The following is a 57,671-nucleotide window of genomic DNA, read 5'->3' as shown; positions in this document are numbered from 1 at the left end:
GGACCGAGGACGAAGCGGGTGAAACGCACCCGCAGGCCCGCGCGCTCCGGTGAGCAGCAGAACGGCCCGGCAGCGGCCGACGCGTCCGGGGACAGTGGGGCGAGTCGGATGGTCCGCCAGGGCTCGTCGCCGTGCCGTGCCCGGATGGTGAGCGCGTCGCCGGCTCGGCTGACCCGGACGGTGATCGGGCCGCCGGCCCACTCGGGTACCGGAGCGATCGACCAGTCGGAGACACCGCGCGTGACCACGGCTCCGACGTGCAGCGCGCCGTCGGTGACCTCGACGCCCGCCTTGACCCAGGTTTGCTCGTCCACCCGGACGAACACCCCGGCCTGGTCGTAGAGCTCGTCGAAGTCCGCCTCGAAGGTGACCTCCACCGCTGTGCCCGGCGGCAGGTCGGTGAGCAGCGCACTCCCGGTGTCGCGGGTGAAGCCGTAGGACGTCTGTCGCCAGAAGTCGGCGCCCGGCACCGGGGTGACCACCAGTGCGTCGCCGTCGCGCTCGGCGCCGGCCGGCGGGTTGAGCCAGTGTGCGTCGTCCCAGTCCACCGCCACGGAATGCATCCGCCGACCCTATCCGGGCGCCGGTCCGGACCGGTCCCGGTACTCGCCCCCCGGCTCCGGTGCGGCCGGGTGGAAGATCGTGGCGAGGCCGGCGAGTGCCGTGTCGAGGTCGGTGAGCGGGCTTCCCGGGGTTCGGTGGGTGATGGGCAGCGGGCGGTACGGCGTGCCGGGTCGACGGCCGATCGCGCGGCGCACGGCGCCGATGTTGGCCGCCACGGCGGTCCTGGCCTCGGTTGTCGGGGTGTGTCCGGGGGCGGGTTCGGCGAGGCGGTGAGCCGGTCCTACGCAGGCGCGTACGGCGTCGATCGCCTGGACGGGGTGCGGGCCCGGGCGGTGTCGGCGGACCAGTCGGTGGTGGGCGCGCAGGGCCGGTTCCAGCGGATGCAGCGCGGCGACGGCGGCGTCGAAACGGTGCACCGGGTGGTCGGTGGACGACGGTGCGCCGGTGGGGCCGGCGAGGAGCGGGGTGAGTGCGGCCAGGGCGTCGGCGACCCGGCGGCGCAGGATGTCGACGGTGCGGATCGGCAGGATCAGCCAGGTGCCGGCCACGCCGAGCGCGGCTCCGAGCAGGATTGCGGCGAGGCGATCCACCAGCAGGTCGCCGGCGGGTTGGCCGAAGTAGCCATAGAGCAGGGACAGTACGGCGGTCACGCAGGCGGCCCAGTAGGCGTAGTCGATCGTGCGAAGCCAGGAGCCGAGGGCGAGCAGGGCGAACATGACCGGTACGGCGCCGGCGTCGTGGGCGGCGAACGCGCCGCCGAGCACGCCGGCGAAGGCGGTGCCGGCCGCGGCGCCGACGGTGCGCACCAGGCCCCGGTGCAGCGCGTCGCCGCGGCCGCGGGTGCCGGCGCAGACGAGGTAGGTGGTGAGCACGGCCCAGGACCAGTGCGTGGGCCAGAGAAGGCGGCCGAGGGCGAAGGCCGCGCCGAGGGCGAGACCGGTCTGCAGGGCCATTCGCGTACTCGCGGGGAGGCGGCGCCGGGTGCCGGTGGGGGTGCCGTTTCGACGTGGCTTGGGGCCGGGGCCGGGGCCGGGGATGGCCAGGTGTACCGCGCCGACCCAGACAGCGGTAACCAGGGTGCTCAGGCCGACCCACAGGGTGTGCGTGTGATCGGCGGGGCGGGTGCCGACGGCGGGCAGGACCAGACTCGCCACCAGGGGCAGCGCCGCGACATTTGCGGCGGCGGCGATCCGGGAGGCGAAGCGGCGCAGGTCGACGGTGGTTGCCATGGCGAGTGCGAACAGGGTGCCGCCGACGGCGGGATGACGCGGGATCAGGGCGCCGATCTCGGCGGCGAGCATGGCGACCGGGGGCAGGACGAGGCAGGCGAGCACGCGGTCGAGCGGGTCGGCGTCGCGCTGGGTGCGGGCCAGGGTCAGCGCGATCACCACGGTCGCGACGACGATGTCGGCGTGTAGGTGGGCGGTGCGTTGCAGGAGGAGGGCCGAGCCGTAGGCGGCGAGCACCGAAACCATCGCGACGGTGGTCGCGCGAGGCGATTCCATGGCGAAAATCGTAAGCGCAAGCTTAGTAAATGGTAAGTGATAGCTTGGCAATATGACCGGAGCGGGAGCGAGCATGGAGTCGTCGACGGCCACCGGGCAGGGGGGCGGACGGGCCGGCGGGCCGGTCGAGTCGGGCGATGTGGCCGAGATTCGGCGCGGGATCACCGCGGTCGCCGGGCGCATGCGGGCGAGTCGGTCGGCCGACGCGTTGAGCAGTAACAAGGTGGTGGTGTTGGGCCGGCTGCTGCGGCACGGGCCGTGTACGCCGGGCGAACTGGCCGCCGCCGAGCATCAGCAACCCCAGTCGCTCACCCGGGTCTTCGCGGAGCTGGCCCGGGACGGTCTGCTCACCCGGGCCAGGGACGCCCGGGACGGGCGGCAGTCGGTGCTCACGCTGACCCCGGCCGGCCGCGCGGCGCTGGTGCGCGACGCGGCGGAGCGGGACGCGTGGCTGGCGGGGGCGATGGGATCGCTCACCGAAACCGAGCGGCAGGTGTTGCGCCTCGCCGCCGACCTGATGCGGCGGATGGCCGGCGACGGGGCGAGTGGCGTGGAAGTACCACCCGAGGGTGATAAGTGACCACGTACTACATGGCTGCGGTGACACGTCAGTCCGGGCGGCTTGCCGTCAGGGCCTTGTCGAGCAGTTCGCGCGTGTCGGCGATCGCGGTGGACAGGGTGGACACGGTGAGTCGGCCGGCGATCTCGTCGACGTCGCGCAGGCCCGTACGGTCGAGCAGGGTCTTCTCGTTGGTCACCCACTCGCCGCGGCCGGCCGCCACCGCGTGTGCCGCCTCGCAGGCCGCCCGGCCGATCGCCCCCGCGACGTCGGTGACATGCCCGTGCGCGGCGTGCGCCTGGTCCGCGTAGGTCAGGGTCAGGCGCGCGTCGTCGCTCCACCGGGCGTGTGCGGCGCGGCGCAGCGCCGACGGGTAGGACGGTCGCGGCAGGTCGCCGAACAGCACCCGGTTGACCGCGAGTTCGGCGACCACGAGGTAGGTGGGCACGCCGGCGAGGTGGAACATCAACCGCTCGACCTCGAAGCGTCCCGCCCGCGCCTCGGCCAACCTCCGCTCCACGTCCGCGAGTTCGCGGTAGTGGAGGTCGATGGCCCGATCCTCCACGGTGAGCCAGGCGCCGCCGTTGAAGACCCCGCCGCCCCAGGCGCCGAACTCCGACACCTCGCCCGGCCAGCCCAGTCCCCGGATTGCGTCGGGGGTGAAGCCGTCGCGGTAGTAGACCGCGAAGTCCCAGTCGCTGTCGGGTCGGTGGGTGCCCTGGGCACGAGACCCGCCGAGCACCACGGCGGCCACTCCGGGCAGCGCGGCGAGACGTTGGGTGACGTGTGTGGTGAAGGATGCGTCACTGGTCATGTTCGGCAGCGTATCCCGGCGCCGGCGGAACGGTTGGCCGGGGCGCGTGGGTCGAGGCTCGTCGGTCGGGGTTCGTCGGTCAAGGCTTGAGGTAGCCGCGTCGCACCGCCTCGTCGATCAGTTCCAGGGTGTACGCCCACAACGACGGGGATCCGTCCTCGATCGTGCTGCCCTGCTTGGCCAGTACCTCGGTGCGGGTGAGGTCGTACTCGCGCCAGGTGCCGCCTTCGGTGTGGAAGTTGAGCAGGCACGGCTGGAACCGGTCGATCGCCTTCGCGAAGCGCGCGTCGGGCGTTTCGCGGGTCTCGAACTCCTCCCACAACGCCCGGAGTTCGTTGCCCTGCGGAGCCGGAAGCAGGCCGAATATGCGGTCCGCGCCGCGCTGTTCGCGCTCGACCTGGTCGACCTCGGCGACGCTGTCGTAGTAGAAGGTGTCGCCCGCGTCGATCTCGACCAGGTCGTGGATCAACAACATCCGGGTCACCCGGGCCACGTCGACATCGGTCGCGGCGTGCTCGGCCAGCGTGCCGGCCAGCATGGCCAGGTGCCACGAGTGCTCGGCGGTGTTCTCGCGCCGGGAGGCGTCCGCGATCAGGTTGCGCCGCACCACGCCCTTGAGCCGGTCGATCTCCAGGATGAAGCCGACCTGCGCGGCCAGGTGCGGGTCGGTGGGCGGGAACAGGGGAACACCGGACAAGACGACTCCCAGCTAGGCCGAACGATCACGCGGTATCCAGATCGCACCACCGTTCCGCGAGCGCGGTCACCAGTAGGTGGGTGTTGGTACGCGGCACGGTCGGGATCACGGACGCGTCCACGATATGCAATCCGCGCAACCCGAATACCGCCCCGGTCGGGTCGACCACGCCGGCGGCCGGGTCCTCGGCCATCCGGCAGGTGCCGACGCCGTGGTAGAAGGCGTAGTGGTTGCGCCGGATCAGTTCGTCGGACTCGGCATCGCCGAGCGCGGCCGCGCGGTCGGCCTCGGTGTTGTCGAGGAGGATTCCGCTCTCGCGTGCGATGCGAGCGGCGAGGCGGCGGCCCTCGCGCAGCCGGGCCAGGTTGTCGGGGTGGGCCGGGAACGGCCAGTCGATTCGGGCGGGCGCGGCGGGATCCGTGGAGGTGGGGATCACCGCGCCGGCGCCGGCGGGGAGTTGCAGGCTCACGCTGATGTCCAGCTCGCACGTGCCGTCCGGATTGCGCCGGGCGACGGGGGTCAGCTGGAGGTCGTGGCGCCGGCGGGCGGTCGCCTTGGCGATCACCTGGAGGGTGGGCGCGTCGGCCGGGACCGCGTCGGGGTCGACCCGGGCGGCGAAGGAGACCACCGGGTGGTCGGTCAGATGCCGGCCCACGTGCGGATTCGCGGCGGCGAGCCCGGAGCGGGCGAGCAGGAGCGGGGACTGCACCACGCCGGCCGCGAGGACCACCCGACCGGCGGGCACGATGGCGCCGTCGGCGAGTTCGACGCCGACCGCACGGCCGTGTTCGACCAGCACGCGTGCCACGTGCGTGTCGGCGCGTACGGTGACCCGGTCGGCCGTGCCGACCAGGTAGGCGGCGGCGTTGGAGACCCGGGTGCGGTCCCGGCGGTTCATCGGTATCGGGCCGACGCCGGTGCCGGTGGGCGCGTTGTGGTCGGCGCAGTCCGGCATGCCGACGGCCGCGCAACCGGCGGCGAACGCGGCCTGGAGCGGGGCCCAGTCGGTGCGCGGGTGCCGGATGATCGGGATCGGCCCGTCGGTGCCGTGGTAGGGCCGGTCGCCGAAGTCGAGATCGTGCTCGATCCGGTTCAGGCGCGGCAACATGTCGGCCCAGGACCAGCCCTCGGGCCAGGTGTCGAAGTCCTCGGGTTCGGGGCGCATGGCCACCGCGCCGTTGGTGGCGGATGAGCCGCCGACCACCCGGCCGCGCGCGTACCGCAGGTCCCGATCGCCGGAGACGACCGTGTCGCCCCAGTCGTAGGGCGCCCGGATCGGGCGGGACAGTCGCCGCAACTCCTCGGGCAGTGCTGCGGGTCCGGCCTCCAGCAGGAGCACGTCGTAGCGCTCCGACAACCGCGCGGCGACCACACACCCGGCCGACCCGGCCCCGACCACGACAACCTCGAAACCCCGCATGTTGCCCACTTCCGCGCGCACCGACGACCCGTCATAGCTATCATGGCCATGATGGAGTGACAAGAGATCACCCGGGAGGCGGCGGACCTATCGCCGGCGGACCGTAGACCGCCGGTAGGCCCGCGTCGTAGGCGCGGGGGATCAACGCGACGACGTCGCCGCGGCGTTCGACCAGGGTGGAGGGCTGGACGGTCCCGGGGTCGGCGCGGGAGGCGGACGCGATGGTGTGCACGCGGCCCGCCCGATGTCGGTCGCGCCGTTCGAGGGTGAAGCCGTGTGGTCCCGGCCGGGGGTGTCCGGCTCCCGAGGCGTCGCGGCCGGAGTCGCCGACGACGGTGTAGACGTGGTTTTCGTCGACGCCGGCGATGAGCATCACGTCGAACATCCGGTCCGACCCGGGGCTGTCGCCGACCCATCGGGCCCTGCCGGTGTCCAGGTCCAGGGCCACCATCCGCAACGGCAGGTGCCGGTCCCGCCCGGTGTACGTGCCGGCTCGGGCCGGTGCGTAGAGCACGTCGTCGGCCACACACATCCCGGAGGATCGAGGACCGCGGTCGTCGCCCGCCCGGTACGGCAGCGCCAACGACCCCCACGGGCCCTCCGGGGGGATGCGGCGGGTGATGCGGCCGTGGTCGTCCAGGACCAGGATGCGCGGCGCCCCCTCCTCCGATGTCCGCATGTGCGCGATCAGCACGGGCGGATCCGCCGAGACGATCGTGAAGAGGCCACCGTCGCCGGTCCCGCCGCCCATCACCCGCCGGCTCCAGCGCACGGCCCCGGTGCGCGGGTCGAGGCGGGTGGCGTACGACGACTCCTCCCGCCCGGACGACGCGGAGGACCCGACCAGCAGGCCGCTCGGCCCCGAGGCCGGCGCCTGGACCCAGGTCCGGCCGGAGCCGGCGCCCGCGTCGTGCGCCGGCACGGGATAGGACCAGCGCGCGGAGCCGTCGGCGAGGTCGTACGCCGCGACCGTCGACAGCCGCGCCCCCGTCCCCGTGTCCGCGGTCGCCGCCGCTCCCATCGCCACGACGCCGTCGGCGAGCACGATCGGAGTGCCGACGGCCGCCCATCGGGGCAGCGCGGGCACGCGCCGGGTCCACACCTCGGCGCGGGTGCGCACGTCGTACGCGGTGAGCAGGTCGCAGGCCCCGTTCGGCCCCGGGGACGACCACAACACGACACCGACCGTGCCGGCGATCCCGGAACTCATCGTGCACACGGTGGCGCCGACCTCCGGCGCCGGCAGCCGCTGCGCGGCACCGGTGCGCAGGTCGTACGCCGTCACCCCCGAGCCGACCGCCCCCATCACCAGGGTTCGCTCCCACACCCGACTCGCGCTCTCCGGGTACACGGTGTCCGCGCCCGGCGCGGGCTCGGCGCGAGCGGGCGGCGACCACAGTCGCTCCAGCGGTGCGCCCGGGGGCGGTGCCGGCCGGATCGTGTCGGCATGATCGCCGGGTGGTGTGCCGTCGTCGACGTCGACTCCGATGCCACCCAGCAGCACCAGCAACACCGTGACCACGACCGGTAATCGGCCGCGCCGTGCCACGCCCCCCGAACGCATGCGGTGGGTTATCCGTGCTGCTTCGGCGGGTCGGGGGGCGTGACGCCCTCCGGGACGATGTAGTCGCGGATCAGGCGTTCGGCGTCGCGGACCAGCGGTCGGAAGACCTTGTAGCGGGACAGGGTGATCACGCGTTCCACCATCGGGGTGGTGCGGGCCACGAAGGCGCGGGACTTGGCGCGCTCGGGGGAGCGGTCGTACACCCAGAAGAGCACGATGCCCATCAGGTGCAGCCACAACAACTCCGGGAGCAGTTCGGCGAGTTCGTCGTCGATGCGGAGCGAGGAGCCGCGCAGCACGTCGGCGAACAGCTCGGTGACCTGTTCGCGGATCGGGTACGACTCCGCGGAGAACGGGCTGAGCGGGCTCTCCGGGTCGGCGGCGTTGCGAAAGAACTGGACCGCGAACGCGTGATACGGCTCGGCCACCTCCAGCCACACCGCCAACACCACCTGGAGCCGGTCGCCGAAGTCGCGGACACCGCGCAGCTCCTGCCGGCAGCGGGTGATGTGCTCGTGGGTGAGGCGGTCGTAGAAGCCGTGGATCAGGTGCTCTTTGGAGCCGAAGTAGTAGTAGGCGTTGCCGACCGAGACGCCGGACTCCTGGGCGATGGCCCGCATGGTCGTCTTGTCGTAGCCGCGTTCGCGGAAGAGCCGCAGCGCGGTCTCCAGGATCAGGGACCGCGTCTGCTCGCTCTTGCCGGGGCGCCCGCCCGGGTCCGGCCTGTCGCCGCCGTCGGTCGGGTTCGCTGCGTCGGTGCCTGCCACGTGCTCCACGAGAGGCAAGGTTAGTGGGCGAGCTCGCAGGCACCGTCACACTCGACGACCGTCCAGGGTTCCCGGTAGGGGTTCCCGTCCGGGTCGGGCGGCAGTGGGCCCCGGTGTGTGGCCGAGCGGATCCGGGCCGCGCCCAGGACGGCGGCCCGGGCCATCGGCATCCCGATCGGCGTGCCGAGCCGGAAGGACAGGCCGCGGTACGCGCGCAGCGCCCACAACACGGTGACCCACGCGGCGGCGCCGGACCACACCTCGCCCGAGCCGCCCACCACGGTGAGTTCGCGCAGCGTGGCCTCGTGGTTCAGGTCGGGATAGCGGTTGCGGGCGCGCGGCGAGCCGGCCGGCACCAGATCGACCGCGATCAGGGTCGGCTGCCGGGCGATCCAGCCGGACAGCGCGGTGCACAGCGGGCAGTCGGCGTCGAAGAGGATGGTGATCCGGCGGACCGGGGGAGGCGGGGCGGGGGTACCGCGCCGGGCCGTCCCCTCCGATCGGCCCGGCGCGGTGTTCCCCTGGGAGATGGTCATCGGGATCAGACCCCGGGCGCCGGGTGGGTGGAGCCCTGGGGTGCGATCGGCGGACCGTAGGCGCGACCGGACAACTTCCGGGCCCGCTGGGGCGCGTGCGTGCCCGGATCGGTCGCCTCGTCCAGGCCGCGCCGCCGGATCCGACTCAGCACGTAGACGTTGAGCAGGTGCAGCCCACCCAGGACCAGCGAGACGGTGCCGAGCTTGACGGACAGCGCCTCGACCGAGCCGCGTGCGTCGTCGACGGTGTCGCCGACCTTGAGGTAGAGCGCGACGAAGCCGAGGTTGACGAGGTAGAAGCCGACCACCAGGAGGTGGTTGACGGCGGCCGCGAGTTCTTCGCGGCCGCGCAGGACGTCCTGCAGGAAGATCTGTCCGTTGCGGCTCAGTGTGCGTGCCACCCACACGGTGAGCGCGATGCTGATGCCCAGGTAGATGGCATAGGTCAGGACGGTCATGTCCATGGACCGGCTCCTTTTTGAACGTGTTCAAACTGGCCGACGTCGGTGACTCTAGACCTGTTTTTGAACACGTTCAAGTTGTTGGCCGAGTAGGTGTGCGAGACGGGTCGGAACGCACGAAACCCGTCGATCACCCCGCAAAGGCGAGGTGATCGACGGGTGTTGGGGAGTGGGTGGGGCGAGAGGGGGCGGTCAGGCGGCGACCGGCGCGGACCAGTCGATGTGGTGGCGCTGCGCCTCGCCGAACATCCGTTCCGGGGTCAGTACGGTGCGGGTCATGATCGGCATCAGCAGGGCCATGACGGCCTTGGTGAGCGGCCCGGCGGCCTTGCTGTTGTTGGTCTTGGCGGCAGCGGCGGCGATCTTCTCGACCCGGGGTCGGCGCATCGCCTCGTACGCGGCGAACGCGGCGGTGGGGTCGGGGAAGTCGCGCAGGCAGCGGGCCAGTTGTACGCCGCTCTCCATCGCGAGTGAGGCGCCCTGGCCGGAACTGGCCGAGGGGGCGTGCGCGGAGTCGCCGACCAGGACCAGTCGTTCGCGGTGCCAGTGCGGCAGCGGGGGCATCAGTTCGAGCGGACCGGCGACCAGGAGGTCGTCGGCGGAGGCCGCACGCAGCACCGCCTCGGCGGGGATGTCGCCCGCGTGCGCCTCGCGCAGCAGGCCGAGCCACCGTTCGGCGGGGACCGCGCGGGCCTCCGCGGTGGTCATCGGCGGGTGCGGCAGATTGCTGAACAGGGCCACGCTGCCGTCGGATCGGGTCCAGTAGCCGAAGAAGGCGCGCTTGCCGAAGGCGAAGTGCATGGCGCCGGGGGCGGGTCGAGTGTCGTCGTCGCCTGGGAGGTAGGCACCGACGCCGAAGCCGAGCAGGCCGACGTATTCCGGGGCGGGCGCGGCGGGGTCGATCAGGGTGCGGACCGTGGAGCGGATGCCGTCCGCGCCGATCAGGATGTCGGCGGTCGCGGTGCTCCCGTCGGCGAACTCGGCGGTGACACCGTCGGGTTCCTCCCGCACCCCGACGAGCCGGCGGCCGTGCTCGGTGCGGATGTCGTGGCCGAGGGCGTGCTCGCGCAACACCCCGTGCAGGTCGGCGCGCAGCACGGTGCGGCTCGGGGGCAGGCCGGGCAGACCGGTGGCGGCGCCGAGGCGTCGGCCGCGACCGTTCTCGAAGACCATGTCGGAGGTCGGCTCACCGATCGCGCACACCGCCTCCTCGGCGCCGATCGCTCGCAGTGCGTCGAGCCCGTTGGGCGCGATGCTGAGCGCGCCGCCCGCCGCGTCGCCGGGCGTGATGTCGGCATACGCCTCGTACACGGTGGCCTCGATGCCGGCCCTGCGCAGCGCGCATGCCGTCACCGGTCCGGCGATGCCGCCGCCGATGATCATCGCGGTCCTGACGCGGTTCATGTCTTTACTCCGAGGTGAGGGGGACGGGGCAGGCGGGGCCCGACCCGGGCGGATATCGGGAATTGCCTGGTCAGGGTGTGTGCGCGGGGTCGGCCACGGTGGGCGTGGTGCCGTCGCGGCGGGCGCGTCGTACGTCCTCGACGAACTCGCGGCTGAACATCGCGGACAACACCGCGACGCCGCTGCGGTGGATCCGGACCTCGCCGTGGTCGATCGCACCGACCAGGCGGATCACCCGGCCCTTGGCGGCAGTCGGCGCGGCGGAGTCCTTGACCCGGCCGCGACCGGTCCAGCGCAACCCGCTCTGCTCGATCACCGCGTCGTCGGAGACCAGGAGCTTGAGCATCGCGTGGTCCAGGTCGACCCGGATCTCGATGTCGCCCTCCTCGATCCGCGGCGAGCGCAGGTCGAGCACGGCGGCGGCCCGCCGTTCGCGGACCTCGAAGGTGGTCGCGGTGGTCCAGTGGCCCAGGTGCTTGGTGGTGGCGTGGTCGGCGTGGATGCGGACCGGGGTGGTGGTGCTCATCGGGAGGCTCCTTCGGATCGGTGCGGGGCTTCGGGATCGGTGTGGGGCTTCGGTGAATCGATAGTTGCATGGCGACTAGTGTTCTGGCAACTAGTGCTGCCGAGGCTAGTTGCCGGGAATCCAGTAGGGTTGGCCGTATGACGACGACTTTCCGCAGGTCACCGCTGGCGCTGGCGCTGCTGGGCCTGCTCTACCGCGACCCGATGCACCCGTATGCGATCCAGCAGCGGATCAAGCAGTGGGGCAAGGACAAGGTCGTCAACGTGGGCCAGCGCGCGTCGCTGTACAAGACGATCAATCGGCTGCGCGAGGCCGGGTTGATCGCGGTGCGCGAGACCGAGCGCGATCAGCAGTATCCGGAGCGGACCGTCTACGAGATCACCGAGGCGGGCCGCGTCGCGTGCCACGCCTGGATGGCGGAGATGGTGGGTACGCCGCGCAACGAGTTCCCCGAATTCCCGGCCGCGCTGTCCTTCCTGGCGCTGGTCACCCCGGAAGCGGCACGCGAGTTGTTGACCCGGCGTCGGGAGGCGCTGGTCGCCCGGCTCGCCGATCTGGATGCGGAGGCGGCGCAGACCACGCGGATGAACCTGCCGCGTGTGGTGGTGTTGGAAGACGAATACCTGCGCGCGATGACCGACGCGGAACTGCGCTGGGTGGACGCGGTATCGGCCGATCTGGCGGCGGGCCGGCTGGCCTGGGACCAGGCGTCGTTGGCCGCCTTCGTCGACGCGACGGCGGAGTAGTCGCCGCACGCACCGTCGGCGCCTCCCCGGGGTGCTTGTGCGGCGGCCGTATCATCCACCTGATCGACAACTCGGTGACCGCGCTCGGCCCGGGCGCGCCGGGTGGCGACGACCCGGGAGCGACCTTGTCCGATGCACTGGAATACCACGTCCTGCACATCGCGGTGGAGACGGAGAGCGAGGGGCGCGCGATCCTCGACGAACTGGCCCAAGACCCCGGCCGGTTCGGTGAAATCGCGCGCAAACGCTCGAAGGATCCGCTGTCCGCGGCCAAGGGCGGCGACCTGGGCTGGGGGCAGGAGGACGACTACGCCGACGCGTTCGCCGAGGCCCTGGTGGCGCTGCGCCCCGGGCAGGTGAGCGACCTGGTTCCGGCCCAGTACGGCTTTCACATCATCAAGCTGGTGAACACCCGACCGGCCCGCTACGTCGACGAGGACTGAGTCGGCGCCCGTTCGGGTGACGGATCCCGCGCGGATGCATCCGGGCGGCGACGGTGTGCGTCCATGGGGCAGGAGCGTCGTCGTGCGGCGGGAACCCCCGTTGCGCCGGCGTGCGATCGAAAGGGGTACCCGGGATGACTCGTACTCGGCACACGTCGGACACCCGCCGGCCCGGCACGGCGAGGGTGTTCGGCGCGGCGGTCGTCGCCCTGGCCGCCGTCGGACTCTGCGCGCCGTCCGCCTCGGCGGTGCGCAACGGTACCGACGCGCCGGTCGGAGCCGCGCCGTACGCCGTCGCGCTGTACACCGCCGACGGCGAACTGCTGTGCGGCGGAACGCTGGTGGCCCCGACCAAGGTGCTCACCGCGGCGCACTGCGCCACGGCGGTGGACGACCCGACCGGCATCACCGTGGTCGCCGGCAAGGTGGAGTTGACCGCGCCCGGCGGTCGGACCCGGAAGGTGACCGGCGCGCGCGTGCACTCGAAGTACACCCAGGGCACGCTCACGTACGACGCAGCCGTACTGACGCTCGACCGGTCGCTCAAGGATCCGACGCTGCCGATCGCCGGCGCCAAGGACGGCGCGCTCTACACCCTCGGCAAGTCCGCGACCGTCTACGGCTGGGGCAAGCGCGACGGCGGCGTGCCCACCACGCGGCAGCAGCGGACCACGCTGGTGTTGTCGCCGGTGGCGTCCTGCGACCCGTACACCTTCCCCGGGGACACCACCGCCACCAAGGTGTGCGGCCTGCCGCCGGCCGCCAACCCGGGAACCAGTATCTGCCGGGGCGACTCGGGCGGGCCGCTGGTGGCCGGCGGCAAGCTGATCGGCATCGTGTCGTCGGGCAACAAGTACTGCGACGGCGCCCAGCCGCGCTCGGTCTTCACCCGCGCGAGCGCGGTCACCAAGGACCTGGGGCTCTAGCGCTTTCTCCGCCCGTGGGGCCCCGCCCCCCGGCGGGGGGGGGGCCGTCGCCGCGCCGGGGGGGGGCGCCGGCGGCCCCCACGGCGGTTCAGGCACCGGTCGAGCGACGGGTGAATCGCAGTGTGACCAACTCGAAGGGGCGCAACTTCAGGCGGATGGCGCCGTCCGCCTCGAGTTCGGGTCCCTCACTGTCGGCGACTCGGCGCTCCAACAGGTCGCAGATGGCGACGCCGGCATGGGGGAATCCCGCCGTCAGGCGCGTTTCGGCCCGGCCGCCTCTGGCCTCGTAGACCCGCACGACGACGTCGCCGCTCGTGTCGTCGGCGAGCTTGACGGCGCTGACGATCACGGCGTCGTTGTCCATGCCCACCAGCGGCGCGACCTCCGTGTCGCCCGGTATGCGGCGCTCGGGCAGGTTGATCGCCCAACCTTCGCGGACCGCGTCACCGATGACGGCGCCGGGCACCAGCGCGTGCCGGAAGCGGTGCATTCCCTGGTCGGTCTCCGGGTCGGGGAAACGCGGCGCGCGCAGGAGCGAGGCTCGCACCGTGGTGGTGGTGCCGTGGTCCTCACGCACGGTCCGCGTGACGTCGTGGCCGTAGGTCGAGTCGTTGACCAGTGCCACGCCCCAACCCGGTTCGTCGAAATACAGGAAACGGTGGTTGCATGCCTCGAATTTGGCGTGCTCCCAGCTCGTGTTCGTGTGTGTCGGTCGGTGGAGGTGTCCGAACTGCGTCTCGGAGGCGTAGCGTTCGGTGTGGATGTCGAGGGGGAATGCCAACTTGAGGAACTTCTCGGTCTCGTGCCAGTCGACCTCGGTCTCGATGTCCAGGCGCTTGGCGCCGGCGGTGAGTGTGAGCGTCTGGACGGCCTTCGAGGATCCGAACGAACGGTCCACACGGACCGTGACGGCCTCGTCCGTGTCCTGGTTGATCGTCACCTCGTCGGCGTCGGTCAGGTCGGTCACGGTGTTCCGGTAGAACTTGTCGACGTCCCACGCGTCCCACATGTTCGGGAAGTCGGGGTGCAGTTGGAGCAGGTTGCCGGGCTGTCGGGGGGCCAGCGACTCCCGCCCGGCGGCGATGTCGTAGACCGACGTCACCAGTCCGCGCTGGTCCACGGTCACTCGGATCAGTCCGTTGTCCAGCACGAATGAGCCGTCGTCGCGCGTCGAGAGACTGCACCCGGTCGACCTGCCCGCGGCCCGGGTACCGGCTCCGGGGGCGACACCGCCGCGCGTGTGCGGTGCGGCGTTGAACACGATGACGTCGCCGGCGGCCGGATCGCCGGCCAACGCACGCTGTGCCGCATCGATGATGGCGTGGAGGTCGGCAGCGACCACCGCGTATGTCGCCTCCGCCTCGCGGTGCACCCACGCGATCGACGAGCCCGGCAGAATGTCGTGGAACTGATGCAGCAGCACCGTTTTCCAGATTCGGTCCAGAGCCTGGTACGGGTAGGCGTAACCGGTTCGTACCGCGGCGGTCGCGGCCCAGAGTTCGGCCTCGTGCAGCAGGTGTTCGCTGCGTCGGTTGCCCTGCTTGGTCTTGGCCTGGCTGGTCAGCGTCGCGCGGTGCAGTTCCAGGTACAGTTCCCCGACCCACACAGGCGGGTTCGCGTACTCGGCCTCCGCTTTGGCGAAGAAGTCCGCGGGTTTTTCCCAGGCGACCTTGGCGGACCCCTCCAGGTCACGCATCCGGGCGGCTTTCGCGATCATCTCCCGGGTGGTGCCGCCCCCGCCGTCGCCCCAGCCGGTCGGGGCCATCGAGTGCCTGGCGACACCCTTGTCCTTGAAGTTGCGTGCCGCGTGCGCTATTTCGCGGCCGTGCATCGAGCAGTTGTAGGTGTCGATCGGCGGGAAGTGCGTGAAGATTCGTGTTCCGTCGATTCCCTCCCACAGGAACGTGTGGTGGGGGAACTTGTTGATCTGGCTCCATGAGATCTTTTGGGTCAGCAGCCATTTGCTGCCTGCGGCCTTGATGATTTGCGGCAGTCCGCCGGCGAACCCGAACGTGTCGGGCAGCCATACCTCGTCGTTCTCGATGCCGAACTCGTCCAGGAAGAATCGTTTGCCGTGTACGAACTGCCGCGCCATGGCCTCGGAGCCGGGCATGTTCGTGTCCGACTCGACCCACATGCCACCGGTCGGCACGAAACGGCCGGCGGCGACCGCCTTCTTCACGCGGGCGTACACCTCCGGTCGGTGCACCTTGACGAACTCGTACTGGGCGGCCTGCGACATCGTGTAGACGAAGTCCGGTTCGTCATCCAACAGTGCGGTCATGTTCGCTGTCGTCCGGGCGACCTTGCGCACCGTCTCCCGGAGCGGCCACAACCAGGCCGAGTCGATGTGCGCATGACCCACTGCGCTCAGCCGGTGCGCCGACGCGGTGGCCGGCACCGACAGGGCCTCCGCGAGCTGCGACCGTGCCGCGGTGGCCGTGCCGTTCACATCCTGCAGATCGATCGCGTCCAACGACCGCTCGATCGCCCGCACGATCTCGTATCGGCGCCCGGCGTCCTTGGGCAGTTCCAGCATGAGTTCCCCGAGCACCTCGAGATCCTGCACCAGGTTCCACACGTCCTGGTCGAACACCGCGAGGTCGATCCGCCGCAGCCGATACTGCGGCTCGTCCCCGGAGGTCTCCTTCTCGCCGAGCAGGGTCGGCAGGAAGGGGTGGTAGTCGAGCACGACCGGGTTGGATGCGGCCTCGACATGCAGCAACACCTCTTCCCCACCGACCGCCGGCGCAGCGATCCGTACCCACTGATTGCGCGGATTGAGGCCCTTGACCGGGGTACCGTCCGGCCGGTAGACGAGGCCCTCGCACTGGAATCCGGGCATGTTCTTGTCGAAGCCCAAATCGATCAGCGCCTCGACGGTCTTCCCGGCCCATGCGGTGGGCACGGTCCCGGAAACCGTCAGCCAGCTCGTCCCCCAGGGCGCACCCCACTTCGCTCCGGTTTCGATGGGGGTTCGCGGTGCGGCCAGCCCCTCGGCCACCGGCACCGGCTCGCCGGGCGCGACCCAGATTCCGATCCGGAGAGGCACCGACTCGGGGTAGATCGCGGGTATGACGCGCTCTTCCAGGACGCGCTTGAGGCGGCTTTCGATCAAAGACCGGTCATCATGCATCGCTGCGGCTCCAGAATCGGTGGCGGCTGTGTGGCCGGGGATGGGCGGGTGAAAAAGCGTCCGGCGGCGGGTCGGCGACGGTCAACATGCCGTGACCTCTCCCACCCTCACGATTTCGGTGATCCCTCGGGCGTCCAGGTGGGTCTGATCCCCGACACGTTCGGCCAGCACGGTGGTGGGCCGCACGCCCTCTTCGGCCAGGCGCATGAACGCTTCGAAGTACGCGCCCCCGGGGCCGCAGGTCGAGCGCGTGGTCACGGTGTCGGGGAGGTCGAGGACGAGGGCGGTGGTACGCGGTTGCGGCTCGTGGCCCCGCCGGCGCACCTCGTCGACGATCTTGGCGATCTCCAGACCGGCAGGCTTCGGCTCCTGGTGGTGCGTCAGCAGTCCGAGGCTGTATTCCACCTCGGGAAAGTCCGCCAACGCGCGGTCGATGTCGTGCGAGCACCACCACGTGACACCCCACAGGTCTTCGCAGTCCAGCGCGTTCTCGATGGTCTTGCGGGTGAAGTCGGCGGCATCTGCGGCCGCTATGTGAGGCGCCGGGGCACCGACCTCCTGCAGCCACACCGGCCGGTGCACACCGGCCGACCATGCCTTCGACAATTCGATCAGGTACGCGGCGTGCTGGTTCGACGCCGTCGACTTCGCGCCGTAGCGCTGCGCGGTTCCGTTGAAGACCCAGGAATGGACCGCCGTGGCGGCGCCGATGCGGGCCGAGTGGGCCGGGGTGAAGGGATGGTCGTCCAGGTACCAGGCCGCGTCGTAGGAGCAGTGCAGGTGGAACCGGCCCGGTGCTCCGGTCTCGCATGCCTCGAGCATGCGCTCCAGCCATGCCGCGGCCTGCTCGGAGCTGATCCGGTCCGGGTCCGGGTGCGGGTCGCCGGAGAATTGGTTGGTCTCGTTGCCCAGCGTCATGCCGAGGAAGTTGGGACGGTCGGCCAGGGCCGCTGCCAGGGTCCGCAGATACTCCTCCTCGCCGGAGAGCGCCTGCGGGTCGGTGAACATGTTGCGCCGGTGCCATGTCCGGAGCCACGAGGGCTGGAAGTCGAAGCTGGACAGATGTCCCTGGAGTCCGTCCACGCTCACGTCGAGCCCACACTCGCCGGCCGCCTCTGCCAGCGCCACCAATTGCTCGACGGCGCGCGGCCGGATCAGCGTCCGGTTCGGCTGGAACAGCGGCCACAGGGGGAAGACCCGGATGTGGTCCATCCCCAGCGCGCTGATCGCGTCCAAATCCGCGCGCACGGCGTCCGGATCGAAGTCCAACCAGTGGTGGAACCAGCCGACGCTGGGGGTGTAGTTGACACCGAAGCGCGGTGTCGTCGAAGTGGCCGCGGGAGTCGGCGCGGTGGGGGCTGTGGGCCTCGTGGACCCTGGGGAGACGTGCCGGGGCTCGGGCATGGGCGCGAAGCTTCCTCCGTGCAAGGGGCGGTGTGGCCGCCGGGGTGATGGGCGAAAACCCGCGCGGTACCTGGCTCAGCCCTTCACGGCGCCCTCCCCGACGCCCTTGAAGAAGAGCCGTTGCAGGCAGACGAACAGGACGAGGATGGGCACCAGCGCGATCATCGCGCCGGCCGCGATGGTCCGCGGATCGGCGGAGAAGGTGCTTTTCAGGTAGGACAGGCCGACGGTGAGCGTCAGATTGGACGGTGTCTGCAGGACCAGCAACGGCCACAGGAAGTCGTCCCATGCGCCGATGAACGTCAGGATCGCGATCACGGCCAGCGTGCCCTTGACGTTCGGCAGACCGACGAAACGGATCCGCTGCAGGACGGTCGCGCCGTCGATGACCGCGGCCTCGTCGATGTCCTGGGGGATCGACAGGAAGGCGTTGCGCATCAGCAGTACGTTGAGCGCGCCGATCATGCCGGGCAGGGCCACCCCCAGCAGCGAGTCCCCCAGGCCCAGGCGGGTGATGGTCTGGAACTGGGAGATGATCGTGACCTCGGCCGGAAGCAGCAGGGCGGACAGGAACAACCCGAACACCAATCCCCGGCCCCGGAACCGCAGCCGGGCCAGGGCGAATCCGGCGAAGGTGGCTCCGACCAGATTCCCGGCCACGCAAAGGACGGCGACCACAAGGGAGTTGGCGGCGAAGTGCCAGACCGGGATCGTACGGGCGACCTCGCCGTAGTTGTCGAATGTCGGGTGGTGCGGCACGAACTGCGGCGTGGCCGCGTAGACGTCCTCGCTCTTGCTCTTGAGCGAGGTCGACAGCTCCCACAACAGCGGTCCGATCGTGAGGAGCGTGGCGAACAGCAGTGTCGTGTAGCGGGCCACCAGGCCGGCCGGGGTACTGCGGCCGAGGGCGCGGGAGCGCCGGCCCCGCCGGCGGCGGCCCACCGGACCGGCGAACTTCGGGCGGCTCCCGGATTCGGTGGCGCGGGCAACGACCGCGCCGTTGACGTGATCGGCGTGGTCGGCCCGATCCGCGTGCTCGTGAACGGTGCTCAGCGCTCTGCCCTCCGGTTGAGCAGGACCAGAAGTGCCATCGGCCCGATGGTGATCACGAACAACAGGACGCTGAGCGCGGAGGCGTATCCCACGCGGCCGTCGCTGCCGGACACGGACTGCTGGATCAACATGACGACGGAGACGTCCCGGCCACCGACGCCCCCGGTCCTGCCGCCGAGGATGTACAACTCGGTGAAGACCCGCATGGCCGACACCGTGACGAGCATCGATGCCAGCAGCATGGTGCCTCGGACCCCGGGGACGGTGACGGACCAAAACCGCCGTACCGCTCCCGCGCCGTCGACCGCGGCCGCCTCGTGCAGCTCGCGGCGCACGTGTCCCAGCGCCGACAGGTAGAGGATCATGTAGTAGCCGAGGCCCTTCCAGACCGTCAGGGCGATGGCGCTGAACAGCAGCAGCCACCTGCCGGTCAGGAACGGGATCGCGGAGTGGATCACATCTGCCTGCTGCGCCAGTCCGTTGGCGATTCCGCGGTCGTCCAGGAGCCACTGCCAGATGAGTGCGACGACCACGGCCGAGGCGATCACGGGGAAGTACAGGACGGTTCTGAAGAACGCCATGAACGGCAGGTTTCGCTCCACCAGCAACGCGAGAAGCAGCGGCAGCATGGTGAGCAGCGGAACGCAAACCGCGACGTAGACAAGGCAGTTGACCAAGGCGTCCCGCAACTGCGGGTCGTCCAGTATTCGGTGGTAGTTGCGCAGTCCGACGAAGTGCCCGCCGGTCAGGGTGTGGACGTTGGTGAAGGACAGCACCCCGGTGTTGACCGCCGGCCACAGGCTGAACAGGGCCAGGAACGCGAACGCGGGGAGAACCAGCAGCCATGGCGTGTACCAGCGGTGGGGCCTCATGATCTCCTCATGGGTCCGGGACCGCCGACGGGCAAGCGGGAACGCACCCGCCGACGGCACATGGGGGCGGGTGTCAGTCGCTGAGCAGTTGGTTCGCTTTGGTGACGGCGTTGTCGAGCGCCTGCTTGGACGATTGCTTCCCGGTCATCGCGAGTGCGATCTGCTGGTTGAGGTAGGTGTTCATCGCGTCCGTCCACCCGGGAGGCGTGAAGTTCACCGCGTGCTGCATGCCCTGGTATGCGAGGGCCGTGGCGTCGCCTTGGGGTGTGCCGTCGCTCCTGCTGTACACCGGGTCGGCGGCCGCGGCGGCGGTGCCGGGGAGGTAACCCTGGGCCAGCTTGACGAAGGCCGTCTGGTTGGCGTTGTCCGTCACGAACCTGGCGAACGCCAGCGCCAGCGGCAGGTTCTTGCTCTTCGCGGCGACGGAGATGCCCTGCACGTACAGCGGTGGGGTGTTCAGGGCCGGCGAGGGGACGACCTGGGCGGCGAGTGTGGGGTTGGTCTGCGCGAGGCTGTCGATGTAGTTGCCGGCGCCCGTGGTCCACGCCACCTGTTGCTTGGAGAACAGCGTCGAGTTGCCCTCGTAGGTGTCGGTGAGCACGTTGGACGGCAAGTAGCCCGCTTGGAACGCCTCGGTATACCGGTCCAGCATCGCCTGCGCGCCGGGGGTGCTGAAGTCGAACCTCTTCCCGTCGGCGGTCATCAGTTTCGTACCGGAGTCGACGATGTCGGAGAGGCCGGGCGAGCGGCTCATCAGGAAATCCTTGCCGCCGGACCTGTCATGCATGATCTTTGCCTGGGCGAGCAGGTCTTCGAAGGTCTTCGGCGGCTTCGTGGGATCGAGCCCGTTGCGGGTGAGCATGGTCTTGTTCCAGTAGCTGACGTCCGTGCCGAGGTACCAGGGCAGTCCGTAGGTGGCGTTCGCGAAGTCGGGGAACGTGTAGGCGTCCAGGCCGCTCTTGACGTAGTCGGCGGAGAGTGTGGGCACGTTCTTGGTCAGGTCGAGCAGTGCGCCCACCTTGGCCATCGAATGTGCGATGTCGGGCGGCAGGTTGACGACGTCCGGCAGGCTGCCGCTGGTCACCTGGCTGCTGACCTTGGTCGAGTATCCGTCGCCCGGCTGGTCGATCCAGTTGATGGTGGTACCGGGGTGCTTCGTCTGGAAGTCCGCGATGAGCGCGGTGAAGTAGGGCGTGAACTTGTCGTTCTTCAGCGACCAGGTCTGGAACGTCACGGAGCCCTTGAGCGGGGTGTCCGTGGCGACGGTCTTGTGGTCGGCCTGCTTGTCGCCGCCGCCGACACCGCAACCGGCCAGGGGCAGCAGAACCGCGACCGCGGCGAGGGCCCCCGCGAACTTGAGTCTGAAGTGCATGAGCGCCAACTTTCTCGTCGAACCGAAAGGGCGGTGCATGGGGATGCCGGGCCGTGCCCGAAGAACGCCGTAGAAAGCGCCGACCGCAACCGGACGCAGGTTTTACGAGGCGAACCGGGAGGCGAACTAAAGCGCTATAGCCGGTGAACAAAACTATGGAACGACCCCGGAATACATGTCAAGACGCGGCCGTGGAAGATCCCGTCTCGCCGACACGTGGGGACCATGCCGTGACGCGCGTGCAGCCCCACCGCGGATCCCCGTCCCGGAACATGCGAAGCCCGTACGGCGACGAGCCCAGGGGATCGCGCCGATTCGCGCCGAGCCGATCCCCCGGGCCGCCGGACGCACCGGGGACAGGCACCGCGGGAGCGCCGATCGGGCCCCGGCCGGCACAGGACCCGGGGCGGGCTGGGCCCCCCGTCAACCGCGCGGTCGGACCCGCCGCGCTTCGGCGGGCGCTGCCGTGCTGCCGCGGGCCACCAGGGTGGGCAGGGGATCCGGGACCACGCTCGCCGGGCCGCCGTCCAGCAGGCGCAGGAGCTGCTCCGTCGCATGGCGGCCGTAGGCCGCGGTGTCGCGGACCAGGGAGGTCAGCGGTGGATGCGCGGTACGGCACAGGACGGAGTCGTCCCAGGCGACGATGGACAGGTCCCGCGGCACCACGAGCCCGCCCTCGACCGCGACCGCAAGGCCCGCCATGGCCAGTATGTCGTTGTCGTAGACGATCGCCGTCGGGGGCCGCGGTGCCTCGAGGGCCCTGCGGGTGACCTCGGCGCCCTCGGCCTCGGAGTAGTCCGTGGGCACCGAGGTGACGTCGACCGACCCCAGCCGGGCCGCCTCCGCCCGAAGCGAATCCACCCGGCGCCGGGTGTGCACGAGTGCGGGCAGGCCCGCGATGTGCAGAATTCGGCGATGACCGAGCCCGTGCAGGTGTCCGACGATCGATGCCATCGCGGCCGCGTCGTCAGCCCATACCGTGGAGATGCCCGGATAGGCCGGCGTGTGCGTGGCGAGCGCTCCGATGACGACGGCCGGCAGGCCGAGTTCGTCGAGCAGCCGCGGGCGCGGGTCGTCCAGTCTCGGATCGACGACGAGCAGACCGTCCACCCGGCGCTCCGCCCACCACCGGCGGTAGACCGCGCACTCCTCGGCCACGTCCTCCACCACCTGGAAGAGCAGTCCCAGGTGGCGCACGGCAAGCGACTCCTGGATACCGGAGACGAGTCGCAGAAAGAAGGACTCCACTTCGAGCGTCCGCGCGGGCCGAGCCAGGACCAGGCCCACGGTGGCCGAACCCTCGCCGGACAGCGCCCTGGCCGCGGTGCTGGCCCGCCAACCGAGTTCCTCGGCCACTCGTCGAACCCGGTCACGGGTCGTGGGTGAGACCCCGGGACGGTCGTTGAGCGCGAAGGAGACCGCGCTCTCCGACACCCCCGCCCGCCGGGCGATGTCCTTCATCGTGGGACGGCGGGTCGGCCTCCGGCGACCGGGCTCCGGCGGGTCCGTGGCATCCATGGCGCGAAGCCTACCCCAGCCGTGTCGCCCGGGTAATGCGCTTGATCCAGTGTGTACTAAAGCGAATTAGTTGAGCGGCCTACCCATCCCCACCTCGCCTGTTGTCGGCATCGGCGAATTGGTGCGAAAGAAACCGTTGACAGCCCCGGTGGCAGCCGTCAATCTGACGTTCGGCTCATCCGCATCATCCCGGCGGCCCCGCCGGGTTCCCCGGAATCGGTGGCGTCCTCGGCTCCGCCGGCCGCAAGAGGTGCCGTGCGCAACCCGGGGCCGCCGGATCTCCCGCACCCGACGCCGTCAGCGCGTCGACGAGAATGAGGGCAGGGCCGACATGGAGCCTGGACCGCCGGAGCCACCCGGTCAATCGCGGTGGTCGGACGCGGAGTTCGATCGATTGGTGACGTTCGCGCGGGGTGCGCGCCCGGCCGGCGGCGGGTTCGACCGGCTGGACGACGTGGGTGTTGCCTCGTCCGACCACACCGTGCACACCTGGATCACCACGCGGATGACCCACGTGACCGTCCTGGGCACCCACGACCCCGCCACCCTCCTGCACCCGAACCTGCTGACACAGGTACCGGCCGAGGCGTCCCTGGCTTCGGCCCTGACCTGCGCCCGCCCGGGCGCCGGCCCGCCGACCGTGACCGACGTGGCGGTCCACCGCCCGTGAGCACCCTTCGACCAGGGGGTCGGACGACGCCTTCCCCCTTCGGTGCGGCGCGCCCGGAACCCGACCGGGCGACGCGACACCACCGGCTCACTCGGCGCTTCCGAACAGGTCGGGCGCCGACTCCTACGACGGGAGATCGATCGACCATGTCGAAACTGCTACGGCGCAGAATGCGGACAGCCGCGCTCGCGCTCTCGACCATCGCGGCTCTCACTTTCGGCGCGACCGCCCCGACCGGCGCGGCAGCGGCCCCCGCCCCCGCCCCCATGAAGCAGGGGCCGACCTCGGTGGCGTACGTCGAGGTGAACGATCAGAGCATGCTGAACGTGGGCAAATACACCCTCGCCAACAGCGGCGGCAACGTCTTCGACGTAGCCGTGATCTTCGCAGCGAACATCAACTACGACACGGAAACGAAGTCGGCCTATCTGTACTTCAACGAAAACGTGCAGCGCGTTCTCGACAATGTTGCCACCGAGGTCCGACCGTTGCAGCGCAAGGGCATCAAGGTCGTCCTCTCGGTGCTCGGCAACCACCAGGGCGCGGGCTTCGCCAACTTCCCCTCGCAGCAGGCGGCTTCGGCGTTCGCGACACAGCTGTCGGACGCCGTGACCAGGTACGGCCTGGACGGCATCGACTTCGACGACGAGTACGCCGAGTACGGCAACAACGGCACCGGCCGGCCCAACAGCAGCTCGTTCGTGCACGTGGTGACGGCGCTACGGGCGAACATGCCGAACAAGATCATCAGCCTCTACAACATCGGCCCGTCCGCGTCGCGCCTGTCCTACGGCGGCGTCGACGTCTCCTCCAAGTTCGACTACGCCTGGAACCCCTACTACGGCACCTGGCGGGTCCCCGGTATCGCGCTGCCGAAGTCGAAGCTGTCACCGGCGGCCGTCGAGATCGGCGGAACCTCGCAGGGCACGGCCGCCGGCCTCGCCCGCCGCACCGTCCGCGAGGGGTACGGCGTGTTTCTCACGTACAACCTCGACGGCACCGATCGCAGCGCCGATGTCTCCGCGTTCACCAGGGAGTTGTACGGCACCGACGCCCTCTACACGCCGTAGGGCAACCGCGCTTCCCGGCGCATGGTGCACTCTCGGGGCTCGTCGCTTCCGATAGGGGACGACTCGCGCAAGCCGCGCCCGTGACAGCGATGTCGGGGCGCGGCCCGGCACGGCTCCTCACCTCTGTTGATCATGCGCTTTTCCATGCCTCACCTCTGCACCGCACCGTCCTACCGGGCGGGGGCCTCTCCGGCGGCTTCGCCGCGAGCCGTGTGGCGCACCGCCACATCCGGAGACGGTCCTCGGAGAACCAGCCCTCCCAGGGCACTCGTCCAGTCCCCGCCGGGAGCCGTACCGGGTTCGACGAAATCGCCCGCGGCGGACGAGAACGACCGTCCGCTGCGGGCGACACGGAGTGTGGGTCAGGTCGCCACCGCAGGCCTTCCGCAGGGTATTCGGGTCGAATGCGCCGTCGGCGTGTTGGTGCCTGCCGGGCGCCATCCCTCTCGTCTCCCGTTCGTCGGGGCCGGCCGGCTGCCAGACTGGGTCGGTGACTACGGCGAAATCGGCGGCATCGCAGGGGCTTCCGGCGTCGAGGCTGGGCAGGAAGTTCACGCTGCTGTGGTCGGCCTCGTCGGTCTCCGCCGTGGGTGACGGCATGCGGGACGCGGCCCTGCCCTTGTTGGCCGCCACGGTGTCGTCGTCACCGAGCGCCGTGGCGTTGGTGACGGTGGCCGGAACGCTGCCCTGGCTGGTGATGTCCTTGGTGGGGGGTGTCCTGGCCGACCGGTTCGACCGGCGGCGCCTGATGTGGCAGGTCGACCTGGTGCGCGCCGTGGTGGTCCTGGGCTTCGCCGCGTGGGTGCTGGTCGCGAGCCCGCCGTTGGTGGTGCCGGCCCTGCTGGCCTTCGTGCTCGGGTGCGGCGAGACGGTCTTCGTCAACGCGTCCACGTCCGCCCTGCCGGATGTGGTGCGGCCCGAGCAACTCGAGGCCGCCAACGGTCGTCTGGAGGGCGGTCTCATCGTCGGCGGACACTTCGCCGGCCCGCTGCTGGGCTCCGCCCTGTTCGTTGTCGGCGCGGGGTACCCGTTCGCCGTGGACGGCGTCTCCTTCGTCCTGGCCGCCGCCCTGGTGGCCGCGTTGGGTCGGTCGAGCGCGAGCACGCCGTCACCTCGTCGCCCGGTGGCGGCGGACATCCGCGAGGGCGTTCGCTGGACCTGGAGGCACCGCGGGATCCGGCTGCTGGCCATCGTGGCAGCGGTGGCGTCGATGGCTTTCTATCTGGCGGTCACCATGCTGGTGCTGCTGTTGACGAAGACCCTGGGGGCGTCGCCCGTGGCGTACGGCATGGTGTTGGCCTCGGGTGCCGTCGGCGGAGCGTTGGCCGGCGTCACCTCGGGCCGGCTGCGCGACCGCCTCGGCCTGACGTCCAGAATCGGTCTGTCCTTCTTCCTGATGGGAGCCTCACTGCTGGGTCTGGGGATCGGCTCCTCCGTGGCCTTGGCGGCCGTCCTGTATGCCGTGGCCAGTTTCGGTGTGGTGACCTGGAACGTGCAGGTGGTCTCCCTCAGGCAACGGGTCGTACCGCGTCGGCTTCTCGGTCGGGTCAACAGCTGTTACCTGTTGCTGAGCCGTCTGGGGATCCTGGTCGGCGCCGGACTCGGCGGCTGGCTCGGTTCCGCGTTCTCCGTGCGCACCCCCGTCGTTCTCGGCGGTGTCGTCCTGCTCACGTCCCTCGTCGTGGTCCCCGGGTTGGCCAGTCTCGAGGCGGTGCGAAGCCGACCCGCCGGACTCGACGGCACAGCCGATCCGGACCCGGATCCGGATCCGGATCCGGATCCGGTCGACGATCCGACGCTCCCCCGGTGACCGGGCACCGCTTTCCGCAGGGCCGGGCGCGGCTCCCACCGCGCCCGTCCACGGTCACCGAACGACCGCGTACGCCTGTTGCCCACGCGGACTCGCCGCCGCCAGCACGCCGCCGTGCGAGTCCGGGCCCGTGGCACACACCTTGCCCAAGGTCATCGGCGCGACCGTCTGCACCTCGTGGCCGCGCCGGCGAAGCTCGGTCAGGACGGCCGGATCGAACCCGTCCTGCTCCAAGACCGCGGCCAGTGGCCGCGCCTGGCGGGGCGTGAACGAGCTCGGTACGTGATCGGTGTGGAAGGTCGCCGCTTCCACCGCCTGCTGGGGGCTCATGCCGAAGTCGACGTGGTTGACGAAGAAGTTCAGGGTCCACTGGTCCTGTTGGTCGCCCCCGGGCGTACCGAAGGCCAGGTAGGGCGCGCCGTCCCGGAGCGCCAAGGTCGGACTGAGCGTCGTACGCGGCCGTTTGCCGGGAGCGACGGAGTTGTTGTGTTCCTCGTCCAACCAGGCCATCTGGCCTCGGGTGCCCAGCGCAAATCCGAGACCGGGGACCACCGGCGAGCTCTTGAGCCACCCGCCGCTGGGGGTGGCGACCACCATGTTGCCGTCGCGATCGGTCGCACTCACGCAGCACGTGTCGCCCTTCGCCGCCGTCCGCTGCAGGACGGTCGGGATGCCGTCGGCCAACTGCCGCAGCCAGTCCGGGTCGCCGGAGGAGGCGGACACGTCCAGTACCGGGGGGATCCACGGCTTTCGACCGTCGGGGGAGCCGGGGCGCAGGACATCGGACGCCTCGGATCCGATCAGGGTCCGGCGGGCCGCCGCGTAGGCGGGGTCGAGGAGGCCGGCCAGCGGCACGTCGGCGTGCTCCGGGTCGCCGTACCACGCCTCCCGGTCCGCGAAGGCCAACTTGGCGGACTCGATCACGGTGTGCACGTGGTCCGCGCTCCCGAAGCCCATCGCGTTGATGTCGAAGCCCTCCAGCAGGGCCAGTTGCTGGAGGAAGACCGGGCCTTGGGACCAGGGACCCGCCTTGTGCACGCTGTGACCGCGGTAGTCGAGGGTCACGGTGGCCTCGACGGGTACTCGCCAGCCGGCCAGGTCGTCGCCGGTGAGCAAGCCGCCGTTGTGCCGGCCGGTGGAGTCGATCGGCTCCTCGGTCGCCATGAACCGGTCGACGGCCTCGGCGACGAATCCCTCGTAGAAGGCCGAGATCGCGGCGTCCGCCTGTGCCTCGCGCGTTCGTCCGCCGGCCGTGGCCTCGGCAAGGATGCGGCGATACGTCCGGGCCAGCGCCGGATTGCGCATCCGGGCGCCGGGCGCGGGAGCCGCGCCGTGGTGCAGATAGGTACGGCCGGACTCGGTCCACTCGTCGCGGAAGAGCGGCGCCATCACCTCGATCATCGCGGCGGTTTTGGGCAGCAGCGGATATCCGTCCTCGGCGTAGCCGATCGCGGGCTCCAGCACGTCCTGTACCGTCAGCCGGCCGAAGTCGCGCAGCAGGCGCATCCAGGCGCCGAAGGCTCCGGGCACGGTGGCCGCCAGCAGGCCGGAGCCGGGTATCACCGCCAGCCCGCGCCGGCGAAACGCCTCGGGCGTCGCCTGCCGCGGCATCGGGCCCTGTCCGCAGACGACCTGGGTGGACCCGGTCGCCGCGTCGTAGACCATGATCGGGACGTCTCCGCCGGGGCCGTTGAGATGCGGCTCCACCACCTGGATGACCAGGGCCGCGGCGGTGGCGGCGTCGAACGCGTTCCCGCCGCGATCGAACATCGCCACGCCCGCCGCCGAAGCGAGCCAGTGCGTGGAGGAGACCGCGCACGCGGTGCCGTGCAGTTCCGGACGATGCAGCACGAGACGTCCTTCCGGGGGTCGGTCAAGGGGATTCGACGGGGTCCGCGAGGTGTCCGGAGGCGACCGGTGTCACCCGGCCGGTCACGCTGCCTCGCACCACGAGGCCGTTCTCGACCGTCACCGTGCACTCGAGCAGTGCGGGGCGGCCCGCCTCGGCTCCCTGGCGGACCGTGTATCCGTGCTCGCCGTTCGTGGCGGGCAGTCGGCCGGCGACGATCAGCCACCCGCCCAGGGCCATGGCCACCGGTCCGCAGGCGGGGTCCTCGGGGATGCCGAAGCCGGGGGCGAACAGCCGGGCCCGGGCGAGGCGATCGGCCGGGTCCCAGGTGAACAGGCACAGAGCCGGCAGAGCGACGTCGCGCATGTGCGCGTAGTCGGGTCGGGCCCGGGCGATCGCGCCGGCGCGGACCGGGAGCACCGCGAAGCCCCCGCCGAAGCCCGCCAGTCGCGGCCCGCCGTCGCCGTCCGTATCGGCGAGGTCTGCCTCGGTCAGCCCCACCGCGTCGAGCAGTGGTTGCCGATCCAGCGGCTCGCCGCGCACCGGCCCGCTCGCGTGCAGGGTGGCGCGGTCGGCCCGCGCCGCGAGCACCTGGCGTCCGGTGCCACATTCCTGCACCAGCCGGCCGGTGGGAACGCGGCCCAACCGGGCCAGCGTGGCGGCGGTCCCCACGCCGGAATGCGCGCCGTGCGGTGATTCGGCGTCCGGACCGAAGACGCGCACCCGGTACGACGCGTGGGGCGAGGTCGCGGGGAGGACGAAGGCGGTTTCCGCGGCGCCGAGTTCCGCCGCGACGCACTGCATCACGGCGGACGACAGTCCCGTCGCGTCGGGGACCACGGCCAGGGCGCTGCCCGTGAAGGGACGGTCGGTGAACATGTTGACGAGCTCGTAGCCGATCATCGTGTGCCCGTCGACGTGAAGAGCTTGCCGGCGATCCGCTCCACGACCTCTGGGCTGCCCTGGTAGGGGAAGTCGGCTCGGGGCCAATGGACGACCAGGTCGGTGAAGCCGATGTCCGCGAACAGGCCGCAGGCGTCCTCGTAGGCGTCCACCGAATCGATCACGCCGGTGATCATCGCGCCGGTGACGACCAGGCGGCGCACCGTCGAGGGGTCGCGGCCGATGTCCGCGCACGCCGCGTCGAGGGCGTGCGCCTGTGCGCGAAGCTTCGCGATCGCCGGTGCGTAGCCGCTCGGTTCACCCCAGCCGGGGTCGCCGGCCGTCACCCAGATGTCGGCGTGGCGAGCCGCCAGCCGGATGCCTCTGGGGCCGGTCGCGGCGATGGCCAGGGGCAGGCGCGGGCGCTGGACGCAGCCCGGCACCATGAAGGCGCCGTGGGCTTCGAACCAGGCACCCCGGTGGTCGGTCACCCGTCGGCGCAGCAGCAGGTCGGTCATTTCGACGAACTCCGCGAAACGGTCGTGGCGTTCGGCCGGGGACGGCGGTGTGTGGCCCAGCACCCGGTCGTCGTGGCCTCCGGCGCCGGCGCCGAGTCCGCAGATCAGCCGGCCGTCCGAGATGTCGTCGAGGGTCATCAATTCCTTGGCGAAGGTCACCGGGTGCCGGTAGGACGCGCCGGCGACCATCGTCCCGAGTCCGATCCGGGAGGTGGCCTCGGCCGCGGCCGCCAGCGTGGGGACGGCGCCGAACCAGGGCTTTTCGCGCAACCATCGCCACATCAGGTGGTCGTAGGTCCACGCGTGGTCGAAGCCGAGTTCCTCGGCGCGCGTCCACAGTCGCCGCGCGTGCGACCAGCGCTGCTCGGGCAGCAGGATCACCCCGTGCCGCATGGCGCTCACGAGGCGGTCATCTCCTTGGCCACCCGGGCCGCGGAGAAGCCGGCGGCCAGACCGGCGACGCGAAAGAGCGAGGGGGTCAGATCGTCCTCGCACTCCACGATGTCGGGGTGTCGCATCTCCGCCAATGTCTCGTCCCGGCTCTCCGGCGACCCCGGGTACAGGCCGTTCGTGGCGAGGTCCATCACGATGGCCTTGTTGCGCCGCAGCAATTGCGCCAGGATCTCCTGCCGCGTGGTCGGCGCCCGCAGGGTCAGGAAGTAGCAGTCGAAGATCCCCTCCCACATGCGGGGCTGGTTGGCGTCGCGTTGCGCGACCGACTGCTGGAGCAGCGACCTGCCGCCTTCCACCAGCTTGGCCGCGACCCCCAGGTGGATGCGGTGGCTCAACTCGACCTGTCGGACCAGCCGTTCCCGCTCGGAGTCGACCACGGGCGGCAGTTTCCGGCCTCGGAACAGGCTTCGTACCGGCGGGTAGTCCGGCGCCCAGGTACCGCTGAAGGTGCTGTGCAGCCGATGCATGCTCGGTCGGATGTCCGCGTTGTAGATGGCGCTGTTGCACGAGCCCGTGTACAGCAGCATCCCGCAGTACGCCCGCACGTATTCCGTCACGGCGACCGAGGCGGCCTCGCGGTCCTTCGGGTTCGAGGACAGTCGCGACAGTTCGTCCGCCAGCAGGCGCCAGATCACGAAGGAGACGTGATGGCCGATGATCCAGCGAAACCAGAACAATTGCCCCAGGCGGCTGTCGTCGACGGGCGGGGTGATCCCGAAGCCCTCCTTGGCCCGGGCCAGAAAGCCCAGGCACGCGTCGTCGAGGTCGGCTTCGTCGCGACTGCCGCCGTCGGGCGCGGCGCTGTTCGGCGCGGGCATCGTCAGCGGTTCCAGGCCGTAGGGGTAGTCGCCGAAGTCCCAGCCGCTGGTACCGGGCAGGGAGAGTGCGGCGACGGCCGACGGGCGCCTCATGCGTTTTCCCCCACTGCTCCCCCGATGCAGGTGAACTCGAATTCCAGGCCGTTCACGTCGAGACAGTAGAAACTTTGGGTGCCCTGCGCGTCGGTCACGATCTCGGTGGGTTGCTCCGGGTCGACGAACGCGTAGCGGTGCGAACGGGAGAGTTCCAACCAACGGCTGCGCCAGGTACGCAGTTCGGCGGGCGTTTCGACGCTCAGGCACACGTGTTGGAAACGAGGTGCGTCCGGCGCGGCCCGGCCCTCGGCGGGGGTGCCGCGTTCGAAGAGATGGAAGTGCACGGCCCCGACGGCCAGTTCGGCCATCCGCACGACGCCGGGCAGGCGGGAAACGGTCAGGTCCGAGAATATGTCCGTCGCCCAGGTCAGCCGGCCGCCGAAGAAGTCCTCGTACCATGAAATCGAGTTGTCGAGGTTGTCCGTCTGCACCGCGATGTGGTGCAGAACGGGCACCGATTCGAGATCGGGCATACGAATCCTCTCCGGTGGCCGGCGGCCCGCGTCGGCCGGTTCCGACATCCTGCGTGGCTCAGAGCCTTTCGAGTTCGAAGATGACCTCGCCGACGGCGATGTCGATCGAATTTTTACTCCTGAGCCGCCAACCGCCTTCCTCGAAAACGGATTCCCAGTCGCGCACGGTCGGAATGAAGGTGCCCATCATGTCGTGCGCGACCTCGAATCCCAGCGCGAAGATCGGCAGGTCACGGTCGGCGACTCCCTCGCTGCGGGTGGCGTCACCCAGCAGGAATCTGCGCGCCCGCGGGAACAGGGTGCGCAGCCGCCGAAGGTTTTCGATGCACCTTTGCCGGGGCCAGAAGTCGTGCCCCATCATGAAACAGGTCAGGAGTTCGACCTCTTCGAACGCCGGAACCGGGGCCATCGTCAGCACGTCGGCCTGCACGAACGTCATCCGGTCGGCGAGGCCGGCCGCGGCCGCTGCGGCGGTTGCCATCCGTACGGCCGGCTGGGCGATGTCGATGCCCACGGCCCGGGTACCCGGATGGCGGCCGAGGAGTTGCATGAGCCGCTCGCCGCTGCCGCAGCCCAGGTCGGCGACGACGTGAAAGTCGAAGTCCAGTCCCTGCACCGTCTGCCAGAACCAGGGGTCGTAGCAGAACTTGCTGATCTCCCGGCACGCGAAGGCGATGGCGGCGCTGTCGCGCGGGCAGAAATTTCCCACCCGGTTCTCGGTGCGCACGACCTCGGGCGCCCGCCGGAACAGATCGGCACTCCCCCTGGTGAGCCAGTGAAAGAACGATTTGTTTCGGTATGCCTCGGAGAAGTGGACGCCCGGTAATATCTTGAACTCTTCGCGTTCGACGATCCCGACCGCCGACAGCGCCCGAAAGAGGCCGAGAACGGAAGCGGTGTCGAGTCCCCGTTCGGTCGCGAAAATCTGCACGTCGAGCATTCCCTGCGTGTGTAACTCGTCAAACATACCGAGTTCCCAGGCGGCACCGATGGCCGAGGCCGCCACCGCAGAATTGTATATGTGGATTATCGCTCTTTCGCTGTCCCCCGGCGTCACATCCACCCCTCTCACGCAAAATGGTGAGAAACAAAAATTTACGACAGGCGACATTTAATATCCATGATCACAATCGGATAACGCAAGTGACGTGCGTCACATCCACGCCATGTTGACAGGGCGACCGCACCGACGGCAGGTTCACCATGACCCACCTGGACGACCAGGGCCGCCGACCACTCGGCACGCCGGGATGGCGGCTTGAATCGATGTCACCCCGCCTGCCTCGCGGCCTCCCTGGATAGGGCTTGGCGCGACCGTCGGACCGGAATGCGGCAGAGTGACTGGAGTTCACGTTGTCCGATTCGTCAGCAGACATACCCTTATCAGGAAATTCTTCCATCTCGTCATATACCGAGTGGGATCCACTCGAAGAAGTGATTGTCGGGATAGTTGACGACGCCACGTTTCCCCCGTGGCATGCGTCATTGGAACCGGTCATTCCGGCGCACCAGCACGAGACCTTCCGCCGTTGCGGCGGGCAACCGTTTCCCGCGGAGCTGATCGCCGCTGCCCGCAGGGAACTCGACGAGTTCGTGCACATCCTCGAAGCCGAGGGGGTGCGGGTCCGACGCCCCGAGCCGGTCGCGCAGCGCACGCCCTACGCCACGCGCGACTGGACCAGCACCGGTCTGTACGCGGCCATGCCGCGGGACTGCCTCCTGGTGGTGGGCGAGGACGTCATCGAGTGCCCGATGGCCTGGCGCTCCCGGTACTACGAAACCCTCGCCTACCGGCCGCTCCTGAAGGAGTACTTCCGGACCGGCGCCCGGTGGAGCGCCGGACCCAAGCCCGAACTCACCGACGAACAATACGACTTGACCTGGACCGAGCCGGCCGAGGGGATGCCGACCCGGCTGATCGTGACCGAGTTCGAGCCGACCTTCGACGCGGCCGACTTCCTGCGGCTCGGGCGCGACATCATCGCGCAGAAGAGCAACGTCACGAACGAGTTCGGCATCGACTGGCTGCGCCGCCATCTCGGTGATCGATACCGCATCCACGTCCTCGAGTTCGACGACACGCACCCCATGCACATCGACGCCACGCTGGCCCCGCTGGCTCCCGGGAAGCTGCTCGTGCACCCCGAGCGAGTGTCGAAGGTACCCGCGATCTTCAAGGGCTGGGACGTGCTGCGCGCCCCCCGGCCGGTGATTCCCGACAGTCACCCGCTCTACCTGACCAGCAAGTGGATCAACATGAACGTCCTGATGCTGGACGAGAACCGCGTCGTGGTCGAACGCGGCGACGAGCCGATGATCTCCGCGATGAAGGAGTGGGGCTTCACCCCCATTCCGTGCAGCTTCCGCAACTTCAACAGTTTCGGTGGCTCCTTCCACTGCGCCACCCTCGACGTGCGACGCAGCGGCGGACTCGACTCCTATCTCGATTACCCCGGCTGACCCACCGCAGGGAGCACCTCGCCAAGCGTCGTCTCGATCTGGAGTGTGAGATGTCGGACCGCAGCGCCGGACGTATCGAGCTCATGGCAGGGCAGCGGGGCCTGTGGTACGCCCATCGATTCGACCCCGAGAGCCCGATCCTCAACGAGGGCGAGTATCTCGACATCGACGGCTTCCTCGACATCGGCCTGTTCGAGGAGGCATTGCGGCAGACCGTGTCCGAGGCACAGACCCTGCGGCTGAGATTCTTCGAGGACGAGGACGGACTCCGCCAGGAGGTCGACCCGGACCTCGAACATCGCCTGCACGTCGTCGATGTGAGCGCGGACCGGGACCCGCACCGGTCCGCGCTGGAGTGGATGAGCGCCGATCTGGCCCGCCCGCGCGACCTCGAACGCGGGCCGCTCGTCACGTTCGCGCTCTTCAAGCTGCACGATCGGCGTTTCCACTGGTACCAGGGCTGCCACCACATCGTGAACGACGGATTCGGCTTTCCCCTGGTGGTCGCCCGCGTCGCCGAGCTCTACACCGCCCTGTTCGAAGGCGGCTCGGCCGACGGCGAACCCTTCGAATCCGTGCAGGCCCTCGTCGACGCCGATGCGGCGTACCGCGCCTCCCCCGCGTTCGACGAGGATCGGCGGTACTGGCTCGACCTGCTGGCGGACCGGCCCCGCCCGGTGTCCCTGGCCGGCGGGGCGGTGCAAGGACCGGCCCGCGCGCGCCGGCGCGAGACGAGGAACCTGGACCCCGCGGCGGCCGACCGACTCCGTTCCGCCTGCCGCGGTTTCGGAACCAACCTGGCCGGCCTCGCGGTCGCGGCCACCGCGCTCTTCGCCGCCCGGGCCACGGGCGAGACGGACGTGGTCATCGGCTTCGCCGTACCCGGTCGCGGCCCCGGCATCGAGCAAACCATTCCCGGAGTCGTGGCCAACGTGGTCCCCATCCGCCTGTCGGTGCATCCCGAGACGACCGTGGCGGACCTGGTCGACCGAAGCGTTGTCCAGGTCCTGGAGGCGATGCGCCACCAGCGATACCGCTACGAGGACATCCGCCACGACCTCGGCCTCGCCCCGGGGGAGGTGCCCTGGGCGGTCTCCCTGAACGTCATGCCGTTCGACTACCGAGTCACCCTCGCCGGCCGGCCCTTCGTCGCCCACAACCTCGCCACCGGGCCCTTCGAGGAGATCTCCCTGAACCTGTGGGACATCTCGCGCGACGGCAGCCTGCAACTGGCCGTCGACGCCGACCCCGACCGGTTCGACGAGCGCACGCATGGCGGCTGCGCGCGCCTGCTCGACGAAGCGCTCGACCGCATCGTCGACACGCCGGGCAACACCCCGGTGGGCCGAATCGACGTACTGCCGGCCGCCGTTCGGCGGCTGCTCCTGACCCGGTGGAACCCGTCCTCCGCACCGCTCCCCCCGCGCACCCTGTCCGAGTTGCTCGCCGAGCAGGCCCTGCGCACCCCGGAGCGGACCGCGCTGGTGTACGGGGACACCTCCTTGACGTATGCCGAACTCCGGGCCCGGGCGGGGCGGCTGGCCCGCGTGCTCACCGAGCGAAGCGTCGGACCCGAGCAGTTCGTGGCCGTACTGCTGCCCCGCTCCCCGGCGGGCGTGGTGGCCTTCCTGGCCACGCTCACCGCCGGAGGCGCCTACGTGCCGATCGATCCCGGGTACCCGCCGGAGCGCATCGCGTACATGCTCGACGACGCGCGACCGGCTCTGGTGGTGACGACGGCGGACCTGGCGCGGGGACTTCCACCCGGCTGGACCGGGCCACGGTGTCTGGTGGTGGACGAGGTCACCGGCGCCGCCGACCGGACGCCCCTCGCCGAGTCACGCGACGCACCCTCGCCCGACCTCCTCCCGGCGCATCCGGCGTACGTGATCTACACCTCGGGGTCGACCGGACGCCCCAAGGGGGTGGTGATCGAACACCGGTCGATCGCCCGGTACGTGGCGCACGCCGTCCAGGCGTACGGCGTGGGCGAGCAGGACCGTGTCCTGGCGGCGTACGCCTTCACCTTCGACGGTTCCATGCTCGAACTGTGGGTCTCCCTGGCCGCCGGGGCACAGATCGTGCTGGCCGACGACGACCAACGGCTCGACGCCGAAGCCCTGCAACGGCTGATGGCCGCCCACCGGGTCACCGTCGCGCATCTGTCCCCGGCCCTGATGCATCTGCTGCGGCCCGACGAACTGCCCGCGCTGCGCACGGTGTCCGCCGGTGGCGAGCGCGTGCCGGCAACGCTCGTGGACCAGTGGGCCGCGGACGGACGAGAGTTCTGGAACGGATACGGACCCACCGAGACCACCGTCGACGCTGCGCAGAAACTGTGTGTCGCGCCCTCCGACGGACGATCGCCGCCGATCGGCCCACCGGTCGCCCACGCCACGGCGTACGTGCTGGACGCCGGTCTGCACCTGCTGCCCCCGGGCGCCGTCGGCGAACTCTACGTCGCCGGACCCGGTCTGGCCCGGGGCTATCTGCGGCGCCCCGGCCTCACCGCCGAGCGCTTCGTCCCGAACCCCTTCGGTGCGCCCGGATCGCGGATGTACCGTACCGGGGACCTGGTGCGCTGGACGTCGGACGGCGATCTGGACTTCGTCGGGCGGGCGGACCGCCAGGTCAAGATCCGCGGCTTCCGGATCGAGCCGGGCGAGGTGCAGGCCGCCCTGGCCCGGTGCGCCGGCGTCGCCGCCGCCATCGCCGTGGTGCGCGAGGACCCCGGCACCGACAAGCGCCTGGTCGGCTACCTGGTGCCCGCGGCGGGAGCGCGGCCGGACATCGCCGCGATCCGTGCGCAGGTGGCCGGCTTCCTGCCCGACTACATGGTGCCGGCCGCCTTCGTCGTGCTGGACGCGCTGCCGTTGACCACCGCGGGGAAGGTGGACGAGCGCGCCCTGCCCGCACCTTCCCGCCAAGCCCCGAGCGGCGGACGCGAGCCCGGCACGCCCGCGGAGAAGGCGCTGTGCGCGATCTTCGCCGAGGTGCTGGGCCTGACCTCGATCGGCGTCGACGACAGCTTCTTCGCGCTGGGCGGCCACTCCCTGTCGGCGACGCGCCTGCTCACCCGGATCCGGACCGTGCTGGGCCGGGAAACGGGTATTCGGACCGTGTACGAGGCACCGACCGTCGCGGCACTGGCCGCCCGGCTCGACACGGCCGGCCCGGCCCGGCCCGCACTGGTCCCGGCGGTGCGGCCCGACCGGATCCCGCTGTCGTTCGCCCAGTCCCGACTGTGGTTCCTTCGACAATTCCAGGGGCCGATCGCCACGTACAACGAGGGCATGGGGCTGCGTCTGCTCGGTGCCCTGGACGTCGCCGCCCTGCGCGCCGCGCTGCGCGACCTGGTGGGCCGGCACGAGGTGCTGCGCACCGTGTTCCCGGCCGACGACGGCCATCCGTATCAGCACGTGCTCTCCGCCGACTCGGTCGACCTCGACCTGCCCGTGGTGCCGATCGACCCGGCCGACCTGGCACAGGACCTGGCCCGGGCCACCCGGCAGGCGTTCGACCTGGAGTCGGAGATCCCGCTGCGCGCGCGATTGGTCGCCCTGTCGCCCACGGAACACGTCCTGTTGCTGGTGATGCACCACATCGCCGGCGACGCCTGGTCGTTGCGTCCGCTGTTGGCCGATCTGGGCCGGGCATACACCGAGCGCGCCGCCGGACGGGACCCCGGCTGGGCGCCGCTCCCGGTCCAGTACGCCGACTACACCCTGTGGCAGCGGGACCGGCTCGGCTCGGCGGCGGATCCGGACAGTGTCCACGCCCGACAACTGGCCTACTGGCGGCGGGCCCTGGCCGAGCTGCCACAGGAGATCAGCCTCCCGTCGGACCGGCCCAGGCCCGCCCTGCCCTCCTACGCGGGCGACTCGGTTCCGCTGGAGATCCCGGCGCACGTGCACCTGGGGCTGGTGAACCTGGCCCGGGCACACGACGCGAGCACGTTCATGGTGCTCCAGGCCGTGCTGGCCGTGCTGCTGTCCAAGCTCGGCGCCGGCGACGACGTCCCCATCGGTGCGCCGGTGGCCGGACGTCTGGACGACGCGCTGGAGGAACTGGTGGGGTTCTTCACCAACACCCTCGTTGTGCGTACGGACCTGTCGGGAGATCCGACCTTCACCGAGTTGCTCGCCCGGGTGCGGGAAACCTGCCTGGACGCCTACGCCCACCAGGACGTCCCCTTCGAACTGCTGGTCGGCGACCTGGCGGTGGAGCGTTCCCTGGCCCGGCATCCCCTGTTCCAGGTGGCGCTCGTGCTGCGCAACACTCGCTCGGGCGAACTGGTGCTGCCCGGCATCGAGGTGCACCCCGAGTCGGTGTGGACCGGCATGTCCCCGTTCGACCTGGTGGTGGAGTTCGACGACGACTCCGCCGGGTCGCAGGGCCCCACCGGACTGAGCGGCGCCCTGCTCTTCGGCACCGACCTGTTCGACCGGAGCACGGCGTCGTCCATCGCGGACCGGCTGCGGCGCCTGCTCGCACAGGTGGTGAGCGAGCCCACCCGCCGGATCGGCGCGTTCGAACTGTGGGCGCCCGGCGAGCGCGAGCGGGTGGTGCGGGAGTGGAACGACACGGATCACCCGGTCGTCGAGACCACGCTGCCGGCCCTGTTCGAGTCCCGGGTCGAGCAGGACCCCGAGCGCACGGCGGTCACCGCGCCCGACGGCAGCATGACGTACCGCGAGTTCAACGCCCGGGTGAACCGGCTGGCGAGGCTGCTGGTGGCCGCCGGGGTGGGGCCCGAATCCGTGGTCGCCCTGGCCGTGCCGCGCTCGCTCGACCTGGTGGCGGCGGTGTGGGCGGTGCTCAAGGCGGGCGCGGCGTACCTGCCGCTGGACCCGCAATATCCGGCCGAGCGGATCGCCTTCCTCCTCGACGACGTCCGGCCGGCCCTGCTGCTGACCACCGTGCGCACGAGTGCAGAACTGCCGCCCGGCGTCCCGCGCCTGCTCCTGGACGAGCCGCGGACCGGCGCCGCGGCGGCCGCCGAGTCGACCGACGACCTGCGCGACGACGAACGGACCGGGCCGTTGTCGGCGCTGCACCCGGCGTATGTGATCCACACGTCCGGCTCGACCGGCAGACCCAAGGGCGTCACCATGGGTACGGGTGCGATGGTGAACCTGGTGCAGGCGCACGCCCGGTGGGTCCGGCGGGAGCGGACGGGCATCGGCGGCCCGGTGGCGCAGTTCGCGGCGATCAGCTTCGACGTCTCGGCCTGGGAGATCATCGAGACCCTCACCTCCGGCAGGCACCTGGTCGTCCCCGACGACGAGGTCCGGCGCGACCCGGCGGCGTTCACCAGATGGCTGGACAAGCACGAGGTGGAGCAGTTCTGCGCGCCGAACGTGATGGTGGAGGCGGTGTGCGAGGCGGCCCTGGCCCAGGGGTTGGCGCTGCCGGCACTGCGCGACATCGGACAGGGCGGCGAGGTACTGCGACTGACCCCCGGGGTCCGGGAGTTCCTGTCCGCGCGGCCGAAGGTGCGGCTGCACAATCTCTACGGCCCCACCGAGACGCATCTGGTGACCGCCTTCTCGCTGCCGGCGGACCTGACGCACTGGCAGTCCTCGACCGCGCCGTTGGGCACGCCGATCTGGAACGCCCGGATGTACGTGCTGGATCGGACCCTGCGGCCGGTTCCGCCGGGGGTGACCGGTGAGTTGTACATCGCCGGCGCGGCCCTGGCCCGCGGGTACTGGAATCGCCCCGGCCTGACCGCCGACCGGTTCGTGCCGAACCCCTTCGACGGCCCCGGCGAGCGCATGTACCGCACCGGCGACCTGGTGCGCTGGTCCGGCGACGGCCGGTTGGACTATGTGGGCCGCGTCGACGATCAGGTCAAGGTGCGCGGGTTTCGGATCGAGCCCGGAGAGGTGGAGGTGGTGCTCGCCCGGCACCCGGACGTCGACCGGGTCGCGGTCGTCGTGCGCGAGGACCGGGCGGGAGAGAAGCGGCTGGTCGCCTACGTCGTGCCGGCCGCGGGCACCCGTCCGGACCCGGTCGTGCTGCGCCGCTTCGTGGCCGAGTCGGTGCCGGACTTCCTGGTGCCCACCGCGGTGCTGATCCTGGCCGACCTGCCGCTGACCGTGAGCGGCAAGGTCCATCGCCGGGCGCTGCCCGCCCCGGACTTCGCGCAGTTCGCCTCGACCCGGGCACCGGCTACGCCGGAAGAGGAGGCCCTGTGTGCGCTGTTCGCGGACGTACTGCGACTGGAGCGGGTCGGACCGGACGACTCCTTCTTCGACTTCGGCGGTCATTCGCTCCTGGCCACCCGACTGACGAGCCGGATCAGGACCGTGCTGAGCATCGACGTCGAGGTGGGCGCGGTGTTCGAGGCACCGACGCCGGCGGCGCTGGCCGCCCGGATCAAGGGCACGAAACGTTCGCGCCGGCCGGCGTTGCGGCGGATGCCCCGTCCGGGGCCCGCGGCCGAGGAACGGAGCGACGGCTCGTGATCGACTCGGACCGCACCCACCTGGGGTACCGCTGATGATTCCGCTGTCGTACGCGCAACACCGGATCTGGTTCCTCAACAAGCTGGACGACGGAACGGGCTACCGCATCCCGTTGGTGTACCGACTCTTCGGGGAGCCGGACGTGGCGGCGCTGCGGGCCGCGTTCACCGACGTCCTGGCCAGACACGAGAGCCTGCGCACGGTCTTTCCCGAGTCCGACGGCACCCCCCGCCAAGTGGTCCTGGAGGACTCCGCGGCCTGGCCCGTCCTGGCGGTCGAACGAATTCGGCCGCCGGAACTGCCCGCGGTCCTTCGAGCCGCGGGAGCACACGTCTTCGACCTCACCACCGAAGCGCCCGTACGGTTCACCCTGCTCTCGCTCGGACCGGACGAGCACGTCCTGCTGATCCTCCTGCACCACATAGCGGCGGACGGCTGGTCGCGAGAACCACTCCTGCGCGACCTGGCGACCGCCTACGAGGCGCGGTGCGCGGGGCGGGCGCCGGGCTGGGATCCGCTGCCGGTCCAGTACATCGACTACACCCTGTGGCAGCGTGAGCTGCTCGGCGACGAGGCTGATCCGAACAGTCTGATCAGCGAGCAACTGGCCTACTGGCGCGACGCCTTGGCCGGCATCCCGGAGAATCTGGCGCTGCCCGTGGACCGGCCGCGGCCGGCCGCGGCCTCCCATCGCGGCGAGACGATCCCGATGCTGATCGCACCGCGAACGCACCTGGCCCTGATCGAGCTGGCCAGACGGGAGCGGGTCAGTCTCTTCATGGTGTTGCAGGCCGGGCTCGCCGCCCTGTTGACCCGGCTGGGCGCCGGCACCGACATCCCCATCGGCTCGGCCGTCGCCGGCCGGTCCGACGAGGCGATGGACGATCTGGTGGGGATGTGCGTCAACACGCTGGTGCTGCGCACCGACACCGGCGGTAATCCGTCCTTCCGGCAACTCCTGGCCCGGGTACGGGAAACGGACCTGGCGGCGTACGCACGTCAGGACGTGCCGTTCGAACGGCTCGTCGACGTGCTCGCCCCCTCTCGTTCGGCGGCGTGGAACCCGCTGTTCCAGGTCATGCTCGTCCTGGAGGACCGCACCACGAACCTCCCGTACCTCCCGGGCCTGCCGGCCATCGAGGAACCGATCGACAACCCGGACTCGAAAGTCGACCTGTCGCTCCATCTCCGGGAGCGACAGACCGACGACGGCAGCCCCGACGGCCTGGAGGGGGGCCTGGAGTTCGCCCGCGATCTGTTCGACTCGATCACCGCCGAACACATGGTCGAACGGCTGGAGTCGGTGCTCGCGGCCATGGCTGCGGACCCGGACCGCTCCATCGGCGACGTGGAGATTCTCCGGCCCGGTGAGCGCGGCGCCCTCCTCGGCGCGTGCCGCCCGGCCCCGGCTCGAACCCGGGAGCAGTTGCTCCCCGGGCTCTTCGAGGCGCAGGTGGCGCGTACTCCGGAGGCGACGGCACTGATTGCCGGGCAGGCACGGACGACCTACCGGGAACTGAACGCGCGGGCCGACCGGCTGGCCCGATGGCTGAGCGGCCGGGGTATCGGCGCCGAGGACATCGTGGCGCTGCTGCTGCCCCGCTCCATCGACGCGGTCGTCGCCATGCTCGGCGTGCTCAAGGCCGGCGCCGCGTACCTGCCGGTGGACCCGGATTACCCGGCCGCCCGGATCGCCTTCATGCTCACGGACTCGGCGCCCTCGCTGCTCATCACCACGGGGAGCGCGGCCGGCCCGGCCGGGGCGGGCACCGTCCCCGTTCTGGACATCGCCGCCTGGCGGCACGAGGCGGCGGATATGCCGCCCGAGGCGGGGCCGACCCGCGGCTTGCGGGCCGGTGTGCCGCACGAGGCGAACGCCGCCTATGTGATCTACACCTCCGGTTCCACCGGCCGCCCCAAAGGCGTGGTGGTGGAACACCGTTCCCTGGCCGCCTATGTGGAACAGGCACGGGCGGCGTATCCGAGCGCGGCCGGGTCGAGCCTGGTCCATACCTCGCTGTCCTTCGACCTGACGGTGGCCGCCCTGTACACCCCGCTGGTGAGCGGCGGGCACGTGCGGTTGGACGAGTTGGCCGGGCCCCACACCGGCCCGCTCCGCCACTCCCTCTTGGACGTCACGCCGAGCCATCTCGACCTGATGGCGGCGATGCCGGTGGATCCGTCGCCGACCCGATGCCTGCTGATCGGCGGTGAGGCGTTGCGCGGGGAGGCGCTGGCCAGGTGGCGGGAGCAACACCCGGACGTCGTGGTCCACAACCTCTACGGCCCCACCGAGGCGACCGTGGACTGTGCCCGGTTCCGGCTCGACCCGGGCGAGCCCACACCGCCCGGACCGGTTCCCATCGGCCGCCCCCACGACGGCCTGAGCCTGTACGTCCTGGACGAGCGGCTGCGCCCGGTGCCGAGCGGCGTCGCGGGCGAACTGTACGTGGCGGGTCCGGCCCTCGCCCGGGGCTATCCGGGCCGGTTCGCGCTGACGGCCGAGCGTTTCGTGGCGGATCCGTTCGGCCGGGCCGGTACCCGCATGTATCGCACCGGTGATCTGGTCCGGCTGCGCTCCGACGGCGAACTCGAATACGTCGGGCGGGCGGACCACCAGATCAAATTGCGCGGCCACCGCATCGAGCCGGGCGAAGTGGAGGCCGCGCTGCTGGCCCTGCCCGGGATCTCCCGGTGCGCGGTCGTGGTCCACGAGCGTTCTTCCGACGACAGACGCCTGATCGGGTATGTCGTCCCGACCGGTCCGGTCGCGAGCGTGAGCCCGGCAGCCGTCCGGGCGGCCCTCGCCGACGCGCTGCCCGCGCCGATGGTCCCCTCGGCCGTCGTGGTCCTTGCCCAACTGCCGCTCACCCCACACGGCAAGCTCGACCGCGCCGCTCTTCCGCCGCCGCAGACCGACGCACCGGTCGGTGACCGGCGGGCACCGCGTACCCCGGCGGAGGCGTCGCTGTGCCAGGTGTTCGCCGAGGTGATCGGCGTCGACACGGTCGGCATCGACGACGGATTCTTCGAGTTGGGCGGGCACTCGCTGCTCATGCCGCGGTTGCTCACCCGAGCCAAGGAGGCCCTGGGACTGGAACTGACCCTGAAGCAGTTGTTCGTGCGACCCACCGTGGCGCAGCTGCTCCGGGACCGGCCCGCGACGGCGGACCTGCTCGGCCCGCTGATCCGCCTACGCGGCGGAACGGGTCGGCCGCTGTGGTGCATCCATCCGGGCAGTGGCCTGGGCTGGAGTTACGCGGGCCTGCTGCCGTACATCCCGGCCCGACACCCGGTGTACGCCCTCCAGGCGCGCGGCCTCGACGGCTCGACCGCCCTGGCCGGTAGTTTCCCCGAGCTCGTCCGGGACTACTGCGCGCGGATCGTCGACATCCAACCGAACGGGCCGTATCTGCTTGCCGGTTGGTCCTTCGGCGGAGCCGCGGCCCATGCCGTCGCGGTCCGACTGCGCGCGTCGGGGCATGCGGTCGCTCTGCTCGCCGCCATCGACGCCTGGCCGGCGGGCGCCCCCGATCGCGACACCGAAGAGCCCTCCGACGTCCGGCTGGTGGCCTTCGACGGTGGGGAGGCGATGGCGGCCCTGGACGAGGAGTCGGTGGCCGCGCTGCTGCGGGCCACCGGCAACAACATCCGCCTCCTGCAGGATCCGGGGATCGTCCCGGAGTTCTTCGACGGCTCGCTGCTGCTCTTCGAGGCCGCGCCCGGCGGCCGAGGAACGCAGGCCGGGCAACGGTGGCGGTCCTGCATCGGCGGGGACATCGCGGTGGTGCCGGTGGACAGCGAGCACCTGCGGATGATGCGCCCCGCGGCGCTGCGCGTGATCGGACCGGTCCTCGCCCGGGCGTTGCGATCGACGATGCCCCTGTCGCCGGCGATCAAGGAGCGGATCTGACATGTGCGGCATCACCGGGTCCATGGTCCTGCACAACGCTCGACCGACGACGGCCGAGGTACTGGAGCGGATGAGCGATACGTTGACGCACCGCGGCCCGGACGCGGCGGGCGCCCTGATCCAGGACGGCGTGGCGCTGGCCTGCCGCCGGCTGAGTCTGGTCGACCTCGCCGGCGGCGGGCAGCCGATGTCCAACGAGGACGGCAGCGTCACGATGGTGTGCAACGGCGAGATCTTCAACCACGTCGAGCTGCGCGCCCTGTTGCTCGCCCGGGGCCACCGATTCGAGTCGTCCTGCGACGTCGAGGTGATCCTGCACCTCTACGAGGACGAGGGGCCCGAGCTGTTGGCGCGACTCAACGGCCAGTTCGCGTTCGCGATCCACGACCGGCGCCGGCGACAGCTCTTCCTCGCGCGCGACCACGCCGGGATCGCTCCTCTGTACTACACGGACACCGGCGGGCACTTCGTCTTCGGATCGGAGATCAAGTCGATCCTGGAACACCCCGGCGTACCGCGCGACGTGGACCTCACCGGTCTGGACCAGGTCCTCACCTTCCCCGGGCTGGTGAGTCCGCGCACCATGTTCCGCGGCATCGAGAGCGTGCGCAACGGCCACTACCTGATCGTGCGGGACGGTGTCGTCACCGACCGGTGCTACTGGGCCCTGGACTATCCCCGCGACGACGTCGCGCATCGGCCCGACGAGTTCTACCCGGAACATCTGCGTGAACTTCTCACCCGGGCCGTTCGGCTACGGATGCGGGCCGACGTCGAGGTCGGTTTCTATCTCAGCGGCGGCCTCGACTCCTCGCTGATCGGCGCGCTGGCGTCGCAATCGGGGCTCCCCGCCCGCTCCTTCTCCATCACCTTCCCCGACGCGGCCATCGACGAGTCCGGGTATCAGCGCCTGATGGCGACCAAGGTGGGGTCCGTGCACCACGAGGCGGTCTTCACGGAGCAGGACACCGTCGCCGAACTCCAGCGCATGGTGCGCCATGCCGAGTGCCCGGTGAAGGAGACCTACAACACCTGCTCGCTGGTCCTGTCGGCGCTCGCGCGAGAACACGGCGTCAAGGCGATCCTGACCGGCGAGGGGGCCGACGAACTCTTCGGCGGGTATCCCGGGTACCGGTTCGACGCGGGTGGGCGCGGCCCGGTGGTGTCGGGCGATCCGCTGGAGGACGCCTTCGAGGACGACCTTCGCGCCCGGCTGTGGGGCGACCCGGAGCTCTTCTACGAGCGCCGGTACCACGCGTGGCGGGACACGAAATTCGAGCTCTACTCCGAGCAGGCCCGGGCCGCCTTCGAGGAGTTCGACTGTCTGCACCACCCGGTCGTCGACCACGAGCGCCTGGTGGGCAGGCCGCGGCTCAGTCAGCGCTCCTATCTGGACTTCACCCTGCGGCTGTCGGACCACCTGTTGACCGACCACGGGGACCGGATGGCCCTGGCCAATTCCGTGGAGGCCCGCTATCCGTTCCTCGACCGCGCCGTGCTCGATTTCGCCACGCAGGTTCCCAACCGGCTCAAGGTGGGCGCGCGGGGCGAGAAGCTCGTGCTGAAACAGGCCGCGGAGGGACTGGTCCCGCGGGAGATCATCCGCCGGGAAAAGTACGGGTTCCGCGCGCCCGCGAGCCCTCGGCTGCTCCGGCGCAACGTCGAATGGGTCGACGACCTGCTGTCCCCGGCGCGCATCGCCCGTCAGGGCTACTTCGATCCGGCGGTCGTGGAGCAGTTGCGCTCGCGCAGCCTGGACGCGGGCTTCGACCTGCATCCGCACCTGGACGACGATCTGTTGCTCGTCGTCCTGACGTTCGGAATTCTGCTGGACACCTTCAACCTTCCCGGTCACGTGTGAACGCGGGTCGAGCAAAGGAAACCGCAATGGCGTTCGAACCGATCCAGTCGCTTGTCGCCCGCGCGATCGACCGCTTCCCCGACCGAGTCGCCGTACAGACCACGCACGGCTCACTGCGCTATCGCGAACTGGATCAACGCGTCGACGCCGTCGCGGCCGAGCTGTATCGGTGCGGAGCCCGAGCCGGCTCCGTCGTCGCGATCCTCGCCGGCGACCGGGCCGAGCTGACCGCGACCCTGCTCGCCGTCCTGCGGCTGGGCGGTGTGGTGGTCCCCCTCGACGTGGGCACCCGGCCGGATCGGCTGGGCTGGACGCTGCGCGAGGCGGACCCTGATCTCCTGGTCGTCGGCACCGACGACGGCGACCTCGGGGACGACGTGCGCGACACGTGCGACCGGGCCGCCCTGGTCGATCTCGGCACGGTCAAGGACCGACCCGGGAACGACTACCCGCCCCACGTGCCGGCGCCGGACGATCCCTGCTACCTGTTCTTCACCTCCGGCTCCACCGGCCGGCCCAAGGGGATTCTCGGCCGGCTCAGTGCGGTGGACCACTACATCCGCTGGGAGGCGGAGCTGCTCGGCGCCGGTCCCCGATGGCGGGTGGGCCAGCTGATCTCGCCCGCGTTCGACGCCGTGCTGCGCGACCTGCTCCTGCCGTTGAGCGTGGGCGCGACGGTATGCGTGCCGGCCGAGGACGTCCGGCTCGACCCGGTCGCCCTGTGCCGGTGGCTGGACCGGGAACGGATCGATCTGATCCACTGCGTGCCCTCGGTCTTTCGCGCCCTGGCGGGCGCGATCGACACGGTCCGGCCGGGGTTCGAGGCGCTGAAGTGCGTGGCCCTGTCCGGCGAGCGCGTGCTGCCCGCCGACGCCGCCGGCTGGTTCGACCGCTTCGGCGAGCGGATCCGGCTGCTGAACCTCTACGGGCCCTCGGAAACCACCATGACGAAGACCTTCCACTTCGTCACCGCCGCCGATGCCCGGGGCAGGTCCGTCCCGATCGGGCGCCCGATGCCCGACACCGTCGTCCTGCTGCTCGACGAACGCGGCCGGGAGGTACCGCCGGGGCGGGTCGGCGAGATCTACCTGCGTACGGCCTACCGCAGCCTCGGGTACCACCGCAGGCCGCAGGAGACCCAACGCGCCTTCATCGCCGACCCCACCCGGCGCGGCGACGACGAAGTCGTCTACCGAACCGGGGACTTCGCCCGCCTGCTGCCCGACGGCACGCTCGACTTCCTCGGCCGCAGGGACCGACAGGTCAAGGTCGGCGGCGTGCGGGTGGAGCTGGACGGGGTGGAGCAGCTCCTGCGCGAGGACCCGTCGGTCGCCGAGGCGGCCGTCGTATCGGTCGAGCCGGACGACGCCCCGCCGTACCTGTGCGCGTTCGTCGAGACCGGCTCCGGAACGGATCCCGAGGAGCTTCGCTCCCGGCTGAGCGAGCATCTGCGCGAGCACCTGCCGGACGCCGCGATCCCGGCGGTGATCGTGCCGCTGGAGCTCATCCCGCGCACCATCAGCGGCAAGATCGACCGCAAGGCGCTCACCGTGCCCGTGCGGCCCCCCGCCCGACCCGACGCGGACGCCGTCGCACCGCGCACCGCCACCGAACGCACGATCGCCGGGATCTGGGCGCGTACGCTGCCGGCCCCGGTCGACGACGTGCACACCCGGTTCTTCGACGTGGGCACCTCGCTGGCCGTGATCTCGGTACTGGCGCGACTGACCGAGGAGTTCGGGGTGTCCGTCCCGCTGGCGGACTTCCTGGCGAACCAGACGATCGAGGGCCTGTCGAACCTGGTCGAGCGCTTGCTGCTCGCCGACGACGACGCCGACGACGACCTCTTCGGGAGCTGACATGACCGACCAGCCACTGGACGCCGAGCAGACCGCGTCCGTCGAACGCCGGGTACGGACGGCCGTGTTGGACCAGGACGGCGTCCTCGACTGCGCCGTCGTGTTCAACGAGGCCGACCCCGCGGCGGCCGGCGCCCGCGCCTGTGTCCGGTGCGGGATCAGCGCGGCGTACCCGGGACTGCGCTTCGACCCGGACGGGGTCTGTTCGCTGTGCGCGCGCTACGCCGCCCATCGATCGGCGATGCACGCCTACTTCCGTGACCCGCGGGAGCTGGCGCCGCGACTGCGCGAGGCCGCGCGGGGGCGCGGATCGCACTACGACTGCCTGCTGCTGTTCAGTGGCGGCAAGGACAGCACGTATGTGCTCTACCAGCTCGTGGGGCTGGGTCTGCGGGTGATGACCTTCACGTTCGACAACGGGTTCATCTCGCGGACCGCGCTGCGCAACGTCGAGACCGTCACCGCCGAACTGGGCATCGAACACGTCACCGCCACCCACGCCGACCAGAAGCGGATCTTCCTGAACTCGCTCCAGGAGCACAAGAGCGTGTGCAACGGGTGCTTCCGCTCCCTCCTGGACCTGAGCACCGAACTCGCGCACCAGCGCGACATCCCCACGGTGGTCACCGGGCTCTCCCGCGGCCAGATCATGGACGAGCGGCTGTCCTGGTTCCACGAGCAGGGCATCTTCGACGTGGCCGAGATCGAGGAGAAGCTGCGGCTGGGCCGGGAGGTGTACCACCGGGCCGCGGGTACGGTCGACGCCGCCGCGGTGAACGCGGTCCAGGTCGTCGACTACTTCCGCTACTCGGCGGTGACGAAGGAGGACGTGCGAGCCTTCCTGCGCGAGCGCTCGTCGTTTTGGGCGCAGCCCACCGATACCGGGTTCTGCAGCTCGAATTGCATGATCAACGATGTGGGCACCTACGTTCACGCGGCGGAGCGCGGTTTCCACAACTACGAGGCGCCGACCCGCTGGGAGGTACGGCTCGGGCATCTGGACGTCGCCGAGGCGGACGCGGAGCTGCGCGCCCCGGTGGAGACCGCGCAGGTGAAACGGATGCTGGCCAGGATCGGCTATCCGGACCCGGCCGACGCCGACCGGACGGGCGCCCGGCTGGCGGTCTACTACGTCGCCGACCGAAGCGCGTCGGGCGACCGGCTCGCGGCCGCGGTGGCCGATGCCCTGCCGCCCGCACTGGTACCGGCGCAGTGGGTGCAGGTGGCGGAGATCCCCAGGGTCGCGGGCGCCGTGGATCGGTGGGCTCTGCGCGGGATGCACCGCCCGAAGGCCCCGGGCTCGCGGGGCGGGGGCGTCACCGCGGACGCGGTTTCCGATCGCTCGGTCGCGGTCCGTCCGGTACAGCGTCGGATTCTCGATCGGGATCCGGTCCGGGCCGCGCACCGGGCCCGAGCCCTGTTCCTGACCTCGGAGTCCGGTTTCCCGGTCACCGACGTGAAGCGGGTGTGGTTGCAACTGCTTTTGCATCACGAGGCGTTGCGGCTGCGGTTCGGCCACGGGGATCAGGGCTGGCGGCAGTTTCGGGGCGGCCTCGGCGGTGCGGTCCACGTCTCGCGGGTGGACCTCGCCGGCCGGGACCCGGGCGCGCACGGGCAGGTGTTGCGTCGGCTCACCGACCGGATGCGGGCCCGGCTGCACGTCGATCGGGGTCCGCTGCTGCGGGCCGCGGTGGTCGACCGGGGCACCCGGCCGGCGGGTCTGTTGATCGTGGTGCACGAACTGGCCGCGGACGTCGAGTCCTGGCGGGTGCTGTTGGCGGACCTGGCCTTGGGGCTGGGACAACTCCAGGCGGGCTCGGACGTCCGGTTGCCGCCTGCCGCGTCGTTCCTGGATCACCCGGCCGAGCCCGCCGGCGTCGAGGACGAGGCGGGCCCGGAGGTCGCCGGGGCCGGCTGTGTCCTCCCGGGTTCGCCCGCACCCGAGCCGATCGCCGAGGAACCGCTCGAAGCGCACTGCCCGGTGCGCGCGGCGACGGCCCGCGACGTCGCCGCTGCGATCGCGCACGTGCTGGTCGAGGAGTTCGGCGGCGGGCGACTGGTCGTGGACGTCCTCGATCACACCACGCGCAGGCCCGCGGCACGGGTGATCGGTCCGCTGGCCGAAGCGGACCGCTGGTTGGTGACCCCGCTCGCGCGGGGAGCGAGCGTCGTACGGGCCGCGGGAGCTGCCGAGCCGGCCCGGGTGCGCTACGAACACTTCGGCGATCCGGCCGCCGCGCTGCTTCCGTCGGGGGTGGCCTGGACGCTGCGCGACACGGTGTGGCGGGACTTCGCCGGGCCGGGGCACCCGGGCGACACCGATGCGACGATCACCGGTGTCGTCGACGCCGGCGAGCTTGTGCTCACCTGGTGGTGTCCCGCCTCCGTGGGCACGCGGCTGGCGGCGGCCCACATCCCCGAGCGCGTCGCGCAGCGGCTGATCGGGGAGCAGGCCGGCTGAGGTGGCGCGCTCACGCACCCTCGGTGTGCTCGGTGGGAGGGGACCGGCGGCGACGGCGGAGTTCCTGCGACTGCCGGCTGCCGGCGCGACCCCGGGTTCGGCGGTCCACGAGCTGCTGCGCATTCGGTGCCTGCCGGTGATCAGCGCCTGTACCGAACTCCCGCTCGCCTACGCGCACAGCGGGCTGCCGGCGGAATTCCAGGTGTCCAGCGTCGACGCGCCGGCGTCGGCCTGCGCGCACGCCCTGTACCCCCACCGCGGACCGGTACCGGGCCTGCGCTCGTCGACGGCCCGACGGGCGGTCGCCGGGTCCGGCTCCGAGTCCACGTCCGATCCCCCCGAAGGAGCACGATGACACGCTCACGCCTGTCGAAGGAACGCCGGCTGCTGCGCGAGACGGTCGCCGACTTCGCCCGCGCCAAGGTGGCTCCGGTGATCGCCGATATCTACCGACGCGAGGAGTTTCCCTACGAACTGGTCGCCGCCATGGGCCGCATGGGCTTGTTCGGACTGCCCTTCGAGGAACGCTACGGCGGCATGGGCGGGGATGTGTTCACCCTGTGTCTGGCCATCGAGGAACTGGCCAGAGTGGACTGCTCGGTGGCCGTCGCACTGTCCGCGGGCGTGACGCTCGGCGCGATCCCCATCCATCGCTTCGGCACCGCGGCACAGAAGGAACGCTGGCTCCCCGCCCTGTGCACCGGCGAGCGGATCGCCGGCTTCGGGCTCACCGAACCCGGCGGCGGGACCGACACGGCGGCGGCCCGCACCAAGGCGGAACTCGACGGCGACGAATGGGTGATCAACGGCAGCAAGGCGTTCATCACCAACTCCGGCACCGCCATCACCAGCCTGGTCACGGTGACGGCGGTGACCGGTACCCGCGCCGACGGCGCCAAGGAGATTTCCGCACTCGTCGTGCCGTCGGGCACACCGGGCTTCACGGTGGCGCCGTCGTACTCCAAGGTGGGCTGGTGCGCCTCGGACACCCACGAACTCGGTTTCGCCGACTGCCGGGTGCCGGCCGAGCACCTGCTCGGCGAACGCGGCCTGGGCATCGCGCAGTTCATGTCGGTGCTGGACGAGAGCAGGATCGCGATCTCGGCCGTCGGAGCGGGCATGGCCCAGGGCTGCGTGGACGAGTGTGTGCGCCATGCCAAGGAGCGGACGGCGTTCGGGCAGCGCATCGGCGCGTACCAGTCGATCCAGTTCAAGATCGCCGACATGGAGACGCGCGCCCACACCGCACGCCTGGCCTACTACTCGGCCGCGGCCTCGATGCTGCGCGGCGAATCCTTCTCGAAGGAGGCGGCGATGGCCAAGCTGGTCTCCTCCAGGGCGGCGATGGACAACGCCAGGGACGCGACCCAGATCTTCGGTGGCTCCGGCGTGATGAACGACAGCCCCGTGGGCCGCTTCTACCGCGACGCCAAGATCCTGGAAATCGGCGAAGGCACCACCGAGGTACAACAGATGATGATCGCCAGGCACCTCGGCCTGTCCTGACCCCACCGCCGACCACGCTCGGTCCGGCCGCGACCTTTCTCGGGTGGGGCGAGCGGGTTATCCCAGTCCGAGGTCGAGGGCGGCGGCGAGTTCGCCGTTCTCGGTGCCGTCGCTCAGTCGGGCCGGCCGACCGGGCGGCACAGCCCTCCGCCCGGACTCCGGCACGGGCGCCGCTACCCGACCGTATTCGGCGCTCCCCTGCACACGACAGCCTTCGGCATGCCACCATGGGCGCATGACTAGTGCGTACCCGGAGCCCGGTCCGGCTGCCGAAGTCGACTGGACCGACAGCATTCCTGTCCCCCCTCTCGACTACGCCTCCCAGCGCGAGTTCGAGCAGGCCCTGGAAGGCGCCCTGGACGAGCTTCTCCCCCTTTTCGAGGATGCGGGCCTGTAACCGGTGTACGCGCTTTCGGACGACCACCTGCGCCGGGTCAACGCCTCCGTCGGAGGAACCGGCCGCGAACGGGATCCACGCCTGCTGAGTTCTCTCCAAGCGGCGGTGTACGGCAGAGGCTTCAAGCGGCCTCTGCATCCGACGTTGCCGCAACGAGCCGCGGCCCTGATGAGCTACATCACCCAGGCGGCGGTCTTCGAGAGCGCCAACGAACGCACGGCCCTGACGGCCGGAACCGTGTTGTGCACGATCAACGGCCACCGCATCGTGTGGACGGATTCGAAGGAAGCCGACGCCTTCATTCGGGCCGTGGGATACGCCCATCCGACCGTTTCGTGGATAGCCGACCGGATCGAAGCGCGCCTCCAGCCCATTCCGCGCTCGTAGTCGCCCCGGGGCCCTGATCGACATGTTGCCCGCAGGGGCGCCGAACAGGCAGCCCGTGGTGGCTGCTTCATCACCGGAGCCATGTCGTCGACACCGACGACTCGCGTCTTCGGTGACGTGATCCGTGCGTCCTGGAATGGCGGTCCCGCGCACCGCTCCGAACTGCTCGACGCCGTCACCCGGGACACCATGGCGGCCCGGGCCGGGGTCACTGCGGAGACCCGGTCCGCCCGAGGTCCACTGACACCGATTCACCCGATTTTCGGGCGGTTCAGTGCTTTTTGCAGAGAAGTCTGTGTCGTGCCCCCTTTCGCATGTCCACCTGCCCCAACCTGGAGCGCGGGGGTGGTTTCGGGACGAGGGAGACAGGTGCGCGAGGAAGACATCACGGTCGTCGACGCCAAGACCGTGGACACCGCGGTCAAGGCGACCATGCTCGGCAATGCCATGGAGTGGTACGACTTCGGCATCTACGCCTACATGGCGGTCACGATCGGGAAGGTGTTCTTTCCGTCAGGGAACGACACCGCGCAGACGTTGTCGTCGTTCGCGACCTTCGCCGCCGCGTTCCTGGTCCGGCCGCTCGGCGGCTTCTTCTTCGGGCCGCTCGGCGATCGGATCGGGCGCAAGAAAGTGCTCGCGATCACGATGCTGATGATGGCGAGCGGCACGTTGTGCATCGGGCTGATCCCCGGCTACGGCACGATCGGCTTCCTCGCGCCGATCCTGCTGGTCCTGTTCCGGATGCTCCAGGGATTCTCGGCCGGCGGCGAGTACGGCGGCGCGAGTACGTTCATCGCCGAGTACGCGCCGGACAAGCGGCGCGGGTTCTACGGCAGCTTCCTGGAGTTCGGCACGCTGATCGGCTACATCCTGGCGGCGAGTCTGGTCACCCTGCTGACGGCGGTGCTCAGCGATCACGAGATGCGTACGTGGGGGTGGCGCATCCCGTTCCTGGTGGCGGGCCCGATCGGGGTGATCGGGCTGTATCTGCGGCTGCGGCTGGAGGAGTCGCCGGCGTTCGCGAAGGTGATGGAGCGGTCGGCGGCGACCGAGGCGGTAACGGGGAAGGACGAGCACGGGAACGAGACGGTGCGCGAGTTCAAGCGGATCTTCCTCGGCCAACGGCGCGCGATGGTCATCTGCATCGCGCTGGTCGCGGCGTACAACATCAACGACTACATGCTGCTGTCGTACATGCCGACCTATCTCTCCGACACCCTCGGCTACAGCGAGACGCACGGCCTGCTGCAGATCGTCGTGGTGATGATCGTGCTGCTCGCGGTGATCCACCCGCTGGGCGGGCTGACCGATCGGATCGGCCGCAAGCCGGTGATCATCACCGGGTGCGTGGGCTTCATGGTGCTGCCGATCCCGTGCTTCGTGCTGATCAAGCAGGGCGACCTGGTGCCGATCTTCATCGGCCTGCTGATCCTGGGCCTGGTCCTGGTCTGCTTCCTGGCCACCATGTCGGCCGCGTTGCCCGCCCTGTTCCCGACCGAGATCCGCTCCGGGGCGCTGTCCGTCTCGTTCAACATCTCGGTCTCGCTGTTCGGTGGCACCACTCCGTTCGTGGCCGAGGCGCTGGTCGACGGGACGGGCAACGACTACATGCCGGCCTTCTACATGATGCTCGCGGCGGCCGTCGGCTTGGCCGCCGCGCTCACGATGACCGAGACGGCCCGCAAGCCGCTGATGGGTTCGCCGCCGGCGGTGGAGACGGTCGAGGAGGCTCGGGAACTGGTCGCCGCGCAGCGGTGATCACGGCCGGCGGCGCCACGCGGTGTGCACGACCTCGCCGGACCGTTTTCCGGTGCGTCGGTTCGCGGTGTGCCGGTTCGCGGTGTGTCGGATCCTGCTCAGGCGGGCGTTGCTCCGTCGGGTGTCGCGGTCGGCGCCCCGTCCTCGTGTCGGTCGATCAGGACGGCGAAGGCGTCGAGGACACGTTGCAGGCCGAAGGAGTAGGCGTGGGCCGGGTCGTGGGCGCTTCCGTGTGCGGCGCCCGCGGCCGCGCCGACCCGGACGGCCGTGGGATAGGTCTTCTCGTCGAGCACCCGGGCCAGCAGGGGGGCGTTCAGCTCCCACCACTGTCGGTCGTTCATGGCGCTGTCGTTTCGGGCGGCGCGGGCGTCGGCGTCGACTCGGGCGCACGCCTGCACGAAGGTCAGCAGGTGGGTCAGGCAGTCGTCCATCTCGACGTCGTCCAGGCCGAGGCCGTCGAGTCCGGATAGTTCGTGCTCGTACTTCGCCATCTGCCCCGGCCCCAGGGGAGGTCGGATCGTGGAGACGGTCACGGCCCACGGGTGGCGGTCGAACAGGGCGATGTTCTCGTCCGCGATGGCGGTGACGCGCCGGCGCCAGGGTTGTCCGGTGGTGTCGGAGCGGGGCATCCGGGTGTAGGCGGCGTCGAGCATGAGGTCGAGGAGCTCGGCCTTGCCGGGGACGTAGGTATACAGGGTCATCGGCACCACGCCGAGGTCCTTGGCCACTCGGCGCATGGTCAGCGCCTCCAGACCCTCGGCGTCGGCGATGGTCGTGGCCGCCTCGACCACCGCGTCGACGCTCAGTCCCCGTCGTGGTCCTCGGCGACGGTCGGAGGAGGCGTCGCGCCACAGCAGGCGCAGGGTGTGGGCGGGGTCGCCCGAGCCGGTTCTTTCCGTCGACATGGTCGTCCTCTCGTTTTTCAACTCTGTACGTTGTACATTGTACGTCGTACAGAGAAGTTGCTCGTCGTGTTCTCGGAGGCATCTTTCATGAAGGTCACGTCCAGTGCCGTATCGCTCAACGTGGACGACGTCCCGGCGTCCGCCGGCTTCCTCGTCGAGCACTTCGGATTCCGCGAGGAGATGGCCGCCGACGGCTTCGCGTCCCTGACCCGCGACGACGCCGGGATGAACGTCATCTTCCTGCGTCGAGGGCTGGAAAGCCTCCCGGCCGACCAGCGCGACGTGCACGCCACGGGATTGATCCTCGCCTTCGTCGTCGAGGACCTCGAAGGCGAACTGGCGCGCCTGCGCGCCGAAGGCGTCACGATCACGATGCCCCTGACCGACGAGGAGTGGGGCGAGCGCGCCTTCCAGGTCCGCGACCCCAACGGAGTCATCGTGCAGCTGGTCGACTGGAACGCCCCCACCACCGCCTGAGCCGAGCGACGGCCGCGCCCCGAAAGCACCACGGTGCGCGGCCGGCCCGGGCCCGTGCCGGGGGTAGTGGATCGCGGGTGTGGCGGACAGAGGCCGCGTCGAACTCACGGTCGCGGGCGTGCCGTCGGCGGCGAGGTCGCCGCGGACTCCGATGCGGGTGGGGATGCTCGGACCGTGGACTCCTCCCTCCGGGAGATCGACGCCGTAGATGTGGAAGCCCGGTTGGGGGTGAACGTCACCTCGACTTCGCGTCGGCCGTCGTGGGGCAACCGAAGCGCGGCGGTGACGGTGATCCCGCTCGCGGTGACACTTGCCGTGGACGGGGCAGGGGCGGAGGTCGTTTCCCGCGTCGATCCGCATCCGCCCAACGCCACGACCGTCGCCGCCCCCCACGCCCATGAGCATGACCACGCCGGGGGCGGACCGCCGCCGGCGCGGGTGGGTTCTCATTTCCGCCCCGTGTCGCCCGGCGCCCAGCGGGTCGGGAATTCGGCGACCTGTCCCGGGTCGAGATCGCGGGCGTTGGCCAACGAGCCGTCGTTGGTGGCTCCTCGCCAGGAGCGGTGCCACCTGTGGGGATCGAAACAGGTGGTGCAGGCCCCGACAGTCCGGACACAGTTGGTCTCGACTGAACGGGGTCGTCATGCCCAACCGGCACCAGCGCGTCGCGGTCGTCACCGGGAGTTCCCGCAGGATGGGACGGACGTGTGCCTTACGCCTGGCCACCGACGGATCGGCCGTCGTCGTCAACTACCACGCGGACGCGGAGGCCGCCCGACGGGTGGTCGCGGCCGTCGAGGAACTGGGCCGGCGCGCCATGGCGATACGCGCCGACGCCGGCTTCGTCCGCGGCCCCCTCGCCGACGCCGCGGACGACGACTACGCGCACGTCTTCGACCTGAACGCCCGAGCCACCTTCGTCGCCCTGCGCGAGGCCGGTCGACGTAAGCACGACGGCGGTCGCATCGTCTACGTCTCCTCGGTGGCCACCAAGCTCCGCTCGAGGGCGGTGACCGAAGCATCCGCTGGGGCGGACAACCCAGGTTCGCTACGAACGTCGCCGAGAACGGCCGGTCGGGACTGCCACCGCCATCCCCCACGCGGCGGCCACTCGGGTGGAGTCGGCGTGGATCGCGACGCGCCGATCGTCCGTCACCGACGGCCGGCGCGTCACGGATGCATGCACGAACGGGACGGTGCGGGACCGCCTCAGAGGGGGGACTGGCTGCCGACCGTCCTGACGCTCCACCTCACCTCGGACAGCAGGGTGCCGTCGAGGGTTTTCACACCGACCACATCGACGGTGTAGGACTTGGCGCGCTCCAGCGCGTAGTCGAGAACGAAGGTGGAGACGCCGGTCGTGGGGTCGTAGGTCATGGTGCCGCGGTAGTTGTCGGTCTCGCCCCGGTAGACCCCCCAATGGATGGTGCCGGGCTGCACCTCTCGGTCGAAGGTGATGGTGAACACGGTGTCGATGGGCACCTCCCGATCGCCCTTCGGGAAGAAGTCGAGGACCTTCGGCGCGGGGCCGCGGGTGTCGGTGGTGCCGAAAACCGGTTCGACCCAGTAATTGCTGTCGTTCCAAGTGGAGTTCGGGAACCCGCTCCCGTAGACGTAGACGCCGTTGCCGCCGACGGCCTCGCTCGCGGGCGCGGTCAGCGGGCCGCGGACGCGGGCGGCGGTCAGGCCGTTCTGGTCGTTGCTGTACCTGCCGTTGGGCGCGTGGTACGAGGCCACGTACGTGGTGCCGGCGGTGACCGCGACGGGCTGGGCGAAGTTCACCTGCTGCCAGCCCGACTCGGACTCGGCGATGAAGGTGGCGGTGGCCAGTTGTACGCCGACCTCGGACCACAGGGTGCCGGTGTGCGTGCCGGTGTTGGCGACGTCCTTCCAAAAGCGGACGCCGAGCACGTAACCGGCCCGGTCCGCTTGGAACTTCACGCCGAGTTCGGTGGCGGCGGTGTCCGGATCCGGCCCGAACGAGGGCCCGTCGGTCGACGGCCACAACGTGCACGGGCAGGCGGCCGGGTCGCTGATGACACCGGTGTCGCCGGAATCCGCGGCCGCGCGGGACGTCCCCGGCGCGGCCACGACTAACGCGAGCAGCAGCGCCAGGATTGTCGGGAGGGTCGCTCGGTGGTGCCTTGGCCAAGGTATGTTCATGAGTATTCCCTACTCGAACATCGTTTCCCGGGACGGTCGTCCCGGGGCCGAGCCATGGGAAAGTCTGACGTACGTCCCGACCCGTTGTCCCGGGTTCGTCCCCTCGGGAAGCGGGTCGCGGGATT

At 70.6% G+C, this 57,671-nt stretch carries 45 protein-coding genes (1 of these 45 only partly in view); 20 read left to right on the top strand and 25 right to left on the bottom strand.

Annotated features, from left to right (window positions below; translation table 11 throughout):
* Both ACWGR4_RS04645 and ACWGR4_RS04640 read right to left on the bottom strand, forming a co-directional pair.
* A protein-coding gene (locus ACWGR4_RS04645) for a DUF1349 domain-containing protein (protein ID WP_380000496.1) crosses the window boundary here: on the bottom strand, positions 1-563 show its 5' portion. It extends 31 nt beyond the left edge of the window; only the first 563 of its 594 coding nucleotides appear in the window; the start codon lies at positions 561-563; the stop codon falls past the left edge of the window.
* 9 nt (positions 564-572) lie between these two features.
* Positions 573-2,069: an FUSC family protein gene (locus ACWGR4_RS04640; RefSeq protein ID WP_452133668.1), complete on the bottom strand. Its 1,497-nt coding sequence runs from the start codon at positions 2,067-2,069 to the stop codon at positions 573-575.
* A 52-nt stretch (positions 2,070-2,121) separates the two neighbouring features.
* Between ACWGR4_RS04640 and ACWGR4_RS04635 the strand changes: the two genes are divergently transcribed.
* Positions 2,122-2,649, top strand: coding sequence for a MarR family winged helix-turn-helix transcriptional regulator (locus ACWGR4_RS04635; RefSeq protein WP_452133667.1), 528 nt, complete (start codon positions 2,122-2,124; stop codon positions 2,647-2,649).
* A gap of 28 nt (positions 2,650-2,677) precedes the next feature.
* Here the strand turns inward: ACWGR4_RS04635 and ACWGR4_RS04630 are convergent, their stop codons facing one another.
* The 9 genes from ACWGR4_RS04630 to ACWGR4_RS04590 all read right to left on the bottom strand — a co-directional run bounded on the left by ACWGR4_RS04630 (position 2,678) and on the right by ACWGR4_RS04590 (position 10,817).
* A complete protein-coding gene (locus ACWGR4_RS04630) occupies positions 2,678-3,442 on the bottom strand; it encodes a nucleotidyltransferase domain-containing protein (protein WP_380000490.1) in 765 nt (254 codons plus the stop codon).
* A gap of 79 nt (positions 3,443-3,521) precedes the next feature.
* Positions 3,522-4,139 carry an HD domain-containing protein gene (locus ACWGR4_RS04625; protein WP_452133666.1) on the bottom strand — a complete coding sequence of 206 codons (618 nt, stop codon included), beginning with the start codon at positions 4,137-4,139 and terminating at the stop codon, positions 3,522-3,524.
* Between the two features lie 25 nt (positions 4,140-4,164).
* Positions 4,165-5,559, bottom strand: a complete 1,395-nt coding sequence (locus ACWGR4_RS04620) for a GMC family oxidoreductase (protein ID WP_452133665.1) — start codon at positions 5,557-5,559, stop codon at positions 4,165-4,167.
* A 67-nt stretch (positions 5,560-5,626) separates the two neighbouring features.
* Positions 5,627-7,123 (bottom strand): outer membrane protein assembly factor BamB family protein, encoded by a 1,497-nt coding sequence (locus ACWGR4_RS04615; protein ID WP_452133664.1) that lies wholly within the window; start codon positions 7,121-7,123, stop codon positions 5,627-5,629.
* 8 nt (positions 7,124-7,131) lie between these two features.
* The gene (locus tag ACWGR4_RS04610) at positions 7,132-7,899 is read right to left on the bottom strand and encodes a TetR family transcriptional regulator (protein ID WP_452133663.1); all 768 of its coding nucleotides are present in this window, start codon (positions 7,897-7,899) and stop codon (positions 7,132-7,134) included.
* A gap of 11 nt (positions 7,900-7,910) precedes the next feature.
* Positions 7,911-8,426, bottom strand: coding sequence for a thiol-disulfide oxidoreductase DCC family protein (locus ACWGR4_RS04605; protein ID WP_452134176.1), 516 nt, complete (start codon positions 8,424-8,426; stop codon positions 7,911-7,913).
* 5 nt (positions 8,427-8,431) lie between these two features.
* The gene (locus tag ACWGR4_RS04600; RefSeq protein ID WP_380000477.1) at positions 8,432-8,890 is read right to left on the bottom strand and encodes a hypothetical protein; all 459 of its coding nucleotides are present in this window, start codon (positions 8,888-8,890) and stop codon (positions 8,432-8,434) included.
* 189 nt (positions 8,891-9,079) lie between these two features.
* Positions 9,080-10,291 carry an FAD-dependent monooxygenase gene (locus tag ACWGR4_RS04595; RefSeq protein ID WP_452134059.1) on the bottom strand — a complete coding sequence of 404 codons (1,212 nt, stop codon included), beginning with the start codon at positions 10,289-10,291 and terminating at the stop codon, positions 9,080-9,082.
* Between the two features lie 70 nt (positions 10,292-10,361).
* A complete protein-coding gene (locus tag ACWGR4_RS04590) occupies positions 10,362-10,817 on the bottom strand; it encodes a hypothetical protein (protein ID WP_452134058.1) in 456 nt (151 codons plus the stop codon).
* A gap of 137 nt (positions 10,818-10,954) precedes the next feature.
* Here ACWGR4_RS04590 and ACWGR4_RS04585 point away from each other — a divergent pair, with 137 nt between their 5' ends.
* The 3 genes from ACWGR4_RS04585 (at position 10,955) to ACWGR4_RS04575 (ending at position 12,932) form a co-directional block, all read left to right on the top strand.
* On the top strand, positions 10,955-11,563 hold the full coding sequence (locus ACWGR4_RS04585) for a PadR family transcriptional regulator (protein ID WP_452134057.1): 609 nt from the start codon (positions 10,955-10,957) through the stop codon (positions 11,561-11,563).
* Positions 11,564-11,688: 125 nt separating this feature from the next.
* Entirely contained in the window at positions 11,689-12,006 is a 318-nt protein-coding gene (locus ACWGR4_RS04580) for a peptidylprolyl isomerase (RefSeq protein ID WP_452134056.1), read from the top strand.
* Positions 12,007-12,140: 134 nt separating this feature from the next.
* On the top strand, positions 12,141-12,932 hold the full coding sequence (locus ACWGR4_RS04575) for a S1 family peptidase (RefSeq protein WP_452134055.1): 792 nt from the start codon (positions 12,141-12,143) through the stop codon (positions 12,930-12,932).
* An 88-nt stretch (positions 12,933-13,020) separates the two neighbouring features.
* Here ACWGR4_RS04575 and ACWGR4_RS04570 read toward each other — a convergent pair whose 3' ends face one another.
* The 6 genes from ACWGR4_RS04570 to ACWGR4_RS04545 all read right to left on the bottom strand — a co-directional run bounded on the left by ACWGR4_RS04570 (position 13,021) and on the right by ACWGR4_RS04545 (position 22,287).
* A complete protein-coding gene (locus ACWGR4_RS04570; RefSeq protein ID WP_452128014.1) occupies positions 13,021-16,068 on the bottom strand; it encodes an alpha-mannosidase in 3,048 nt (1,015 codons plus the stop codon).
* A gap of 81 nt (positions 16,069-16,149) precedes the next feature.
* Positions 16,150-17,472, bottom strand: a complete 1,323-nt coding sequence (locus ACWGR4_RS04565) for a glycoside hydrolase 5 family protein (protein WP_452128015.1) — start codon at positions 17,470-17,472, stop codon at positions 16,150-16,152.
* A 75-nt stretch (positions 17,473-17,547) separates the two neighbouring features.
* Positions 17,548-18,414 (bottom strand): carbohydrate ABC transporter permease, encoded by an 867-nt coding sequence (locus ACWGR4_RS04560; protein ID WP_452128016.1) that lies wholly within the window; start codon positions 18,412-18,414, stop codon positions 17,548-17,550.
* 107 nt (positions 18,415-18,521) lie between these two features.
* Positions 18,522-19,397 (bottom strand): carbohydrate ABC transporter permease, encoded by an 876-nt coding sequence (locus ACWGR4_RS04555; protein ID WP_380005739.1) that lies wholly within the window; start codon positions 19,395-19,397, stop codon positions 18,522-18,524.
* A gap of 73 nt (positions 19,398-19,470) precedes the next feature.
* Positions 19,471-20,769, bottom strand: a complete 1,299-nt coding sequence (locus tag ACWGR4_RS04550; RefSeq protein ID WP_380005741.1) for an extracellular solute-binding protein — start codon at positions 20,767-20,769, stop codon at positions 19,471-19,473.
* 423 nt (positions 20,770-21,192) lie between these two features.
* A complete protein-coding gene (locus tag ACWGR4_RS04545) occupies positions 21,193-22,287 on the bottom strand; it encodes a LacI family DNA-binding transcriptional regulator (RefSeq protein WP_380005743.1) in 1,095 nt (364 codons plus the stop codon).
* A gap of 397 nt (positions 22,288-22,684) precedes the next feature.
* Here ACWGR4_RS04545 and ACWGR4_RS04540 point away from each other — a divergent pair, with 397 nt between their 5' ends.
* From ACWGR4_RS04540 to ACWGR4_RS04530, 3 genes are all read left to right on the top strand, one after another.
* A complete protein-coding gene (locus ACWGR4_RS04540; RefSeq protein WP_452128017.1) occupies positions 22,685-22,957 on the top strand; it encodes a hypothetical protein in 273 nt (90 codons plus the stop codon).
* Between the two features lie 146 nt (positions 22,958-23,103).
* The gene (locus ACWGR4_RS04535) at positions 23,104-24,027 is read left to right on the top strand and encodes an endo-beta-N-acetylglucosaminidase H (protein WP_380005747.1); all 924 of its coding nucleotides are present in this window, start codon (positions 23,104-23,106) and stop codon (positions 24,025-24,027) included.
* 490 nt (positions 24,028-24,517) lie between these two features.
* Positions 24,518-25,837, top strand: a complete 1,320-nt coding sequence (locus ACWGR4_RS04530; protein ID WP_452128018.1) for an MFS transporter — start codon at positions 24,518-24,520, stop codon at positions 25,835-25,837.
* Positions 25,838-25,891: 54 nt separating this feature from the next.
* Here the strand turns inward: ACWGR4_RS04530 and ACWGR4_RS04525 are convergent, their stop codons facing one another.
* The 6 genes from ACWGR4_RS04525 to ACWGR4_RS04500 are packed head-to-tail and all read right to left on the bottom strand — an operon-like array spanning position 25,892 to position 31,932.
* Entirely contained in the window at positions 25,892-27,688 is a 1,797-nt protein-coding gene (locus ACWGR4_RS04525; RefSeq protein WP_452128019.1) for a gamma-glutamyltransferase family protein, read from the bottom strand.
* Positions 27,689-27,710: 22 nt separating this feature from the next.
* On the bottom strand, positions 27,711-28,589 hold the full coding sequence (locus tag ACWGR4_RS04520) for a PhzF family phenazine biosynthesis protein (RefSeq protein WP_380005753.1): 879 nt from the start codon (positions 28,587-28,589) through the stop codon (positions 27,711-27,713).
* Positions 28,586-29,479 (bottom strand): LLM class flavin-dependent oxidoreductase, encoded by an 894-nt coding sequence (locus tag ACWGR4_RS04515; protein ID WP_380006097.1) that lies wholly within the window; start codon positions 29,477-29,479, stop codon positions 28,586-28,588. The genes ACWGR4_RS04520 and ACWGR4_RS04515 overlap by 4 nt, the downstream gene beginning before the upstream one ends.
* 5 nt (positions 29,480-29,484) lie before the next feature.
* Positions 29,485-30,450, bottom strand: a complete 966-nt coding sequence (locus tag ACWGR4_RS04510; protein WP_452128020.1) for a hypothetical protein — start codon at positions 30,448-30,450, stop codon at positions 29,485-29,487.
* Positions 30,447-30,926 carry a VOC family protein gene (locus ACWGR4_RS04505; protein WP_452128021.1) on the bottom strand — a complete coding sequence of 160 codons (480 nt, stop codon included), beginning with the start codon at positions 30,924-30,926 and terminating at the stop codon, positions 30,447-30,449. The genes ACWGR4_RS04510 and ACWGR4_RS04505 overlap by 4 nt, the downstream gene beginning before the upstream one ends.
* A gap of 58 nt (positions 30,927-30,984) precedes the next feature.
* A complete protein-coding gene (locus ACWGR4_RS04500; RefSeq protein WP_380005759.1) occupies positions 30,985-31,932 on the bottom strand; it encodes a class I SAM-dependent methyltransferase in 948 nt (315 codons plus the stop codon).
* A gap of 479 nt (positions 31,933-32,411) precedes the next feature.
* On the opposite strand from ACWGR4_RS04500, the gene ACWGR4_RS04495 reads away from it, so the two are divergent.
* From ACWGR4_RS04495 to proP, 11 genes are all read left to right on the top strand, one after another.
* Positions 32,412-33,386: an amidinotransferase gene (locus ACWGR4_RS04495; protein WP_452128022.1), complete on the top strand. Its 975-nt coding sequence runs from the start codon at positions 32,412-32,414 to the stop codon at positions 33,384-33,386.
* 50 nt (positions 33,387-33,436) lie between these two features.
* A complete protein-coding gene (locus ACWGR4_RS04490; protein ID WP_452128023.1) occupies positions 33,437-39,856 on the top strand; it encodes an amino acid adenylation domain-containing protein in 6,420 nt (2,139 codons plus the stop codon).
* Between the two features lie 34 nt (positions 39,857-39,890).
* The gene (locus ACWGR4_RS04485; protein ID WP_452128024.1) at positions 39,891-43,769 is read left to right on the top strand and encodes a non-ribosomal peptide synthetase; all 3,879 of its coding nucleotides are present in this window, start codon (positions 39,891-39,893) and stop codon (positions 43,767-43,769) included.
* Between the two features lies 1 nt (position 43,770).
* Complete coding sequence (gene asnB, locus ACWGR4_RS04480; protein ID WP_452128025.1) at positions 43,771-45,630, top strand: asparagine synthase (glutamine-hydrolyzing); 1,860 nt, start codon at positions 43,771-43,773, stop codon at positions 45,628-45,630.
* Between the two features lie 26 nt (positions 45,631-45,656).
* The gene (locus ACWGR4_RS04475; protein WP_452128026.1) at positions 45,657-47,489 is read left to right on the top strand and encodes a non-ribosomal peptide synthetase; all 1,833 of its coding nucleotides are present in this window, start codon (positions 45,657-45,659) and stop codon (positions 47,487-47,489) included.
* 1 nt (position 47,490) lies between these two features.
* Positions 47,491-49,950 carry a condensation domain-containing protein gene (locus ACWGR4_RS04470; RefSeq protein WP_452128027.1) on the top strand — a complete coding sequence of 820 codons (2,460 nt, stop codon included), beginning with the start codon at positions 47,491-47,493 and terminating at the stop codon, positions 49,948-49,950.
* Between the two features lies 1 nt (position 49,951).
* Positions 49,952-50,305 (top strand): hypothetical protein, encoded by a 354-nt coding sequence (locus ACWGR4_RS04465; protein ID WP_452128028.1) that lies wholly within the window; start codon positions 49,952-49,954, stop codon positions 50,303-50,305.
* Positions 50,302-51,456, top strand: coding sequence for an acyl-CoA dehydrogenase family protein (locus ACWGR4_RS04460; RefSeq protein WP_452128029.1), 1,155 nt, complete (start codon positions 50,302-50,304; stop codon positions 51,454-51,456). The genes ACWGR4_RS04465 and ACWGR4_RS04460 overlap by 4 nt, the downstream gene beginning before the upstream one ends.
* 235 nt (positions 51,457-51,691) lie before the next feature.
* Positions 51,692-51,853, top strand: coding sequence for a hypothetical protein (locus tag ACWGR4_RS04455; RefSeq protein ID WP_380005773.1), 162 nt, complete (start codon positions 51,692-51,694; stop codon positions 51,851-51,853).
* A 3-nt stretch (positions 51,854-51,856) separates the two neighbouring features.
* A complete protein-coding gene (locus ACWGR4_RS04450; protein WP_380005775.1) occupies positions 51,857-52,240 on the top strand; it encodes a hypothetical protein in 384 nt (127 codons plus the stop codon).
* Positions 52,241-52,540: 300 nt separating this feature from the next.
* On the top strand, positions 52,541-54,001 hold the full coding sequence (gene proP, locus ACWGR4_RS04445) for a glycine betaine/L-proline transporter ProP (protein ID WP_452128030.1): 1,461 nt from the start codon (positions 52,541-52,543) through the stop codon (positions 53,999-54,001).
* Positions 54,002-54,099: 98 nt separating this feature from the next.
* Here the strand turns inward: proP and ACWGR4_RS04440 are convergent, their stop codons facing one another.
* Entirely contained in the window at positions 54,100-54,906 is an 807-nt protein-coding gene (locus tag ACWGR4_RS04440; protein ID WP_452128031.1) for a TetR/AcrR family transcriptional regulator, read from the bottom strand.
* 87 nt (positions 54,907-54,993) lie between these two features.
* Here ACWGR4_RS04440 and ACWGR4_RS04435 point away from each other — a divergent pair, with 87 nt between their 5' ends.
* Complete coding sequence (locus tag ACWGR4_RS04435) at positions 54,994-55,383, top strand: VOC family protein (RefSeq protein ID WP_380005781.1); 390 nt, start codon at positions 54,994-54,996, stop codon at positions 55,381-55,383.
* A 397-nt stretch (positions 55,384-55,780) separates the two neighbouring features.
* Positions 55,781-56,692, top strand: a complete 912-nt coding sequence (locus tag ACWGR4_RS04430) for an SDR family NAD(P)-dependent oxidoreductase (protein WP_452134175.1) — start codon at positions 55,781-55,783, stop codon at positions 56,690-56,692.
* Here the strand turns inward: ACWGR4_RS04430 and ACWGR4_RS04425 are convergent.
* Positions 56,593-57,546, bottom strand: a complete 954-nt coding sequence (locus tag ACWGR4_RS04425) for a DUF4082 domain-containing protein (protein ID WP_452134174.1) — start codon at positions 57,544-57,546, stop codon at positions 56,593-56,595. The two genes, ACWGR4_RS04430 and ACWGR4_RS04425, sit on opposite strands and share 100 nt — an antisense overlap.
* Positions 57,547-57,671: the final 125 nt, after the last annotated feature.

Source organism: Embleya sp. NPDC055664, assembly GCF_053618075.1.
Note: the sequence above shows the minus strand (reverse complement) of the source record. Positions and strands in the feature narration are given on the sequence as shown.

Coding starts and splice junctions, on each gene's coding strand:
- ACWGR4_RS04640 (WP_452133668.1), bottom strand. CDS start 2,069: ATGGAATCGCCTCGCGCGACCACCGTCGCGATGGTTTCGGTGCTCGCC.
- ACWGR4_RS04635 (WP_452133667.1), top strand. CDS start 2,122: ATGACCGGAGCGGGAGCGAGCATGGAGTCGTCGACGGCCACCGGGCAG.
- ACWGR4_RS04630 (WP_380000490.1), bottom strand. CDS start 3,442: ATGACCAGTGACGCATCCTTCACCACACACGTCACCCAACGTCTCGCC.
- ACWGR4_RS04620 (WP_452133665.1), bottom strand. CDS start 5,559: ATGCGGGGTTTCGAGGTTGTCGTGGTCGGGGCCGGGTCGGCCGGGTGT.
- ACWGR4_RS04615 (WP_452133664.1), bottom strand. CDS start 7,123: ATGCGTTCGGGGGGCGTGGCACGGCGCGGCCGATTACCGGTCGTGGTC.
- ACWGR4_RS04605 (WP_452134176.1), bottom strand. CDS start 8,426: ATGACCATCTCCCAGGGGAACACCGCGCCGGGCCGATCGGAGGGGACG.
- ACWGR4_RS04600 (WP_380000477.1), bottom strand. CDS start 8,890: ATGGACATGACCGTCCTGACCTATGCCATCTACCTGGGCATCAGCATC.
- ACWGR4_RS04595 (WP_452134059.1), bottom strand. CDS start 10,291: ATGAACCGCGTCAGGACCGCGATGATCATCGGCGGCGGCATCGCCGGA.
- ACWGR4_RS04590 (WP_452134058.1), bottom strand. CDS start 10,817: ATGAGCACCACCACCCCGGTCCGCATCCACGCCGACCACGCCACCACC.
- ACWGR4_RS04585 (WP_452134057.1), top strand. CDS start 10,955: ATGACGACGACTTTCCGCAGGTCACCGCTGGCGCTGGCGCTGCTGGGC.
- ACWGR4_RS04575 (WP_452134055.1), top strand. CDS start 12,141: ATGACTCGTACTCGGCACACGTCGGACACCCGCCGGCCCGGCACGGCG.
- ACWGR4_RS04570 (WP_452128014.1), bottom strand. CDS start 16,068: ATGCATGATGACCGGTCTTTGATCGAAAGCCGCCTCAAGCGCGTCCTG.
- ACWGR4_RS04565 (WP_452128015.1), bottom strand. CDS start 17,472: ATGCCCGAGCCCCGGCACGTCTCCCCAGGGTCCACGAGGCCCACAGCC.
- ACWGR4_RS04555 (WP_380005739.1), bottom strand. CDS start 19,397: ATGAGGCCCCACCGCTGGTACACGCCATGGCTGCTGGTTCTCCCCGCG.
- ACWGR4_RS04550 (WP_380005741.1), bottom strand. CDS start 20,769: ATGCACTTCAGACTCAAGTTCGCGGGGGCCCTCGCCGCGGTCGCGGTT.
- ACWGR4_RS04545 (WP_380005743.1), bottom strand. CDS start 22,287: ATGGATGCCACGGACCCGCCGGAGCCCGGTCGCCGGAGGCCGACCCGC.
- ACWGR4_RS04535 (WP_380005747.1), top strand. CDS start 23,104: ATGTCGAAACTGCTACGGCGCAGAATGCGGACAGCCGCGCTCGCGCTC.
- ACWGR4_RS04520 (WP_380005753.1), bottom strand. CDS start 28,589: ATGATCGGCTACGAGCTCGTCAACATGTTCACCGACCGTCCCTTCACG.
- ACWGR4_RS04515 (WP_380006097.1), bottom strand. CDS start 29,479: ATGCGGCACGGGGTGATCCTGCTGCCCGAGCAGCGCTGGTCGCACGCG.
- ACWGR4_RS04510 (WP_452128020.1), bottom strand. CDS start 30,450: ATGAGGCGCCCGTCGGCCGTCGCCGCACTCTCCCTGCCCGGTACCAGC.
- ACWGR4_RS04505 (WP_452128021.1), bottom strand. CDS start 30,926: ATGCCCGATCTCGAATCGGTGCCCGTTCTGCACCACATCGCGGTGCAG.
- ACWGR4_RS04490 (WP_452128023.1), top strand. CDS start 33,437: ATGTCGGACCGCAGCGCCGGACGTATCGAGCTCATGGCAGGGCAGCGG.
- ACWGR4_RS04485 (WP_452128024.1), top strand. CDS start 39,891: ATGATTCCGCTGTCGTACGCGCAACACCGGATCTGGTTCCTCAACAAG.
- asnB (WP_452128025.1), top strand. CDS start 43,771: ATGTGCGGCATCACCGGGTCCATGGTCCTGCACAACGCTCGACCGACG.
- ACWGR4_RS04475 (WP_452128026.1), top strand. CDS start 45,657: ATGGCGTTCGAACCGATCCAGTCGCTTGTCGCCCGCGCGATCGACCGC.
- ACWGR4_RS04470 (WP_452128027.1), top strand. CDS start 47,491: ATGACCGACCAGCCACTGGACGCCGAGCAGACCGCGTCCGTCGAACGC.
- ACWGR4_RS04460 (WP_452128029.1), top strand. CDS start 50,302: ATGACACGCTCACGCCTGTCGAAGGAACGCCGGCTGCTGCGCGAGACG.
- ACWGR4_RS04455 (WP_380005773.1), top strand. CDS start 51,692: ATGACTAGTGCGTACCCGGAGCCCGGTCCGGCTGCCGAAGTCGACTGG.
- ACWGR4_RS04440 (WP_452128031.1), bottom strand. CDS start 54,906: ATGTCGACGGAAAGAACCGGCTCGGGCGACCCCGCCCACACCCTGCGC.
- ACWGR4_RS04435 (WP_380005781.1), top strand. CDS start 54,994: ATGAAGGTCACGTCCAGTGCCGTATCGCTCAACGTGGACGACGTCCCG.
- ACWGR4_RS04430 (WP_452134175.1), top strand. CDS start 55,781: ATGAGCATGACCACGCCGGGGGCGGACCGCCGCCGGCGCGGGTGGGTT.
- ACWGR4_RS04425 (WP_452134174.1), bottom strand. CDS start 57,546: ATGAACATACCTTGGCCAAGGCACCACCGAGCGACCCTCCCGACAATC.